Source organism: Pseudomonas sp. MIS38, assembly GCF_019891575.1.
Classification (GTDB): Bacteria; Pseudomonadota; Gammaproteobacteria; order Pseudomonadales; family Pseudomonadaceae; genus Aquipseudomonas; species Aquipseudomonas putida_A.
On the sequence record NZ_JAFLXF010000014.1, the window covers coordinates 1 to 57,671 of the forward strand.

43 protein-coding genes and 1 pseudogene are annotated in these 57,671 nt (G+C 60.5%); 23 read left to right on the forward strand and 21 right to left on the reverse strand.

The window, feature by feature from the left end; all coding sequences use genetic code 11:
* Window positions 1-135 precede the first annotated feature (135 nt).
* From garD to kdgD, 4 genes are all read right to left on the reverse strand, one after another.
* Window positions 136-1,689 (reverse strand): galactarate dehydratase, encoded by a 1,554-nt coding sequence (gene garD, locus J1G18_RS16755; RefSeq protein ID WP_223008102.1) that lies wholly within the window; start codon window positions 1,687-1,689, stop codon window positions 136-138.
* Between the two features lie 11 nt (window positions 1,690-1,700).
* A complete protein-coding gene (locus tag J1G18_RS16760; protein WP_027610828.1) occupies window positions 1,701-3,065 on the reverse strand; it encodes an MFS transporter in 1,365 nt (454 codons plus the stop codon).
* A gap of 149 nt (window positions 3,066-3,214) precedes the next feature.
* Window positions 3,215-4,660, reverse strand: coding sequence for an aldehyde dehydrogenase family protein (locus tag J1G18_RS16765; protein WP_134785437.1), 1,446 nt, complete (start codon window positions 4,658-4,660; stop codon window positions 3,215-3,217).
* 60 nt (window positions 4,661-4,720) lie between these two features.
* The gene (kdgD, locus tag J1G18_RS16770; RefSeq protein ID WP_007981458.1) at window positions 4,721-5,632 is read right to left on the reverse strand and encodes a 5-dehydro-4-deoxyglucarate dehydratase; all 912 of its coding nucleotides are present in this window, start codon (window positions 5,630-5,632) and stop codon (window positions 4,721-4,723) included.
* A gap of 237 nt (window positions 5,633-5,869) precedes the next feature.
* On the opposite strand from kdgD, the gene J1G18_RS16775 reads away from it, so the two are divergent.
* Both J1G18_RS16775 and J1G18_RS16780 read left to right on the forward strand, forming a co-directional pair.
* A complete protein-coding gene (locus tag J1G18_RS16775; RefSeq protein ID WP_223008103.1) occupies window positions 5,870-7,189 on the forward strand; it encodes a phospholipase in 1,320 nt (439 codons plus the stop codon).
* Window positions 7,186-7,374, forward strand: coding sequence for a hypothetical protein (locus tag J1G18_RS16780; protein ID WP_134785435.1), 189 nt, complete (start codon window positions 7,186-7,188; stop codon window positions 7,372-7,374). The genes J1G18_RS16775 and J1G18_RS16780 overlap by 4 nt, the downstream gene beginning before the upstream one ends.
* Window positions 7,375-7,519: 145 nt before the next feature.
* Here the strand turns inward: J1G18_RS16780 and J1G18_RS16785 are convergent, their stop codons facing one another.
* Window positions 7,520-8,269, reverse strand: coding sequence for a FadR/GntR family transcriptional regulator (locus tag J1G18_RS16785; RefSeq protein ID WP_177416188.1), 750 nt, complete (start codon window positions 8,267-8,269; stop codon window positions 7,520-7,522).
* A 191-nt stretch (window positions 8,270-8,460) separates the two neighbouring features.
* On the reverse strand, window positions 8,461-10,188 hold the full coding sequence (locus J1G18_RS16790; RefSeq protein ID WP_134785434.1) for an ABC transporter ATP-binding protein/permease: 1,728 nt from the start codon (window positions 10,186-10,188) through the stop codon (window positions 8,461-8,463).
* A 270-nt stretch (window positions 10,189-10,458) separates the two neighbouring features.
* Here J1G18_RS16790 and J1G18_RS16795 point away from each other — a divergent pair, with 270 nt between their 5' ends.
* Window positions 10,459-10,785 (forward strand): hypothetical protein, encoded by a 327-nt coding sequence (locus J1G18_RS16795; RefSeq protein ID WP_134785433.1) that lies wholly within the window; start codon window positions 10,459-10,461, stop codon window positions 10,783-10,785.
* 71 nt (window positions 10,786-10,856) lie between these two features.
* Here the strand turns inward: J1G18_RS16795 and J1G18_RS16800 are convergent, their stop codons facing one another.
* Together J1G18_RS16800 and J1G18_RS16805 are read right to left on the reverse strand one after the other, a co-directional pair.
* Window positions 10,857-11,417, reverse strand: a complete 561-nt coding sequence (locus J1G18_RS16800) for a response regulator transcription factor (protein WP_003221630.1) — start codon at window positions 11,415-11,417, stop codon at window positions 10,857-10,859.
* Entirely contained in the window at window positions 11,410-12,672 is a 1,263-nt protein-coding gene (locus tag J1G18_RS16805) for an ATP-binding protein (protein ID WP_027610820.1), read from the reverse strand. Before J1G18_RS16805 ends, J1G18_RS16800 begins: the two co-directional genes overlap by 8 nt.
* Before the next feature lie 407 nt (window positions 12,673-13,079).
* On the opposite strand from J1G18_RS16805, the gene J1G18_RS16810 reads away from it, so the two are divergent.
* Window positions 13,080-13,799, forward strand: a complete 720-nt coding sequence (locus J1G18_RS16810; protein ID WP_134785432.1) for an SIMPL domain-containing protein — start codon at window positions 13,080-13,082, stop codon at window positions 13,797-13,799.
* Window positions 13,800-13,969: 170 nt separating this feature from the next.
* Here J1G18_RS16810 and J1G18_RS16815 read toward each other — a convergent pair whose 3' ends face one another.
* Window positions 13,970-14,329 carry a DUF6124 family protein gene (locus J1G18_RS16815; protein ID WP_210558896.1) on the reverse strand — a complete coding sequence of 120 codons (360 nt, stop codon included), beginning with the start codon at window positions 14,327-14,329 and terminating at the stop codon, window positions 13,970-13,972.
* Between the two features lie 967 nt (window positions 14,330-15,296).
* Here J1G18_RS16815 and J1G18_RS16820 point away from each other — a divergent pair.
* From J1G18_RS16820 to J1G18_RS16860, 9 genes are all read left to right on the forward strand, one after another.
* Window positions 15,297-16,898 (forward strand): ABC transporter substrate-binding protein, encoded by a 1,602-nt coding sequence (locus J1G18_RS16820; RefSeq protein WP_223008104.1) that lies wholly within the window; start codon window positions 15,297-15,299, stop codon window positions 16,896-16,898.
* A gap of 260 nt (window positions 16,899-17,158) precedes the next feature.
* Window positions 17,159-18,784, forward strand: coding sequence for an ABC transporter substrate-binding protein (locus tag J1G18_RS16825; RefSeq protein WP_027610816.1), 1,626 nt, complete (start codon window positions 17,159-17,161; stop codon window positions 18,782-18,784).
* A gap of 303 nt (window positions 18,785-19,087) precedes the next feature.
* A complete protein-coding gene (locus J1G18_RS16830) occupies window positions 19,088-20,686 on the forward strand; it encodes an ABC transporter substrate-binding protein (RefSeq protein WP_098967187.1) in 1,599 nt (532 codons plus the stop codon).
* 175 nt (window positions 20,687-20,861) lie between these two features.
* The gene (locus J1G18_RS16835) at window positions 20,862-22,283 is read left to right on the forward strand and encodes an OprD family porin (RefSeq protein ID WP_098967185.1); all 1,422 of its coding nucleotides are present in this window, start codon (window positions 20,862-20,864) and stop codon (window positions 22,281-22,283) included.
* A 78-nt stretch (window positions 22,284-22,361) separates the two neighbouring features.
* A complete protein-coding gene (locus tag J1G18_RS16840) occupies window positions 22,362-23,957 on the forward strand; it encodes an ABC transporter substrate-binding protein (RefSeq protein WP_098967183.1) in 1,596 nt (531 codons plus the stop codon).
* A 73-nt stretch (window positions 23,958-24,030) separates the two neighbouring features.
* Window positions 24,031-25,041, forward strand: a complete 1,011-nt coding sequence (locus tag J1G18_RS16845; protein WP_007953665.1) for an ABC transporter permease subunit — start codon at window positions 24,031-24,033, stop codon at window positions 25,039-25,041.
* Between the two features lie 10 nt (window positions 25,042-25,051).
* Window positions 25,052-25,978 carry an ABC transporter permease subunit gene (locus tag J1G18_RS16850; protein ID WP_007966702.1) on the forward strand — a complete coding sequence of 309 codons (927 nt, stop codon included), beginning with the start codon at window positions 25,052-25,054 and terminating at the stop codon, window positions 25,976-25,978.
* Window positions 25,979-25,988: 10 nt separating this feature from the next.
* Window positions 25,989-26,957, forward strand: coding sequence for an ABC transporter ATP-binding protein (locus J1G18_RS16855; protein ID WP_134785427.1), 969 nt, complete (start codon window positions 25,989-25,991; stop codon window positions 26,955-26,957).
* On the forward strand, window positions 26,957-27,937 hold the full coding sequence (locus J1G18_RS16860) for a peptide ABC transporter ATP-binding protein (protein ID WP_027610810.1): 981 nt from the start codon (window positions 26,957-26,959) through the stop codon (window positions 27,935-27,937). Before J1G18_RS16855 ends, J1G18_RS16860 begins: the two co-directional genes overlap by 1 nt.
* 200 nt (window positions 27,938-28,137) lie before the next feature.
* Here the strand turns inward: J1G18_RS16860 and J1G18_RS16865 are convergent, their stop codons facing one another.
* From J1G18_RS16865 to J1G18_RS16875, 3 genes are all read right to left on the reverse strand, one after another.
* Complete coding sequence (locus J1G18_RS16865) at window positions 28,138-28,392, reverse strand: hypothetical protein (RefSeq protein ID WP_223008105.1); 255 nt, start codon at window positions 28,390-28,392, stop codon at window positions 28,138-28,140.
* A 157-nt stretch (window positions 28,393-28,549) separates the two neighbouring features.
* Window positions 28,550-29,779: an MFS transporter gene (locus tag J1G18_RS16870; protein ID WP_223008106.1), complete on the reverse strand. Its 1,230-nt coding sequence runs from the start codon at window positions 29,777-29,779 to the stop codon at window positions 28,550-28,552.
* A gap of 801 nt (window positions 29,780-30,580) precedes the next feature.
* A complete protein-coding gene (locus J1G18_RS16875; RefSeq protein WP_223008107.1) occupies window positions 30,581-32,164 on the reverse strand; it encodes a peptide chain release factor 3 in 1,584 nt (527 codons plus the stop codon).
* 358 nt (window positions 32,165-32,522) lie between these two features.
* Between J1G18_RS16875 and J1G18_RS16880 the strand changes: the two genes are divergently transcribed.
* The 5 genes from J1G18_RS16880 to J1G18_RS16900 all read left to right on the forward strand — a co-directional run bounded on the left by J1G18_RS16880 (window position 32,523) and on the right by J1G18_RS16900 (window position 37,746).
* Window positions 32,523-33,212 (forward strand): ABC transporter permease, encoded by a 690-nt coding sequence (locus tag J1G18_RS16880; RefSeq protein WP_223008139.1) that lies wholly within the window; start codon window positions 32,523-32,525, stop codon window positions 33,210-33,212.
* 21 nt (window positions 33,213-33,233) lie between these two features.
* On the forward strand, window positions 33,234-34,127 hold the full coding sequence (locus tag J1G18_RS16885) for a glycine betaine ABC transporter substrate-binding protein (RefSeq protein ID WP_027610805.1): 894 nt from the start codon (window positions 33,234-33,236) through the stop codon (window positions 34,125-34,127).
* Between the two features lie 12 nt (window positions 34,128-34,139).
* Window positions 34,140-34,793, forward strand: a complete 654-nt coding sequence (locus J1G18_RS16890; RefSeq protein WP_007965673.1) for an ABC transporter permease — start codon at window positions 34,140-34,142, stop codon at window positions 34,791-34,793.
* The gene (locus J1G18_RS16895; protein ID WP_027610804.1) at window positions 34,790-35,947 is read left to right on the forward strand and encodes a betaine/proline/choline family ABC transporter ATP-binding protein; all 1,158 of its coding nucleotides are present in this window, start codon (window positions 34,790-34,792) and stop codon (window positions 35,945-35,947) included. The genes J1G18_RS16890 and J1G18_RS16895 overlap by 4 nt, the downstream gene beginning before the upstream one ends.
* A 635-nt stretch (window positions 35,948-36,582) precedes the next feature.
* Window positions 36,583-37,746: a type III PLP-dependent enzyme gene (locus tag J1G18_RS16900; RefSeq protein ID WP_039769212.1), complete on the forward strand. Its 1,164-nt coding sequence runs from the start codon at window positions 36,583-36,585 to the stop codon at window positions 37,744-37,746.
* Window positions 37,747-37,906: 160 nt separating this feature from the next.
* Here J1G18_RS16900 and J1G18_RS16905 read toward each other — a convergent pair whose 3' ends face one another.
* Together J1G18_RS16905 and J1G18_RS16910 are read right to left on the reverse strand one after the other, a co-directional pair.
* Window positions 37,907-38,665, reverse strand: a complete 759-nt coding sequence (locus J1G18_RS16905; RefSeq protein WP_223008108.1) for a tetratricopeptide repeat protein — start codon at window positions 38,663-38,665, stop codon at window positions 37,907-37,909.
* The gene (locus J1G18_RS16910; RefSeq protein WP_027610799.1) at window positions 38,662-39,342 is read right to left on the reverse strand and encodes a Fe2+-dependent dioxygenase; all 681 of its coding nucleotides are present in this window, start codon (window positions 39,340-39,342) and stop codon (window positions 38,662-38,664) included. Before J1G18_RS16910 ends, J1G18_RS16905 begins: the two co-directional genes overlap by 4 nt.
* A gap of 207 nt (window positions 39,343-39,549) precedes the next feature.
* Between J1G18_RS16910 and J1G18_RS16915 the strand changes: the two genes are divergently transcribed.
* The 3 genes from J1G18_RS16915 to J1G18_RS16925 all read left to right on the forward strand — a co-directional run bounded on the left by J1G18_RS16915 (window position 39,550) and on the right by J1G18_RS16925 (window position 45,403).
* The gene (locus tag J1G18_RS16915) at window positions 39,550-41,871 is read left to right on the forward strand and encodes a TonB-dependent receptor (protein ID WP_096795326.1); all 2,322 of its coding nucleotides are present in this window, start codon (window positions 39,550-39,552) and stop codon (window positions 41,869-41,871) included.
* A 236-nt stretch (window positions 41,872-42,107) separates the two neighbouring features.
* Complete coding sequence (locus tag J1G18_RS16920) at window positions 42,108-44,636, forward strand: PepSY domain-containing protein (protein ID WP_223008109.1); 2,529 nt, start codon at window positions 42,108-42,110, stop codon at window positions 44,634-44,636.
* A gap of 365 nt (window positions 44,637-45,001) precedes the next feature.
* Entirely contained in the window at window positions 45,002-45,403 is a 402-nt protein-coding gene (locus tag J1G18_RS16925; RefSeq protein ID WP_003221578.1) for an endonuclease domain-containing protein, read from the forward strand.
* A gap of 16 nt (window positions 45,404-45,419) precedes the next feature.
* Here J1G18_RS16925 and J1G18_RS16930 read toward each other — a convergent pair whose 3' ends face one another.
* From J1G18_RS16930 to ptsP, 4 genes are all read right to left on the reverse strand, one after another.
* Window positions 45,420-46,961, reverse strand: a complete 1,542-nt coding sequence (locus J1G18_RS16930) for an alkaline phosphatase D family protein (protein WP_223008110.1) — start codon at window positions 46,959-46,961, stop codon at window positions 45,420-45,422.
* Window positions 46,962-47,133: 172 nt separating this feature from the next.
* Window positions 47,134-48,867, reverse strand: a complete 1,734-nt coding sequence (locus tag J1G18_RS16935; RefSeq protein ID WP_223008111.1) for a PTS fructose-like transporter subunit IIB — start codon at window positions 48,865-48,867, stop codon at window positions 47,134-47,136.
* An 11-nt stretch (window positions 48,868-48,878) separates the two neighbouring features.
* On the reverse strand, window positions 48,879-49,820 hold the full coding sequence (gene pfkB / locus J1G18_RS16940) for a 1-phosphofructokinase (protein WP_027610794.1): 942 nt from the start codon (window positions 49,818-49,820) through the stop codon (window positions 48,879-48,881).
* A complete protein-coding gene (ptsP, locus tag J1G18_RS16945) occupies window positions 49,820-52,681 on the reverse strand; it encodes a phosphoenolpyruvate--protein phosphotransferase (protein ID WP_135294940.1) in 2,862 nt (953 codons plus the stop codon). The genes pfkB and ptsP overlap by 1 nt, the downstream gene beginning before the upstream one ends.
* A gap of 306 nt (window positions 52,682-52,987) precedes the next feature.
* Between ptsP and cra the strand changes: the two genes are divergently transcribed.
* Together cra and J1G18_RS16955 are read left to right on the forward strand one after the other, a co-directional pair.
* On the forward strand, window positions 52,988-53,983 hold the full coding sequence (gene cra, locus J1G18_RS16950) for a catabolite repressor/activator (protein WP_027610792.1): 996 nt from the start codon (window positions 52,988-52,990) through the stop codon (window positions 53,981-53,983).
* A gap of 3 nt (window positions 53,984-53,986) precedes the next feature.
* On the forward strand, window positions 53,987-54,763 hold the full coding sequence (locus J1G18_RS16955) for a TatD family hydrolase (RefSeq protein WP_097090477.1): 777 nt from the start codon (window positions 53,987-53,989) through the stop codon (window positions 54,761-54,763).
* Here the strand turns inward: J1G18_RS16955 and J1G18_RS16960 are convergent, their stop codons facing one another.
* From J1G18_RS16960 to J1G18_RS28450, 3 genes and pseudogenes are all read right to left on the reverse strand, one after another.
* Window positions 54,764-55,153, reverse strand: a complete 390-nt coding sequence (locus J1G18_RS16960; protein ID WP_135294939.1) for a hypothetical protein — start codon at window positions 55,151-55,153, stop codon at window positions 54,764-54,766.
* A 274-nt stretch (window positions 55,154-55,427) separates the two neighbouring features.
* On the reverse strand, window positions 55,428-56,357 hold the full coding sequence (locus tag J1G18_RS28445; protein ID WP_410477713.1) for a methyl-accepting chemotaxis protein: 930 nt from the start codon (window positions 56,355-56,357) through the stop codon (window positions 55,428-55,430).
* Window positions 56,334-57,425: pseudogene (locus J1G18_RS28450) on the reverse strand (methyl-accepting chemotaxis protein); the annotation flags it as partial. The pseudogene J1G18_RS28450 and the gene J1G18_RS28445, both read right to left, overlap by 24 nt.
* Window positions 57,426-57,671: the final 246 nt, after the last annotated feature.

Genomic DNA, 57,671 nt, shown 5'->3' on the forward strand with positions numbered 1-57,671 from the left:
CAGGTCATCTCCTTGGCGATGAGCAATGTGTCTATTAAAAAGTGTCCACCATGTCTCCGAACACCTGTCCACCATGTCTCCGGTACATACACCGGGAGAGGGTTGGGGTGAGGGTAGCTTTTGCCTCACAAACCATCAGGTAATCGGCGCCGGATTGAACAGGGTGATGTCGTTATGCAGCTTGTGCTTCTCCGCCCACGTCTGCTGCTTGCCGCTCGCCACATCCAGGTAGTAGTGGAACAACTCCCAGCCCAATTCCTCGATGGTCGCGCGCCCGGTGGCAATCCGACCGGCATCGATGTCAATCAGGTCCGGCCAGCGCTGCGCCAATTCCGTACGCGTCGAGACCTTGACCACCGGCGCCATCGCCAAACCATACGGCGTACCCCGCCCAGTGGTGAACACATGCAGGTTCATCCCCGCTGCCAACTGCAAGGTGCCGCAGACAAAATCACTCGCCGGCGTGGCGCAGAAAATCAAACCCTTCTGCTTGAAACGCTCGCCCGGGCCGAGCACGCCATTGATCGCGCTGCTACCGGATTTGACGATCGAACCTAGCGACTTCTCGACAATGTTCGACAACCCACCCTTCTTGTTGCCCGGTGTAGTGTTGGCACTGCGATCCGCTTCGCCCTTGGCCAGATAGCGGTCGTACCAGTCCATCTCACGCACCAGTTCCTGCGCCAGGGTTTTGGTTTCGGCACGGGAAGTCAGCAGATAAATCGCATCGCGCACTTCGGTGACTTCGGAAAACATCACCGTCGCCCCTGCGCGCAGCAGCAAGTCCGAGGCATAACCCAGCGCCGGGTTGGCGGTGATGCCGGAGAACGCATCGCTGCCGCCGCACTGCATGCCGAGGATCAGCTCGGAGGCCGGCACGGTTTCGCGGCGGCGCTGGTCGAGCTTCTTCAAACGGACTTCGGCCAGCGCCATGATCTGCTCGATCATCTCGGTGAAACCGTGACTGGAATCCTGCAGGCGATACAGCCATGCCTCGCTGAGATCGACCGAGGCATCGTCCTCGTGCATCACCTGCCCGGCCTGCAATTTCTCGCAGCCCAGACTGATCACCAGCGCTTCACCACCCAGGTTCGGGTTGCGCGCCAGATTGCGCACGGTGCGGATCGGTATATAGGCGTCAGTGGCGGTGATCGCCACGCCGCAGCCGTAACTGTGGGTCAGCGCCACCACGTCATCGACATGCGGATATTTCGGCAGCAACTCGTCCTTGATGCGTTTCACCGCGTGATCGAGCACGCCGGTCACGCACTGCACCGTGGTGGTGATCCCGAGAATATTGCGCGTGCCGACGGTGCCGTCGGCGTTGCGATAACCCTCGAACGTGAAGCCTTCCAGCGGGGCCTGCGCGGCAGGCACCTCGGTGGACAGCGGCAGGCTGTCCAGCGGCGGCGCGGTCGGCATGCGCAGTTGATCTTCCTTGACCCAGCTGCCACGCGGGATCGGCTGCAACGCGTAGCCGATGGTCTGGCCGTAGCGAATCACCTGGCCGCCCTCGGGAATGTCCTCGAGGGTGACCTTGTGGCTCTGCGGCACAAAATCCACGGTCACCAGACCGTCCGGGAACTCGGTGCCGGCCGGTACGCCCTGGTCGTTGACCACAATCACTACGTTGTCCCGCTCGTGCAGGCGGATGTAGCGCGGCGAGTCGGAATGTTCAATCAACTGCATGACGCCGCTCCTCAGGAATGCGCTTGAGACAATTTGCCGGTGATTTCAGAACCACCGTTGGTTGGCGGCTCTTTGAGCACCACACGTTTGATCGGGCCGACGATCACCAGGTAGCTGAACACCGCGACCAGTGCGTTGGCACCGACGAACACCAGCGCCCACTTGAACGAACCGGTGGAGCTGATGATGTAGCCAATCACGATCGGCGTGGTAATCGAGGCGATGTTGCCAAAGGTGTTGAACAGGCCACCGCTCAAACCGGCGATCTGTTTCGGCGAGGTGTCGGACACCACTGCCCAGCCCAACGCGCCCACGCCTTTGCCGAAGAATGCCAAGGCCATGAAGCCGACCACCATCCATTCCACATCAACATAGTTGCAGGCGACGATGCTGCTGGATACCAGCAGACCGGCGATGATCGGTGCCTTGCGGGCGAAGGTCAGCGAATGCCCTTTGCGCAGCAAGTAATCGGAAATCACCCCGCCAAGCACGCCACCGATGAAACCGCAGATCGCCGGCAGCGAGGCAATGAAACCGGCTTTGAGAATAGTCATGCCGCGCTCCTGCACCAGGTACACCGGGAACCAGGTCAGGAAGAAATAGGTGATGCCGTTGATGCAGTACTGACCCAGATATACACCGAGCATCATGCGGTTGGTCAGCAACTGACGGATGTAATCCCACTTCGGACCGTCGGATTTTTTGCCTTGCTTGACGTCCATGTCGACCATGCCGCCGTTGTCGGCGATGAACTGCACTTCGGCTTCGTTGGCCAGCGGATGTTGACGCGGGCTGTGGATAACCTTGAGCCAGACCAGCGAGAAGATGATACCGAGGATGCCCATGACGATGAACACGTGCTCCCAGCCGAAGCGATACACGATCCAGCCCATCAGCGGTGCGAACAGCACGGTGGCGAAGTATTGCGCCGAGTTGAAGATCGCCGAGGCGGTACCGCGTTCCGCAGTCGGGAACCAGGCCGCGACAATGCGCGCGTTGCCGGGAAAGGATGGCGCCTCGGCCAGGCCCACCAGAAAGCGCAGCATGAACAGCGCAACGATCGCCGTGGACATGCCGAATTCACCGACAAAGCCTTGCAGCACGGTGAACAGCGACCAGGTGAAAATGCTCAGGGCATAGACTTTTTTCGAGCCGAAGCGATCGAGCAGCCAGCCACCGGGAATCTGCCCGGCAACATAGGCCCAACCGAAAGCGGAGAAGATGTAGCCGAGGGTGACCGCGTCGATGCCGAGGTCTTTTTGCAGGCTGGAACCGGCGATGGCGATGGTCGCGCGGTCGGCGTAGTTGATCGTGGTCACCAGGAACAGCATGAGCAGGATCAAATAGCGGACGTGAGTCGGCTTGGACGATTGCATGTAGATGTACTCCCACTGATTATTTTTATGCGCGGGTGAATCTGTTGTGCTGCATGTATTCCCTGTAGGAGTTGCCGAAGGCTGCGATCTTTTGATCTTCAAAAGCAAAGATCGCAGCCTTCGGCAGCTCCTACAGGGGTATTGCTGTATCAGGAACCGATGTAGGCGGTTTTCACTACGGTGTAGAACTCTTGCGCATAGCGGCCTTGCTCACGTGAGCCATAGGATGAACCCTTACGGCCACCGAACGGAACGTGGTAATCGACACCGGCGGTCGGCAGGTTGACCATCACCATCCCCGCCTGCGAATGGCGCTTGAAGTGGTTGGCGTACTTCAGCGACGTGGTGGCGATACCAGCCGACAGACCGAACTCGGTGTCGTTGGCCATCGCCAGCGCCGCCTCGTAATCAGCCACGCGAACGACGTTGGCCACCGGGCCGAAGATCTCTTCACGGCTGATGCGCATCGACGCCTCGCTGTCGGCAAACAGCGTTGGCGCGAGGAAGTAGCCTTCGGTGTCGCAGGTCACCAGACCACCGCCGCTGACCAGACGTGCACCTTCGGACTGGCCGATGTCGATGTACTTCATGTCCTGTTCCAGCTGCGCCTGGGAGACCACCGGACCGATGTCGGTGCCGGATTTCAGCGCGTGGCCGACCTTGATCGACTGCATGCGCTCGGCCATGGCCTCGACGAATTTGTCGTGAATCCCGGCGGTGACGATCAGGCGGCTCGACGCCGTGCAACGCTGGCCGGTGGAATAGAACGCGCTCTGCACCGAGAGCTCGACCGCTTGTTTGAGGTCGGCGTCGTCGAGAATGATCTGCGGGTTCTTGCCGCCCATTTCCAGCTGCACCTTGGCCTGGCGCGACACGCAATTAACAGCGATCTGCCGACCCACGCCCACCGAACCGGTAAAGCTGATGCCATCGACTTTCGGGCTGTTGACCAGCGCTTCGCCGACCACTCGACCGCTGCCCATCACCAGGTTGAACACGCCGGCCGGGAAGCCTGCACGGGAGATAATTTCCGCCAGCGCCCAGGCACAACCCGGCACCAGATCCGCAGGTTTCAGCACCACGCAGTTGCCGTAGGCCAATGCCGGAGCAATCTTCCATGCCGGGATGGCAATCGGGAAGTTCCACGGGGTGATCAGACCGACCACGCCGAGGGCTTCGCGGGTCACTTCAACGTTGACGCCCGGGCGCACCGACGGCACGTAATCGCCGGACAGACGCAGGCATTCACCGGCGAAAAACTTGAAAATATTGCCGGCGCGGGTCACTTCGCCGATGGCTTCGGGCAGGGTCTTGCCCTCTTCCCGGGCCAGCAGGGTGCCGAGTTCTTCGCGACGGGCGAGGATTTCCGTGCCGACTTTATCCAGAGCATCGTGACGGGCCTGAATGCCCGAAGTCGACCACGCCGGGAACGCGGTGCGGGCCGCATCGATAGCGGCGTTAACCTGAGTCAGGTCAGCCTTGGCGTAATCGCCGATGGTGTCGCTCAACTCGGACGGGTTGATGTTGGCCGAGTAGTCGGCACCGGCGACCCATTCACCGTTGATGTAGTTGTCGTAACGCTTGGAATCAGCCACAGAAAATTCTCCTCTCTACGCAAAAGCCGCTGATTGCTCAGCGGCCTTGTGGGTCGGTGTTTATTGCGCGCCTTGCTTGTCGATCAGCGCAGCGAGCATTTCGTACTCTTCGCCGGTCAGGTCGGTCAGCGGTGCGCGCACCGGGCCTGCGTCATAGCCGGCGATCTTGGCGCCTGCCTTGACGATGCTCACGGCATAACCGGCTTTGCGGTTGCGGATGTCGAGGTACGGCAGGAAGAAGTCGTCGATGATCTTGCCGACGGTGGCGTGATCTTCGCGAGCAATCGCGTGGTAGAAATCCATCGCGGTTTTCGGGATGAAGTTGAACACCGCCGACGAGTAAACAGGCACGCCCAGCGCCTTGTAGGCGGCGGCATAGACTTCAGCGGTCGGCAGGCCGCCGAGGTAGCTGAAGCGATCACCGAGGCGGCGACGGATCGACACCATCAACTCGATATCGCCCAGACCGTCCTTGTAGCCGATCAGGTTCGGGCAACGCTCGGCCAGACGTTCCAGCAGTGGCGCGGTCAGGCGGCAGACGTTGCGGTTGTAGACCACCACGCCGATGTTCACCGATTTGCACACCGCTTCAACGTGGGCGGCAACGCCGTCCTGGCTGGCTTCGGTCAGGTAATGCGGCAGCAGCAACAGACCTTTGGCGCCCAGACGCTCGGCTTCCTGGGCGTACTCGATGGCTTGACGGGTCGAGCCGCCGACACCGGCCAGAATCGGCACGCTGGTGGCGCAGGTATCGACCGCGGTCTTGATGATTTCCGAGTATTCGCTGGCTGCCAGGGAGAAGAACTCACCGGTGCCGCCGGCGGCGAACAGTGCCGACGCGCCGTACGGGGCCAGCCATTCCAGACGTTTGATGTAGCCAGCGCGGTTGAAATCGCCCTGGGCATTGAAATCGGTGACCGGGAACGACAGCAGACCGGCGGAGAGGATGGACTTCAGTTCTTGTGGATTCATTTTTCGAACACCCTGGGTAGCAACATTTTTTGTGAGTTTTATGGTTCAGCCAGCGCTGAAGTTGTAGGTCATCGTACAACTTAAAAGACAACCGTCAACTGCATTTCATCGTCGCCTCACACTTTTTGTCGGACAAGATTCGTTCTTGACGTAGGAAAAATCTGGGCTAGGCTCGATTTAACTGTATATCCATACAGCTAAAAATAAATCCACCGACGACATATCAAGGAGCAAGAAATGTCCGAACCGCACCCAAATCCACAGGAAAGACCCAAACCGCTGATCGCTCGTTTCGATGATCTTTTCACGGAAAACGGCATCCACTTCAGCGCCGACAATCCGCATCTGGTGTTGCACATCGCCGACGCCCACAGCGATGTCGAACCGCTAAGCGCCCTGCCCGGCAACACCCTCAAAGGCAAGCCTAAACTGCGCTTCGAAGGTGGCGAACACACGGCCATCGGCGACAACACCCTGCTGCGCCTTGCTGAAAACGCTGAACCGATCCGCGCGCAAAACGTGCCCTTGCACCTGCCCAACGGCCTCGCGCTGACCTACGGTCAGGTGCTGGCGCTGGGCGGTGATTTCTACGGCGTGGTTGATCGACCGATCAACGAAGGTGCGACACCGGCCGATCGCCTGAACCGGTTCAATGCCGCCTTCGACTCCCTCGCAGCACTGCCGGCCTCGCGCGCCGAGGCCACGCAGATTCTCGCGGTCATGCAAAAAGAGATCGACGCGGTTAAACAAGCGATCCAGGACGGTAAACCGGCGCACGAAGCCTACGACGCACTGGGAGATACGTTGTCCGAAGAGTGGAACAAGATCACCGGTGGCGGCAGTTTCGTCTCCGCGCTGATCCCGCTCGGGCGTTATCTGAAACTGGCGGCGAACAACGCCGACCACTTCGGCGAATGGGCGAGACTGGCCTATATCGCCGGTCACACCGCCGCCCTGCAAACCGCCATCGCCGCCCGCGCCAGTCAGGATAGACAGCAACTGGAGCGCGCCTACGCGATGAACGCGTTTGCCGACCACTTCCTCACTGACCTGTTCTCATCCGGCCACTTGCGAGTACCGCGCAAGGAGCTTGCCGCAGTGGTGACCCCGAGCGATCTGGGTTCACTGATCACCCGTTTCATGCACGACGAGGACAGCAAATTCGGCCTCAAGGTGCGCAACGCCCATGGCGATCAATGGCGCGCGTACGGCGACAAGCGCTACTTCGAAGCCAGCGACGCGGACAACCGCACCCAGGTCAATCTGGCGGTGCAGGCCTCGGCGGATGAGGTGTTTGCCGCTTACTTGAGCGGCACGCTGCCCGCCCCGTCCACATTCGCCGCACTGCAACGCGTGCCCGACCTGACGGCGGTGCTGAATATTTCCAATAACTTCGCGCCGCTGTTCCGCGTCGAGGGCGGCAAAGTCTTGCGCCGCAAAGATGTGAACAACCTCAACGACACCGCCACCGTCGACAACTGGTGGGGCTGGAGCACCTACCTGCTGCTCAAGGACTACCACCCGAGCGGCAACGTCAATCAAGGAGAATGGGCATGACGATCAGATTGAAACTGGAACTGGCGTCGGGACAGTCGCTGCAAGGTGCACCGCTGGAGTTGCTGGCAGATGGCAAGCCGATTGCGCGGGGTATTGTGGATCAATCAGGCGAGGTGGCGTTTGCTGCCAAGCCGGGGCAAGCGCAACTGGCAGTGAGGGTGGATCGCTCGATATTGCCGCGCTGAATTCACGGGCCCCTTCGCGAGCAAGCCCGCTCCCACAATGGATCTCGGCTGAACTCAAAGTCCGGGCTTGCCGAAAATCCAGGGTGGGAGCGGGCTTGCTCGCGAAAGCGGTAGATCAATCAACACATGAATCAAACCTGCAAACTCATCCGCGCTGCGCCTGCGCCTCTTCATGAGCCTGGCGCAGTCTTTCGCGGCTGTTGGTCAAGTGCAGACGCATGGCCGCCCGCGCCGCATCGGAATCCTGGCGGGCAATTGCGTCATAAATCTCTTCGTGCTCACGGCTCAGACGATTCATGTAGTGCTGCTGATCATCATGGGCCAGGCGCGCCGAATTCAGCCGCGTACGCGGAATGATGCTGGTACCCAGGTGGGTCATGATGTCTGTGAAGTAGCGGTTGCCGGTGGACAGGGCGATTTCCAGGTGGAAGGCGAAGTCCGAGGCCACCGCATCGCTGGCGTGGGCCACGCTGTCGTTCAGCGCATCGAGGGCGGCGCGCATGGTCGCCAGTTGTTCGGAGCTGCGGCGTTGCGCGGCGAGGCCGGCGGACTCCACTTCCAGGCTGATGCGCAATTCGAGAATCGCCAGCACGTCACGCAGGGTGACGACCGTGGCCGGGTCGATGCGGAAACCGCTGGGGCTCGGCGTGTCGAGCACAAAGGTGCCGATGCCGTGGCGGGTTTCCACCTGGCCGGCGGCCTGCAAACGGGAGATCGCCTCGCGCACCACGGTGCGGCTGACGCCGTGCTCCTGCATGATCGCCGACTCGGTGGGCAATTTGTCGCCGCGCTTGAGCAGACCGTCGCGGATCTGCTCGGTCAGCACCGTCACCAGCTCCTGAGCCAGGCTGCGGCGCTTGCGTGGGAGGCGTGGAGTGTCGATCGGGTTTTCCATGGTCAACGTCTGGTCTCGAAAATTCGGCTTGGTGGGCATCATAGCGCAGGCGGGTTGTACGATCACATCCCGCCTCACATTACCCCATGTGGGAGCGGGCTTGCTCGCGAAGGCGGTGTGTCAGGCAACCGATTTGTCGACTGAAGAGACGCCTTCGCGAGCAAGCCCGCTCCCACAGGGGGTTGTGGTGATCAAGCGGTCACGGCCTGCTCCACCAGATGCCCGCTGTCGATCCGCACATGTCTAGGGTGGAAACGCTTCAGGCTGCTGCGGTGGCCGACGCTGACGATGCTCAGGCCCGGCAACTGATCGATCAGCGCCTGATACAACGTTGCCTCATCCTCTTCATCCATCGCCGACGTCGCTTCGTCCATGTACAGCCATTGCGGTGCGTAAAGCATGGCACGGGCGAAAGCCAGGCGTTGCTGCTCACCCGGCGACAGCATGCGCTGCCAGTGATTGGCTTCGTCCAGACGCGCAACCAGATGCGGCAGTCGGCAAGTTTCCAGCACCTCGGCGTAGCGCTCCGGCGCATAGGTATCGCCCGGCTGTGGATAACTCAAGGCCTCGCGCAAGGTGCCGATCGGCAGGTACGGTTTCTGCGGCAGGAACAGGTAACGCGCCGCCGGCAGCCGGATGTTGCCGTGGCCCGCCGGCCACAGATGCCCCATCGCCCGCAGCAACGTCGACTTGCCGCTGCCGGATCGGCCGCTGAGCATCACCCGCTCACCCGGCTCGACTGTCATGTCGGCGCTGGTCAGCAGATGACGACCATCAGCCAAGTCCAGACCGAGGTTGTGCACTTGCAATTCACTGCCCTGATTCTGCACGTCGATGGCCGGCGTACGCTGTTCGTTATCGGTCATGGCCTGACGGAAACTCAGCAGACGATCACAGGTGGCGCGCCACGAGGCCAGCTCTTGATAGGCGCTGATGAACCAGCTGAAACTCTCCTGGACGTTGCCGAATGCCGAGCTGATTTGCATCAGTTCACCCAGCTCGATCTTGCCGGCGAAGTAACGCGGCGCCGCAACGATAAACGGAAAGATCACGGCTGCTTGGCTGTAGCCGGCGGTAAAGAAGGTCAGTCGTTTGGACACTTTCATGATGTCCCAGAAGTTGTGCCAGACCAGACCGAAACGGCTGCTCAGCCGGCGGTTCTCGTTCGGCTCGCCGTTGTACAACGCGATGCTCTCGGCATTCTCACGAATTCGAACCATGGAGAAACGCAGGTCAGCCTCGAAACGCTGTTGTCTGTTGTTCAGGCCGATCAAGCGCCGACCGATCAAATGCGTCAGCCAACTACCCACCCCTGCGTAAATCAGCACACACCAGAACATGTAACCGGGAATCGTAACCCCGAACACTTCGATGCTGCCCGATACACCCCAGAGGATGATCGAAAAAGACACCAGACTGACGACATTGCTCAGCAAGCCAATACCCAGGCTTAAGGTGGTGGCGGTGAACTTGTTGAGGTCTTCTGAAATCCGCTGGTCCGGGTTATCGGTGTAACCGCCCTGCTCCAGCTGGTAGTAATTCTTGTCGGCAAGCCAACGGGAGAAATGCTTTTCGGTGAGCCAGGCCCGCCAGCGAATCGTCAGCATCTGGGTCAGATACAGCCGGTACACGGCACCGACAATCGCCACGGCCGCAATGCCGCAAAAATACAGAATCAAGCGCCAGAACGCCGCTTCATCCTTCTTTTGCAGGGCGTTGTAGAAGTCCTTGTACCAGGTGTTGAACCACACCGAGATGCCCACGCTCAGCAGCGAGAGCGCGATCACCGCAATCAGCAGCGTCCAGGCCTTGCCCTTCTCTTCACTGCGCCAGTAGGGCGTGATGATCGCCCACACCTTGCGAAAAAACTGCCCGCGCACAGCATCGTTGACCGCGGAATATTCAGCGTTCTGATTCATGGAAAAGGCTCGATAAAGAAAAGAACAGACACGCACCGATCATAGTTGATCGGTTCGTTTTATCGCCAGAGTGGGACTGGCTCATTCAGGGATTGTTCAGATTGATGGGGGTTTCAGTATCGCAGCGAGCGCACGTACCGTTCATCGGGACTGTCAGAGTTGACAGTAGAGGGGGGCTATTCAGGCTGATCAACTGGGCTGGCCTCCTGCAAGGAATTCGCTGTGAATCAGGAGAGCAGCTTACCCCTCTGACAACGAAAGGAATTGGTCATGAACAAAGAAGAAAACCCGCTTAATGCTCCAACCAGCGATTCGATCAGGAATGGCAAACTGTCTATCAGCAAGCTCGGGGATTCGGGAACTACATTCACATTCGGGTCCAAAAACTCCGAGGTTCATATCGATGCTGCCTGGATCGGTTATGCCTCCGGAAAGAAATCCGAACAGAAAGGCGGTAAAAACAACGAGCTTATTCTCCCGGTATCAAAAGCTACCTTGGAAAGCTGGTTGGGGCTGGATCTCTACGCGCAATGCAAAGCGACACTGGGTGAAAAACAATACTCATCGCCAAAAACATTCTTCACGGTTGTAGATTGAACCCAAGGCGCTACCCGAATGCAGGGTAGCGCCTGTTTCATTCAATCCAGCTCATTCGGCCAGAAAACCTCTCAACGACGAACCGGGCGCTTCTGCAGCTTGCGCTGCAGGGTGCGGCGGTGCATGCCCAGGGCGCGGGCAGTGGCGGAAATGTTGCCTTCGTGTTCGGTCAGCACACGCTGGATGTGCTCCCATTGCAGACGGTCAACCGACATCGGGTTTTCCGGCACCAGACTGTCGAGGTCGGCGTGCTCGGAGAGCAGCGCGGCCAGTACGTCATCGGCGTCGGCCGGTTTGCACAGGTAGTTGCAGGCGCCGCGCTTGATCGCTTCGACCGCGGTAGCAATGCTCGAATAACCGGTGAGGATCACCACGCGCATTTCCGGGTCCAGCTCCAGCAGCTTGGGCAGCAGCACCAGGCCGGAGTCGCCGTCCATTTTCAGGTCCAGCGCGGCGTAGTCCGGCAGGTCGGCCTGGGCGATGGTCAGGCCTTCTTCGGCGGAACCGGCGGTGCTGACGCGAAAGCCACGACGAGCCATGGCACGGGCCATTACTCGGGTGAACGTTGCGTCGTCGTCGACCAGCAGCAAATGCGGCAGTTCTTCGCCTTCGACTTGGATTTCGTCACTCATGTTGGTCTCCTCGGGCGCCGTGGGGCAGGCGCAGCTCGGTGAGCGTGCCGCCTTCCTCATGACTATAGAGTTTCACTGAGCCGCCGGCGCGTGTCACGCTGGCCTTGCTCAAAAACAGGCCCAGGCCGAAACCTTTGCCCTTGGTGGTAAAAAACGGTTTGCCGATCTGCTCGGCGATGGCCAGCGGCACACCGGCGCCGTGGTCACGAATGCTGATGGTCACGGTTTCCGCGTCCCAGTCCAGCGTCACCTGAAGATTTTCCGGGCAAGCGTCGGCGGCATTGTTCAGCAGGTTGAGCAGCGCCTGGGTCAGGTCCGGCGGCGGCGCCATGCGCGGCACCGTGCCCTGGCCGAGACGCTGGAAACGGTAACTGGCTTCCGGACGCATCAGGTGCCAGCGGTTCAGCGCTTCGTCGAGCCATTGGGTGACGTCCTGCATCTCCACGGCCATACGACGGTTGGCTTCGGCGGCGCGCACCAGTTGCTGCAGGGTTTCTTTGCAGAGTTTGACCTGGTCCTGCAGCACCTTGAGGTCGTCCTGCAGCATCGCGTCGGGATGATCCTGCTGCATTTCCTTGAGCAACACACTCATGGTCGCCAGCGGCGTGCCGAGTTCATGCGCGGCGCCGGCCGCCTGAGTGGCGACGGCGAGCAATTGCTGATCGCGCAGGCCTTCTTCGCGGCGAATCGCCCGCAACTCTTCCTGACGACGCAGCTCTTCAGCCATGCGCGCAGCGAAAAACGTGATGACCGCAGCCGCCAGCGCGAAGCTCAGCCACATGCCGTAGATCTGCAGGTTCTCGCGGGCCACCGGCAGAGTTTCCAACGGGTAGAAACGCGTGAGCATCACGGTGTACAGCGCCAGCGCGATACCCGACAGAATCACCGAATAACGCCACGGCAGCGTCACCGCCGCGATGGTCAGCGGCACCAGATAGTAGGAAACGAACGGGTTGGTCGAACCGCCGGAGAAATACAGCAACGCACTGTGGATCACCAGATCGCAGGCCAGTTGCAGGGCGTATTCGAGTTCAGTCACCGGCCATGAAGTACGCAGGCGCACGGCGGTGAACACGCACAGCAGAATCGAGCAGCCGAGGGTCATCGCCAGTTGCACCCACGGCAACGGCAGCAGTTGCAGCCAGTAGGCCAGGCCGACGGAACCGGCCTGCGCGGCGAGCACCAGGGTGCGAATGAAGGTCAGCCGCCAGAGGTTCTGGCGAGTGGCGGAAGTCAGTTGTACGGGGGCGAGCATGAGCTCTCCTGATGAGCGCTCCAGGCGGATCGCACGGAGTATAACCAAGCCGCGCCTTTGAGAGGCGAAAGTGCGGCAAATGACCACATGGCGCTACCAGAAAAATCGGCTACCTCACACGAAATTCCGAGGCATGAAGAGATCAACTGTGGTGAGGGGATTCATCCCCGATCGGCTGCGCAGCAGTCGTAAAACCTGCGCCCCCATTCTCCTGAAATAAATCTAGTTGCAGCATTTGGGCGGCTTCGCCACCCATCGGGGATAAATCCCCTCACCACAGAGTGCTTTCAACTTGCGGACATCTGTATAGAAGTTGTAACTGGGCGAACCGGAGCATAAAAGCTAGAGTCTGATGGTTTCACGCAGGCCCCCCGATCCAGCACCTGCGCCCTCATCAAGGAGCTTTCATGCACACCTTTCGCCGCAGCGCCGCCCTTCTCGCCCTGACCGTCGGCAGCATCGCCAGCCTTCCGGCGCTGGCCGCCGATGAGCTGCACTACAACCAGATCTCCCTGCGCGCCGAAGTCAGCCAGGAAGTGGCCCGCGACCTGATGATCGTGACGCTCTACACCGAAGCGCAAAACACCGACCCGGCCAAACTCGCCGCCGACGTCAGCACCACCATGAACAAGGCACTGGCCCAGGCCAAGCAAGTCAAAGACATCACCCTGCGCCAGGGCAGCCGCAACAGCTACCCGATCTACGACACCAAGGGCCAGAAAATCACCGGTTGGCGTGAACGCGCCGAACTGCGCCTGGAAAGCGCCGACTTCGCCGCCCTGTCCAAACTCACCGGCGAACTGCTGACCGACCTGAAAATGGGCGGCATGGACTTCGCCATCGCCGAGCCGACCCGCAAGGCCAGCGAGGACAAGTTGCTGAAAGAAGCCGTCATCGCCTTCAAGGCCCGCGCGCAACTGGCCACCGATGCACTGGGCGGCAAGGGCTACAAAATCGTCAACCTGAACCTCAACAGCAATGGCTTCCCGCAACCGTACATGCGCGCCCCGATGATGATGAAAGCCGCCGGCATGGCGGATTCGGCACCGGTCACGCCAGAAGTTGAAGCCGGCACCAGCCAGGTCAGCCTGACCGCCGATGGCTCGATTGAAGTGCTGATGCAGTGAATTGATATGGGCTGAATGAAAAACCGGCGATCAGTGAATGATCGCCGGTTTTTTTGTGCCTGGATTTTGTGGTGAATGTTCCGCCGCCATCGCGAGCAGGCTCACTCCTACAATTTGGAATGCGTTCCCCTGTAGGAGTGAGCCTGCTCGCGATGAACGATAACGCGGTCTCAAGCCTGCGGATCAACCCGGTCCAGCGCCCGATTCACCGCCAGCTCAGCGAGCATGATGATCTGCTGAATCGCCAGCGCCGTATTGCGCTGCGGACGACTGAGCTGATCGGCGAAATCGCTGGCCATGGTGTTGGCCGAGGCCAGGGATTCACAGGCATGCGCCAGCAGGCTTTCCGTGTCGATGCCCGGATGGACGAGGAACATCGAACTCGGGGGGCGCGGTTTTGTAGCTTCGGGGCTGAGGTAGAAGTCGAGGGCGCGTTTGATCGCTTCGCGGTTTTTTGCGAGGTCTTCGGCGTTGAGGGCTTCGGTGAGTGGGGTTGTTTCTGGGGGTGGATCGGGGACTGGCTTGGACATTGATAGCGTTCCTAATCAAAAGCCATTCACTCGCCGTTTCTCACGCGGCGGAGTGGTGGCAGCAATGTGCGGGGTGAGAAACCGGTAGGAACAAGCCCGGCCGGACCGAAGCCCGCCCGCACACAGCCGCCATAGAACATTGCAGCAGCAGAAATGCCGGCGGCAATTATGGTGGTACTGATTGTGGATTAACAGTTCCTGCGGGTTCTCACACCCGATCGCTGAGTTTTCAGCGACAGCCCAAGGCTAGAGAGCTGGCGTCCGAGGGACAACCTGAAAACCTTGTGGGAAGGTTCTGGTTATTTGACACAGATTTAAACAGCCAAAAGCCAACCCTCACCCTAGCCCTCTCCCGGAGGGAGAGGGGACTGACCGAGGTGTTTGGGGGAGCTACGCCGACATGAAATACCGAGTCGAACTCCAATTTTGAAAAGCCCAAAAATCGGCCCCCTCTCCCTCGGGAGAGGGCTGGGCGGGCGGCGTTCCGATGAGGGGCAAATCCACCACAAAACCAAAGCCGCCCCCCCGCTTTCACCACTCAACAGGATGAGCGTTAGCTCGGCTGCGGCTTTTGATCTGTAAGGCGACGTCGGAAGACTGAGTGGAGGGATTGATCCGGGGGTGGGAGCGCAGCGACCGTTTGGCGCAGCCAAACACAGCGAGAGGAGGTGCAGCGAAGCAAACCGGAGGCGCTGCGCCCGGATCGATCCCGCAGCGAAGGCACCCCGAGCCCCAGCGAGCGGGCCGAACGCAGGAGCAAGCCTTTTTGGTTACTTTTTCGGCGTCTGGAAAAAGTGACCCGCCGTAAGGGCGGAACCCCAAGCCGCCGTTACCGCAGCAACGGATATACACCCAAAAGCCCCAGATATACCGAGATAGACACCCCAACAAGAAAAACGATATTTCCGAACACACCCAAATCCCCGCTAACCTGAAAAAACAACCACCTCCAAATCCCGGGGACTCCATGGAAAGATTCACCCTAAAACCACTACTAATCACCCTCGCACTCACCGCCATAGCCCCGATCGCCAACGCCGCCACCACCCTTGTCTACTGCTCCGAAGCCAGCCCGGCAGGCTTCGACCCCAGCCAATACACCAGCGGCACCGACTTCGACGCCTCAGCCGAAACCGTCTTCAACCGCCTCACCCAATTCCAGCGCGGCGGCACCGACATCGAACCCGGCCTGGCGACAAAATGGGACGTCTCCAGCGACGGCCTGCAATACACCTTCCACTTACGGCAAGGCGTGAAATTCCACACAACGGAATATTTCACCCCGACCCGCGACTTCAACGCCGACGACGTACTGTTCACCTTCCAGCGCCTGCTCGACCCCGACAACGCCTTCCGCAAGGCCTACCCCGCCGAGTCCCCGTACTTCACCGACATGGGCCTGAACACCACGATCAAATCGGTAGAAAAAATCGACGATCAGACCGTGCGCTTCAACCTGAACAACGTTGACGCCGCGTTCGTGCAAAACCTCGCCATGAGCTTCGCCTCGGTGCAATCGGCCGAATACGCCGCGCAACTGCTAAAGGAAGGCAAAGCCGCCGACCTCAACCAGAAACCGGTGGGCACCGGCCCGTTCGTATTCAAGCGCTACCAGAAAGATTCGCAGATCCGCTACGCCGCCAACCCGGCCTACTGGAAACCCGAAGACGTGAAGATCGACAACCTGATCTTCTCGATCACCCCCGACGCCGCCGTACGCCTGCAGAAACTCAAGGCCGGCGAATGCCAGGTCAGCGGCTACCCGCGCCCGGCCGACATCGAAGTCATGGAGAAAGACCCGAACCTGCGCGTGCTCAAGCAGCCCGGATTCAACCTCGGCTTCCTCGCCTACAACACCACTCACCCGCCATTGGACCAGCTCAAGGTCCGTCAGGCACTGGACATGGCCATCGACAAACCGGCAATCATCAAAGCCGTTTACCAGAGTGCCGGCCAACTGGCGCAGAACGCCTTGCCGCCGGCGCAATGGTCGTATGACCCGAACATCAAGGACGCGCCATACGACCCGGCGAAAGCCAAGGCGCTACTCAAGGAAGCCGGGGTTGCGCCGGGTACCACCATCAACCTGTGGGCGATGACGGTGCAGCGCGCCTCAAACCCGAATGCACGCATGTCGGCGCAGATGATCCAGCAGGATTGGGAGAAAATCGGCATCAAGGCCAACATCGTCAGCTACGAATGGGGCGAGTACATCAAGCGTGCGAAAAATGGCGAACACGACGCGATGATCTATGGTTGGACAGGTGACAACGGCGACCCGGACAACTGGCTCGGCGTGCTCTACAGCTGCGCGGCAGTCAAGGGCAGCAACTACGCCAAGTGGTGCGACCCGGCCTACGACAAACTGGTGCAGCAGGCCAAGGTGACCACCGACAAGGCGCAACGGGTAAAACTGTATCAACAGGCGCAACTGATCCTTAAACAGCAGGTGCCGATCACCCCGATCGCCAACTCCACGGTGTTCCAGCCGCTGCGCAAGGAAGTGACCGACTTCAAGATCAGTCCGTTTGGCCTTACGCCCTTCTACGGCGTGGGTATAAATAAGTAACACCGAGCCCCAATGCGGCGCGCACAACGTGACCAGCGCACCGTTTTGGGGCTTCGTTTGCACCGTAAAATCCACCCGCAAACGGTCAAATGCGTCAAAAGTTATACAGATGCGACATTAAGGTACGTACGTGCCACCGTTTAACGCTCGCTCACACTCTGGATCTTGCATTGGGTATGGCCCCTGCATAAGTATCCGCAGGCACGACTCACGAGGTCGTACCTCAATATTAAAAAATGACAACAAATCATGAGGCCAACATGCTTAAACACGCGGTCATTCCGTTTTTAGTCGGCGCAGGCTTGTTAGCCTCCGCACCTTTCGCATCCGCTGCGACTAACCTGGTGTTCTGCTCCGAAGGGAGCCCGGCCGGTTTTGATCCAGGCCAGTACACCACCGGAACCGACTTCGACGCCTCAGCCGAAACCATGTTCAACCGCCTGAGCCAGTTCGAGCGTGGCGGCACCGCCGTTATCCCGGGCCTGGCCACCAGCTGGGACATTTCCCCGGACGGCCTGACTTACACCTTCCACTTGCGTGAAGGCGTCAAGTTCCACACCACCCCGTATTTCAAGCCGACTCGTGAGTTCAACGCCGACGACGTGCTGTTCACCTTCAATCGCATGATTAACAAGGATGACCCGTTCCGTAAGGCGTACCCGACCGAATTCCCGTACTTCACCGACATGGGGATGGACACCAACATCACCAAGATCGATAAAGTCGACGACCACACCGTTAAATTCACTCTGAAAGAAGTCGACGCCGCGTTCATCCAGAACATGGCCATGAGCTTCGCCTCGATCCAGTCCGCCGAGTACGCAGCCCAGCTGCTCAAGGAAGGCAAGGCTGCCGACATCAACCAGAAGCCGATCGGCACTGGCCCGTTCGTGTTCAAGAGCTACCAGAAAGACTCGAACATCCGCTACACCGGCAACAAGGATTACTGGAAACCTGAGGACGTGAAGATCGACAACCTGATCTTCGCCATCACCACCGACCCGTCGGTGCGTATCCAGAAGCTGAAAAAGAACGAGTGCCAGGTCACCCTGTTCCCGCGTCCGGCGGATCTCGCGGCGCTGAAAGCCGACAAGACCCTGAAGATGCCTGACCAGGCCGGTTTCAACCTGGGCTACATCGCCTACAACGTGATGGACAAGGTCAAGGGCAGCAACGAGGCTAACCCGCTGGCTGACCTGCGCGTACGTCAGGCGCTGGACATGGCGGTGAACAAGCCGCAGATCATCGATTCGGTTTACCAGGGCGCCGGCCAGCTGGCCGTCAACGCCATGCCACCGACCCAGTGGTCCTACGACACCACCATCAAGGACGCCAAGTACGATCCTGAAAAAGCCAAGCAACTGCTCAAGGAAGCTGGCGTCAAGGAAGGTACCGAGATCGTTCTGTGGGCGATGCCGGTGCAGCGTCCGTACAACCCGAACGCCAAGCTGATGGCTGAAATGCTCCAGTCCGACTGGAAGAAGATCGGCCTGAACGTGAAGATCACCAGCTACGAGTGGGGCGAGTACATCAAGCGTTCCAAAGGTGGCGAGAACCAGGCCATGATCATTGGCTGGAGCGGTGACAATGGTGACCCGGACAACTGGCTGAACGTGCTGTTCGGCTGCGACTCGCTCAGCGGCAACAACTTCTCCAAGTGGTGCGACAAGAAGTTCGACGGCCTCGTCAAGGAAGCCAAACGCACGACCGACCAGGCCAAGCGCACCGAACTGTACAAACAGGCGCAACACGTCCTCAAAGATGCAGTCCCAATGACACCTATCGCTCACTCGACGGTGTATCAACCCATGCGCGCCAACGTGCAGGACTTCAAGATCAGCCCATTCGGCTTGAACTCCTTCTACGGCGTCAGCGTCAGCAATTAAAAGAAACAGCGGCGACGTTTAAAGCGGCGCCGCTGTTTTTTTTCTGCCGACTAGCCAGGAATTTGCCTACAGCCATTTCCACCCTGCTCTAACAGGGAGGTACATGACGTGTTGCCTTTTCCTACGAGTCTTTAGGACTCAGCGCATTTACTGCCAGACCCACGGCACCTACCGTCGGGTTCTGACCAGTTTCTGCGTGGGCCACCGGCTTGCTGTACGTACTGGATTGAGCTCAATGCCACCTCAGCGTCCCTGGACGGGACCGCGGTGCATTGAACAACACTACAAAAAAGAGGGAGCGTCATGCGCCATACCTTGGTTTTTTCCGCACTGCTGGGCGCCGGCCTGTTGGCCGCCACGTCCGCCAGTTACGCCGCCAGCAACAGCCTGGTGTTCTGCTCCGAAGGCAGCCCGGCGGGTTTTGATACCGCGCAATACACGACGGCCACCGATAACGATGCCGCCGAGCCGCTGTACAACCGCCTGGTCGAGTTTGAAAAAGGCGCGACCAACGTCGTACCGGGACTGGCAACCAAGTGGGATATTTCCGAGGATGGTCTCAAGTACACCTTTCACCTGCGTGAAGGTGTGAAATTTCATACAACGCCGTACTTCAAACCGACGCGCGATTTCAACGCCGACGACGTGCTGTTCACGTTTAACCGCATGCTCGATCCGCAACAGCCATTCCGTAAGGCTTATCCGACCGAATTCCCGTATTTCAACGGGATGAGCCTGAACAAGAACATTGCCAAGGTCGAAAAGACCGGGCCGCTGACCGTGGAATTCACGCTCAACAGCGTCGACGCCGCGTTCATCCAGAACATCGCCATGAGCTTCGCTGCCATCCTGTCCGCCGAATACGCCGACAAGCTGCTGGCCGAAGGCAAGCCGAGCGACATCAACCAGAAGCCGGTCGGCACCGGGCCGTTCGTGTTCAAGAGCTATCAGAAAGACTCGAATATCCGTTACACCGGTAACGAGCACTACTGGGACCCGAGCCGGGTCAAGCTGAAGAACCTGATCTTCGCGATCAACACCGACGCTTCGGTACGCGTGCAGAAGCTCAAGGCCGGCGAATGCCAGATCACCCTGCATCCACGCCCTGCCGATGTCGAAGCACTGAAGGCCGACCCGAAACTGCAGCTGATTTCCAAGCCGGGCTTCAACCTCGGCTACATCGCCTACAACGTGCGCCACAAGCCCTTCGACCAGCTCGAAGTACGTCAGGCGCTGGACATGGCGGTGAATAAACAGGGGATTCTCAACGCTGTTTATCAAGGCGCCGGGCAACTGGCGGTCAACGCCATGCCACCGACCCAGTGGTCCTACGATGACAGCATCAAAGACGCCGCCTACAACCCGGAAAAAGCCCGCGAGCTGCTCAAGGCTGCCGGCGTGAAAGAAGGCACCGAGATCACCCTGTGGGCGATGCCGGTACAGCGTCCATACAACCCGAACGCCAAACTGATGGCCGAAATGCTCCAGGCTGACTGGGCGAAAATCGGTCTGAAAGTGAAGATCGTCAGCTACGAATGGGGCGAGTACATCAAGCGCACCAAGAATGGCGAGCACGATATCAGCCTGATCGGCTGGACCGGCGACAACGGGGACCCGGACAACTGGCTGGGCACCCTGTACAGCTGCGACGCCATTGGCGGCAACAACTATTCCATGTGGTGCGATCCGGCGTACGACAAGCTGATCAAAGAGGCCAAGGTCGTCACCGATCGCGACCAGCGCACCACGCTCTACAAACAGGCGCAGCAGTTGCTCAAGCAGCAAGTGCCGATCACGCCTGTCGCCCACTCGACGGTCAACCAGCCGTTAAGCGCCAGGGTTGAAGGCTTCAAGGTCAGCCCCTTCGGTCGCAATGTGTTCTCGGGCGTCAGTATCGATTAACCCAACCGATTAGCCGCAATGCTGAGGGGACTGTCTATCCCCTCACGCAAGCGCTTTGCCGAAATTCGCCGACCCGGCATTTTGCAAACGTTTGCGATGTGTGAAATGAGTTCTAAACCAATAACCGGCCCACCCAAAAAAGCCGGCATAAAAAGAAAGTAAAGGAGCTTCACCCATGAAACTGAGCAGCACCGCGATACTGGCCCTGGCCATCAGCAGCATCACCGCTACGGCGTACGCAGAACCTGCAAGTCAGGAATTCGTACCGACCACCCTGGCCGGCAGCAGCGCCCAAAGCGAGGCCAAAGGCTTTATCGATGGACAAAGTCTGGGCGGGACTACACGCAACTGGTACGCCAACGAACTGAAGCGTCGGGATGACCGTTTCAGCTATGTGAAGAACAGCGACAAGAACACTTCGCCAGTGGTGAAAACGCCAACCCCGCGTCGTATCAACTGGGTTCAAGGCACCATCGTCAACTACACCTCGGGCTTCACCCAAGGCACCGTTGGCGTGAGCACTGAAGTCGCCGCCTACAACGCCATCGTTCTGGACCGTGACCGCAAGGACATCGCCGGCGGCTCCAACCGCACCCTGGCGCACTCCGACGGCGATGCTGTTGACCAGTGGAGCAAACTGGGTCTGGCCAACGTCAAGTTCCGTGTTTCCAACACCACGCTGACCGCGGGTCGTCAGAACTTCAGCACCCCGATCGTCGACGTCATCGGCAACCGTCCGCTGCCTTCGAGCTTCGAAGGTATCAGCCTGCACAGCGAAGAATTCAACAACCTGTCGTTCGATCTGGCCGGTTTTGACCGTGTTTCGCCGCGTACCGAGCAGAGCCTGTCGAAGTTCCGCACCGAGTACTCGGCCACTGGCGTTGAAACCGACAAGGTTTACACCGCTGGCGTGAACTACCAGCCTCTGAAGAGCCTGAAAACCAGCCTCTACGTAGCCAACGTCGAAGACTTCTGGAACCAGTACTACTTCGGCGGCACCCACGAATTGGGTGATAGCCAGGTACTAAGCCTGACCACCGGTCTGAACTACTACAAGACCGTCGACGAAGGCAAAAAGTTGATGGGCAACATCGACAACGACACCTACTCGCTGTCGTTCGGCCTGACTCACCAGGCCCACAGCCTGACCTTCTCGTACCAGCAAGTGAACGGTGACGAGTACTTCGACTACCTGCACGAAACCAACGGCATCTACCTGGCCAACTCCCTGCTGTCGGACTTCAACGGCCCGAACGAGAAATCCTTCCAGATCGCCTACGGCATCAACATGGCCGAATACGGCGTGCCAGGCCTGAAGTTCAACATCTACCAAGCTCGCGGCTGGGGTATCGACGGTACTCACTACACCGGCACCGCCTACACCGATCCGGGCGCCAAGCGCGGCGACCTGAGCCTGATGGATGGCGAAAGCCACTACGAATACGGTGTCGGTGCTTCCTACGCCGTGCAGAGCGGCCCGCTCAAGGCCACCGCAATTCGCGCGACTTACACCACTCACCGCGCGAGCGAGCACCAGGCTGACGGCAACATCAACGAGTTCCGTCTCGTGACCACCATCCCGTTCAACATCCTGTAAAAAACGCCAACCGACGGCTGACTCATGACGAGTCGGCCGTTCGGTTTTTTGTCTTCAACCGATTGCAGAGGGTTATCGATGAAAATGCTTCCCCTACGTGCGGCCGTCGCTGCCGCGTTGTTGAGCGCCGCCATCGGCGTCTCGGCCAAACCCTTGGTGGTCTGCACCGAAGCCAGCCCGGAAGGCTTCGACATGGTCCAGTACACAACTGCAGTCACTGCCGATGCGGTGGCCGAAACGATCTTCAACCGCCTGGCCGACTTCAAGCCCGGCACCACCGAAGTGATTCCGGCACTGGCCGAATCCTGGGACATCAGTGAAGACGGCCTGACGTACACGTTCCACCTGCGCAAAGGCGTCAAGTTTCACACCACCGAATACTTCAAGCCGACCCGCGACATGAACGCCGACGACGTGGTCTGGAGCTTCCAGCGTCAGCTGGACCCGAATCACCCGTGGCACAAACTGTCGAGCGTGGGCTTCCCGTACTTTGAAAGCATGGGCTTCAAGGAACTGCTCAAAAGCGTAGAGAAAGTCGACGACAACACGGTCAAGTTCACCCTGACCCGCCGCGAAGCGCCGTTCCTGGCCGACATCGCCATGGCGTTCTCCTCGATCTACCCGGCCGAATACGCCGACCAATTGCTCAAGTCTGGCAAAACTGCCGACCTGAACAGCAAGCCGATCGGTACCGGTCCGTTCATCTTCCAGCGTTATGCCAAGGATGCGCAGGTGCGCTTCAAGGCCAACCCGGACTACTTCCGTGGCAAGGCCCCGGCCGACGCGCTGATCCTGGCGATCGCCACCGACAACAACGTGCGCCTGCAGAAGCTCAAGGCCAACGAGTGCCAGATAGCGCTGTATCCGAAACCGGATGACATCCCGAGCATCAAGAAAGACAGCAACCTGAAAGTCGACGAGATGGACGCGATGACCGTCTCGTACATCGCCATGAACACCCAGCACAAATACATGAGCGACGTGCGTGTGCGTAAGGCCATCGACATCGCCTTCGACAAGGAAGCCTACGTCAACGCGCTGTTCGGCAAAGGCAACGCCAGCGTGGCGGTCAACCCGTACCCGCCGACCCTTCTGGGCTACAACCACGACCTGAAGAACCCGCCACGCGATCTGGACAAGGCACGCGCCCTGCTCAAGGAAGCCGGGGTTCCGGAAGGCACCGTGTTTACCCTGTTTACCCGTAACGGCGGTGGCCCGACCAACCCGAACCCGATGCTGGGCGCGCAGATGATGCAGGCTGACCTGGCCAAGGTCGGAATCAAGATCGACATCCGCGTCATGGAATGGGGCGAAATGCTCAAACGCGCCAAGGCCGGCGAGCACGACATGGTGTCGGCCGGATGGGCGGGCGACAACGGCGACCCGGATAACTTCCTGACGCCTATGCTCAGTTGCGAAGCAGCCAAGAACGGCGAAAACTACGCGCGCTGGTGCAACGAGAAATTCCAGACCCTGCTCGACGAAGCACGGGCTAAAGTAGATCCGGCCGAACGCGCCAAACTCTACGAACAGGCCCAGGTGCTGTTTAATCAGGACCAACCGTGGATCAGCATGGCCCACACCCGGATGTTTACCGCAATGCGCAACAACGTAGAGGGTTATCACATCAGCCCTCTCACAACCAATAACTTCGCCACTACCCAGGTGAAGTAGATAAGAAACTCCCGGCCTCCCTGACCCCAGGGTCGCCGGGCACGCCTAACCGGCTGATGAGGTACCACACAAGATGTTTAGTTTTATTGCCCGCCGACTGGGGTTGTTGATCCCCACGTTTTTCGGCATCACCTTGCTGACTTTCGCGTTGATTCGCATGATTCCGGGCGACCCCGTGGAAGTGATGATGGGCGAACGTCGGGTCGACCCCGAAATGCACGCTCAGGCAATGGAACGCCTAGGTCTGAACAAACCGCTGTATGCCCAGTACCTGGACTACATCGGCAAACTGGCCCACGGCGATCTCGGCGAATCCCTGCGTACCCGTGAGAGCGTATGGACCGAGTTCACCTCCCTCTTCCCGGCGACCCTGGAACTGTCCATGGCCGCCCTGCTGTTTGCCGGCATCCTCGGTCTTCTGGCCGGGGTGATTGCGGCTCTAAAGCGAGGATCCCTGTTCGACCATGGGGTGATGGGCATCTCCCTGGCGGGGTATTCGATGCCGATCTTCTGGTGGGGCCTGATCCTGATCATGTTCTTCTCGGTGAGCCTGGGCTGGACCCCGGTGTCCGGACGGATCGACCTGCTTTACGACATCGAGCCGCGCACCGGTTTCATGCTGATCGACACGCTGCTGGCCGATGACATGGGCGCATTCCTCGATGCCCTGCATCACCTGATCCTGCCGGCCATCGTGCTCGGCACCATTCCGCTGGCGGTGATCGCGCGGATGACCCGTTCGTCGATGCTCGAAGTGCTGCGTGAAGACTACATCCGCACCGCCAAGGCCAAAGGCCTGTCGCCCTCGCGCGTGGTGTTCGTGCACGGCCTGCGCAACGCGCTGATTCCGGTGCTGACCGTGGTCGGCCTGCAAGTCGGCACCCTGCTGGCCGGTGCAGTCCTGACCGAAACCATTTTCTCCTGGCCCGGCATCGGTAAATGGCTGATCGAAGCCATCGGCGCCCGGGACTACCCGGTTGTGCAAAACGGCATCCTGTTAATCGCCTGCCTGGTGATTCTGGTCAACTTCGTAGTGGACATCCTCTACGGCTTTGCCAACCCACGCATCCGTCATCAGCGCTGAGGTCCATACCATGAGCACTCCAACATCCTCAGTAGCCACTTCCGCTCCAAACGCGGATCAAAGCCTGCTGTACCCGTCACCGTACAAAGAATTCTGGCAAGCCTTTTCCAAGAACAAGGGCGCGGTTGCCGGCCTGCTGTTCATGCTGCTGGTGATTTTCTGCGCGATCTTCGCGCCGTGGGTCGCCCCGCATAACCCGAGCGAGCAATACCGGGACTTCCTGCTGACGCCACCGGCGTGGCTCGAAGGCGGGCAGATGCAGTTCCTGCTCGGCACCGATGAACTGGGCCGCGACCTGCTGTCACGGCTGATCCAGGGTTCGCGCCTGTCGCTGCTGATCGGTCTGTCGTCGGTGGTGATGTCGCTGATCCCGGGGATCCTGCTGGGTCTGTTCGCCGGTTTCTTCCCGAAAATGATCGGCCCGACCATCATGCGTCTGATGGACATCATGCTGGCCCTGCCGTCCCTGCTGCTGGCTGTGGCGATCGTCGCCATCCTCGGCCCTGGCCTGATCAACACCGTGATCGCCATTGCTGTGGTATCGCTGCCGTCCTACGTGCGTCTGACCCGTGCTGCGGTAATGGGCGAACTGAACCGCGACTACGTGACCGCCGCGCGTCTGGCCGGTGCCGGTCTGCCACGTCTGATGTTCATCACCGTGCTGCCCAACTGCATGGCGCCGCTGATCGTGCAGGCCACCCTGAGCTTCTCCTCGGCGATTCTCGATGCCGCCGCCCTGGGCTTCCTCGGCCTTGGCGTACAACCGCCAACCCCTGAATGGGGCACCATGCTGGCCTCGGCCCGCGATTACATCGAACGCGCCTGGTGGGTCGTGAGTCTGCCTGGTTTGACCATTTTGCTCAGCGTGCTGGCAATCAACTTGATGGGCGACGGTCTGCGCGATGCGCTGGACCCGAAACTCAAGAACGCCGCCTGAGGAGATTCCCATGTCACTGCTAGAAATCAAGAATCTCAACGTTCGCTTCGGCGACAAAACCGCGACACCCGTTGTCGATGGCCTCGACCTGAAAGTCGACAAAGGCGAAGTCCTGGCCATCGTTGGCGAATCGGGTTCGGGTAAATCCGTGACCATGATGGCGCTGATGGGCCTGATCGAGCATCCCGGCATCGTCACCGCCGACTCGCTCAGCTTTGACGGCAAAGACATGCTCAAGCTGAGCAATCGCCAGCGTCGGCAAATCGTCGGCAAAGACCTGTCGATGGTGTTCCAGGACCCGATGACCGCGCTGAATCCGAGCTACACCGTCGGTTTCCAGATCGAAGAAGTGCTGCGTCTGCACCTGAAAATGTCCGGCAAGCAAGCGCGCAAACGCGCCATCGAACTGCTGGAAAAAGTGGAGATCCCGGGCGCCGCCAGCCGTATGGACGCCTACCCGCACCAACTGTCTGGCGGTATGAGCCAGCGTGTCGCGATTGCCATGGCGATTGCCGGCGAACCGAAACTGCTGATCGCCGACGAACCGACCACGGCACTCGACGTAACCATTCAGGCACAGATCATGGATCTGCTGCTGGCGTTGCAGAAAGAACAGAACATGGGCCTGGTGCTGATCACTCACGACCTCGCGGTTGTGGCCGAAACCGCCCAGCGCGTGTGCGTGATGTACGCCGGCCAGGCTGTCGAAGTCGGTCAGGTGCCGCAACTGTTCGACATCCCGGCACACCCGTACAGCGAAGCGTTGCTCAAGGCGATTCCGGAACACAGCCAGGGCGCCGAGCGTCTGGCGACACTGCCGGGCATCGTCCCGGGCCGTTATGACCGCCCGCAGGGTTGCCTGCTGTCGCCGCGCTGCCCGTACGTGCAGGACACCTGCCGCGCGCAGCGTCCGGCCCTTGATCCGAAAAGCAACAGCCTCGCGCGCTGCTTCTTCCCGCTGAACCAGGAGGTGGCGTAATGGCCGTCGTACTTACCGCCCGCGACCTGACCCGTCACTACGAAGTCTCCCGTGGCCTGTTCAAGGGGCACGCCACCGTACGCGCGCTCAACGGCGTGTCGTTCGAACTGGAAGCCGGCAAGACCCTCGCCGTAGTCGGCGAATCGGGCTGCGGCAAATCCACCCTCGCCCGCGCCCTGACCCTGATTGAAGAGCCGTCGTCCGGTTCGTTGAAAATCGCCGGCCAGGAAGTGGCTGGCGCCGACAAGGCCCAGCGCAAACAACTGCGCAAAGACGTGCAGATGGTATTCCAGAGCCCGTACGCGTCGTTGAACCCACGGCAGAAAGTCGGAGACCAACTCGGCGAGCCGCTGCTGATCAACACCAACCTGTCCGCCGCCGAACGCCGCGAAAAAGTCCAGGCGATGATGAAGCAGGTCGGCTTGCGTCCCGAGCACTACCAGCGCTATCCGCACATGTTCTCCGGCGGTCAGCGCCAGCGGATCGCTCTCGCCCGGGCGATGATGTTGCAACCGAAAGTGCTGGTGGCGGATGAGCCGACCTCGGCACTGGACGTGTCGATTCAGGCCCAGGTGCTGAACCTGTTCATGGATCTGCAGCAAGAGTTCAACACGGCGTACGTGTTCATCTCGCACAACCTGGCGGTGGTGCAACATGTGGCCGATGACGTGATGGTGATGTACCTCGGTCGCCCGGTGGAAATGGGCCCGAAAGACGCTATCTACGAACGTCCGCTGCACCCGTACACCCAGGCGTTGCTGTCGGCGACCCCGACCATTCACCCGGACCCGAACAAGCCGAAAATCAAGATCGTCGGCGAATTGCCCAACCCGCTGAACCCGCCACCGGGCTGCGCGTTCCACAAGCGCTGCCCGTACGCGACCGAGCGTTGCAGCACTGAAGAGCCGTTGTTGCGTGAATTGGATAATCGCCAGGTGGCCTGCCACTACGCCGAGCAATTCCTCGACGGCGCCGCCTGATTAACGGCGGACGAAATTGTGGGAGCGGGCTTGCTCGCGAATGCGGTGTGACAGTCACTGATAATGGTGACTGGCTCACCGCTTTCGGGAGCAAGCCCCCTCCCACAGGGAACTTGAGTTGTCGCTAAAGCGTTAACCAAACCCCTTCTCCCCCGATTGCGCATCAGTCGGGGAAGAAGGGGTTTTCTTTTGCCGGCGATTTACGACTGGCTGTCGCCTTCGTCATCGTCAGTGTCCGGCTCGTCAGTGGTCGAGTCGTCATCATCCTTGCTGCCGCCCTGATCCTGATCGCCCGGTTCGGATTCCGACTTGGCCAGCATGACCACACCGGCTTGTCCGTGGGCTGCGTTAAACCCCTGTGATGGTGTGGCAGAACTTGCCCACGCCGCCGTAGTGTCAAGCGTCAACATCACCAAAACCTTAAGCAACAGCACAATGCGTTGAAAAATGCTCATAGCCATTTCCATCCTTTCGTGGTTGAAGCCTGGGGTGCCGATCCGGCGCTGAATGAAATCTAGTTCCGATCAGTCCGGTTCACCAGATAGGACGCTGACCAACCCCGGGAAATGCCCCGGTACGGCAGATCACTTGTGAATAACCGCTATAACCGAATCAGCTAAGCGAGGCCGTGCGTTTGCTGGTGGCCAGCACTTTGGCCTGGGTCGATGAGCGCGTCGCCAGGCAGATCAGCGGCAAGGTCAACAACGCCAGTGTCGCGCTTGCAAGCCATACACTGTGGCCGCCGAAGCGACCATACAACTGACCACTCAACACCGGCGACAGCAATGCACTGGCGCTCCAGCTCATGAAAAACAGGCCGAAATACTGGCCGCTTTTGCCGCCCTGCGCATGCCGCATGACCAGCACATTCATCGGCGGCATGAAAAAAGCTTCACCCAACGTCCAGATCACCGTCGACAAACACACGTAAAACAGCCCCGAACCAAACGGCAGCATTCCCAACCCGACCGCCAGCAACACACAACCCGCCAGCAATTGCCGACGCAAGCCCCAGCGCTCGCCCCAATGCGTCAGTGGTATCTGCAGCGCCACCACCAGCATCGCGTTAAGCCCGAACTGCCAGCCGATGGCCTCGGTGCTTAAGTGGTAGTAGTCGCGCAGATAGTTGCCCAGCGTGCTGTAAACCGTGTCGAAGGCCATCCCCAGCAACACGGCCGCACCGAGCAGCCAGAGGAACGCCGCGTCGCGCAACGGTGTGCCAGTGCCAGCCTCGGTCACCTCATCGGGCTCGAGCACCTCACGGTGCCAGGTAGTGCGCACAAACCACAGCAACGCCAGCAACGTCATCGCCGCACTGACAAAAAACACCCAACGGAAATCCATCTGCGCCAACACCCCGCCCGCCACACCTGCGGCGGCCATGCCAAGGTTGCGCGCCACCCGGCTCAAGGCCTGCGCGCGCGAGCGTTGAGCGACTTCGCAGTACTCCATGATCAGGCGTTGGTGCAGGGTGCGAATGGCCCCATCGATCGTCCCGCTGAGCAACAGCAATGCCGCAAGCAACGGCACTTGCGAGACCAGCCCCAGCAGGATCAACACCCACACCGAAACAAAGAACAGCGTCGCCGTCAGCCGCGCCGTGCGCACATGATCACTGAGCAGCCCACCGAGCATCGAACCGACCAACAACCCGGCACCATAGGCCGACAGCAACCAGCCGACGGTTTCAATCGCCAGCCCCAGCTCCTGACGCAGATACAGCGCCATGAACAACTTGACCATGCTGCTCAGACGATTGATGAACAGCAACGCCGCAAGCACCCAGGCCATCAGACTGAAATAGCCATTGGGGCGCAGCAGATGGATGAGGTTGCGCGTCATTCCATTGACCTCTCAAAGCGACTGGCGTGACCTGGAACACTAACGTCCAGCGCGCCGGTTGTCGCGTTCAAGAACCTTGAGATCTCAAAATACGGATTCGTCCTACAGTCCCTGCAAGGAGCTTCCTTCAGTCGCTCAATTGGATTAGAGAAACTGGTCGGCTGTCAGGCCGCCATCGCCAGCAGGCTGGCTCCTACAGTGGGAATGGGTGCGGTCAGCTGGAGACTGGTCGGCTGTCAGGCAGCCTTCGCGAGTAAGCCCGCTCCCACAGGTTGAACCCGGTGTATTCAGGTAGAGATTGGTCGGCTGTCAGGCCGCCTTCGCTGGCGAGCCAGCCCCCACAGAAGAGCCTGAGCCGAACGCATGCTTTTCACCACTCAAATGGCCGAGTGTCAGCTCGCCGAAAGCTTTTGATCTTGATCCACGGGCGACGTCGGAAGGCTGAGTGGAGGGATTGATCCGGGGGTGGGAGCGCAGCGACCGTTTGGCGAAGCCAAACACAGCGAGAGGAGGTGCAGCGAAGCAAACCGTAGGCGCTGCGCCCGGATCAGTCCCGCAACGAAGGGACCCCGAGCCCCAGCGAGCGGGCCGAACGCAGGAGCAAGCGTTTTTGGTTACTTTTGAGGCGTTTGTCAAAAGTGACCCGCCGTAAGGGCGGAACCCTAATCCGCCATCACCTAAAAAACGGATATGTACACAAAAAAACCAAGAACCTGGTCGGCCCAAAGGCCGCCAAGACAAAGCCCAAAAAAAGCCCCCAAGGCCTACACCTCAGGGGCTCCAGACAACCCAGCTCAGCGCTTAATGATGCTCACGCGTCGCACGGAATTTCACATCCGGCCACCGTTCTTCCATCAACGCCAGGTTAACCCGCGTCGGCGCCAGGTAGGTCAGGTGCCCACCGCCATCCAGTGCGAGGTTCTCCACCGCCTTGTTGGAAAACTCCTCAAGCTTCTTCTTGTCGCTGCACTCGATCCAGCGCGCGGAGTAAACAGTGATCGGCTCATACGAGCACTCAACCTTGTATTCCTCCTTCAAACGACTGGCGACCACATCAAACTGCAGCACACCCACGGCGCCAAGAATGATGTCGTTGCTGCGCTCCGGGAAGAACACCTGGGTCGCGCCTTCTTCGGCCAACTGCTGCAGACCCTGACGCAACTGCTTGGACTTCAGCGGATCACGCAGACGCACACGACGGAACAGCTCCGGGGCGAAGTGCGGGATACCGGTGAAACCGAGGACTTCACCTTCGCTGAAGGTGTCGCCGATCTGGATCGTGCCGTGGTTATGCAGACCGATGATGTCGCCGGCGAACGCCTCTTCCAGCTGTTCACGCTCGGAGGAGAAGAACGTCAGGGCGTCGCCGATGCGCACGTCCTTGCCGGTACGCACGTGGCGCATCTTCATGCCTTTCTCGTACTTGCCGGAGCAGATACGCATGAAGGCGATGCGGTCGCGGTGTTTCGGGTCCATGTTCGCCTGGATCTTGAAGATGAAGCCCGAGAACTTCTCTTCCACCGGCTCCACGGTACGTTCGTTGGCGACACGGGCCAGCGGACGCGGTGCCCAGTCAACTACAGCGTCGAGCACGTGATCGACACCGAAGTTGCCCAATGCCGTACCGAAGAACACCGGAGTCAGTTGACCGTCGAGGAACTCCTGCTGGTTGAACTCGTGGCAGGCGCCCTGCACCAGTTCCAGCTGTTCGAGGAAGCGATCGTACTCGTCGCCCAAGTGCGCGCGCGCCTCGTCGGAATCGAGCTTCTCGATGATCTTGGTTTCGGTGCGTTCGTGACCGTGACCGGCGGTGTAGACAATGATGTAGTCGTCGGCCAGGTGGTACACGCCCTTGAAGTCGCGGTAGCAACCGATCGGCCAGGTGATCGGCGCTGCCTTGATCTTCAGGACGGCTTCGATTTCGTCGAGCAGTTCGATCGGGTCGCGGATGTCACGGTCGAGTTTGTTGATGAAGCTGACGATCGGCGTGTCACGCAGACGGCAGACGTCCATCAGGGCGATGGTCCGTGGCTCAACGCCTTTACCGCCGTCGAGGACCATCAATGCCGAGTCGACCGCCGTCAGGGTGCGGTAGGTGTCTTCGGAGAAGTCTTCGTGGCCCGGTGTGTCGAGCAGGTTGATCATGTGTTCGCGATACGGGAACTGCATGACCGACGTGGTAATGGAAATACCCCGCTGCTTCTCCATCTCCATCCAGTCGGATGTCGCATGGCGGTCGGATTTACGGGATTTCACCGTACCGGCCACTGCAATCGCCTTGCCCATCAACAGGAGCTTTTCGGTGATCGTGGTTTTACCGGCATCGGGGTGGGAAATAATGGCGAAAGTGCGGCGTTTCGCGACTTCGGCGGCCTGGTTGGTCATGGGAAATCGCCTGGCGGTGATTCAAAAAAGGGCCGCGATTATAGCCCAACTCGATGCAATAACCGAACCGTTGAGCACATTAAGGGTGGCCAAATGCTGCCCCAGATGGGAACCTTTTAAAGCACGGAGACGTCCATCCCCTGTTACGACATTTCGTCAGGGGCTGAAAAATCAGCAAGTTAGCCTGACGAGGCTGCGCTCATGGCTCGCTTTCAGACCGCTTGTTGCCGGTGCTGAAGGAGCTGCTTCTCGCGAACGTTTATTCCCGGCAGCCAAGGCTTGGCATGCCACACGGGAGAGCGTTCGCCGACTATAAAAAAGGAGTCCGCCTGTGGCTATCCGCTATGGCAAAGGGCTGATGGGAGGTGCGGTGGTTATCGCGCTCCTGGCCCTGCTGATCCACTGGATCGGCATCAACACGATCGAACACTACCGCGACGATTTGTTGTTTTACCTGCAAGCTCATCTGATTCTCGTCCTCGCTTCAATGCTGGCCGCCCTGGTCATGGGCATCCCCGCCGGTATCTTCCTCAGTCGCCCGACCATGGTCGGCCGCGCTGAACGCTTCATGCAGATCTTCAATATCGGCAACACCGTGCCACCGCTGGCTGTACTGGCGATTGCCCTGGGGGTTCTCGGCATCGGCAGTGGTCCGGCGATCTTCGCTCTGTTCCTCGCGTCCCTGTTGCCGATTGTGCGCAACACCTACGAAGGTCTGAAAAACGTCCAGGGTTCGCTGAAAGAAGCCGCCGTCGGCATCGGCATGACCCCGCGCCAGGTGTTGTGGAAAGTCGAATTGCCCAACGCCGTGCCGATCATCATCGGTGGCGTGCGCGTGGCACTGGCGATCAATGTCGGCACCGCGCCGCTGGCCTTCCTGATCGGCGCCAACAGCCTCGGCAGCCTGATCTTCCCTGGCATCGCCCTGAACAATCAGCCGCAACTGCTGCTCGGCGCCGCGTGCACCGCGCTGATGGCCCTGCTGCTCGATGGCGTGGTCACCCTCGCCAGCCGTCTCTGGCTGGAACGCGGTTTGCGCCCGTCTTAAGGCTTTTGCGAAGGAATACTTATGAAACGATTTAGCTTGATCTTAGGCTGCATCATGCTGTTCGCAGGATTTGCCCAGGCGGCGGAAAAACCGCTCATTCGCCTCGGCGCCCGGGTGTTCACCGAGCAGACCCTGCTCGCGGAAATCACCGCGCAATACCTGCGCAGCAAAGGCTACGACGCGCAGATCACCGGCGGTCTGGGCAGCAACCTCGCCCGCAGCGCTCACGAAAGCGGACAACTGGACATGCTCTGGGAATACACCGGCGTGTCGCTGGTGGCCTACAACCATGTCACCGAGAAACTCGACAGCGAACAGTCCTACGCCCGGGTCAAAGAACTCGACGCGAAAAAAGGCCTGGTCTGGCTGACCCCGTCGAAATTCAGCAACACCTACGCCCTCGCCCTGCCGAAAAAAGTCGCCGAGGAGTATCCGCAGATCAACACCATCAGTGACCTGAACAAGGTGCTGCGCGATGAGGCCAAGACCAATCACCTGGTGGCGCTGGACACCGAGTTCGCCAACCGCTCCGACGGTCTGGACGGCATGGTCAAGCTCTACGACATGAACCTGACCCGCAAGAACATCCGGCAGATGGACGCCGGGCTGGTCTACACCGCGCTGCGCAACGGCCAGGTGTTTGCCGGTCTGGTCTACACCACCGACGGTCGCCTCAACGCCTTCGGCTTGAAGCTGCTGGAAGACGACAAGCACTACTTCCCCGACTACACCGCCGCGCCGGTGGTGCGTCAGGCGTATCTGGACAAGCACCCGCAACTGGCCGAGCAACTCAAGCCGCTGGCGCAACTGTTCGACGACGAAACCATGCGCCAGCTCAACGCGCGGGTCGATGTCGATCACGAAAGCCCATCGAAAGTCGCCGCGGATTTCCTGCGCCAGCACCCACTCAACTAAGGAGGAAAAGTCATGGAATTTCTCAACGCCTTTTCCCACCTCGACTGGCAGCAGGTGATGCACCTGACCTGGCAGCACATCACCCTGGTCGGCATCGCGGTAACGCTGGCGATTCTCATCGGTGTGCCGCTGGGCATTCTGATGACGCGCTTCCCGAGCCTCGCCGGTCCCTTGCAGGCCAGCGCCACGGTGCTGCTGACCGTGCCGTCGATTGCCCTGTTCGGCCTGCTGCTGCCGTTCTACTCCAAATTCGGCCAGGGCCTGGGGCCGATGCCGGCGATCACCGCAGTGTTCCTCTATTCGCTGCTGCCGATCATGCGCAACACCTACCTCGCCCTGACGGGCGTCGAGCCGGGCATTCGTGAAGCTGCACGCGGCATCGGCATGACCTTCGGCCAGCGCCTGCGCATGGTCGAATTGCCGATTGCGGTGCCGGTGATCCTCGCCGGGGTGCGCACCGCGGTGGTGATGAACATCGGCGTGATGACCATCGCCGCGACCATCGGCGCCGGTGGCCTTGGCGTGCTGATCCTCGCCTCCATCAGCCGCAGCGACATGTCGATGCTGATCGTCGGCGCGCTGCTGGTCAGTCTTCTGGCGATCTTCGCCGACCTTCTCCTGCAGTGGCTGCAACGTACGCTGACTCCAAAAGGACTCCTCAAATGATCGAACTTCAAAACCTCAGCAAGACCTTCCAGAGCAACGGCAAAGATGTCAAAGCCGTGGACTCGGTGAGCCTGACCGTCAATGAAGGCGAAATCTGTGTGTTCCTCGGGCCATCGGGTTGCGGCAAAAGCACCACGCTGAAAATGATCAACCGCCTGATCAAGCCGACCTCGGGCAAGATCCTGATCAACGGCGAAGACACCACCGACCTCGACGAAGTGACCCTGCGCCGCAACATCGGCTACGTGATCCAGCAGATCGGCCTGTTCCCGAACATGACCATCGAAGAGAACATCGTCGTGGTGCCGAAACTGCTCGGCTGGGACAAACAGAAATGCCACGACCGCGCTCGCGAACTGATGAGCATGATCAAACTGGAACCCAAGCAGTATCTGCATCGCTATCCGCGTGAACTGTCCGGCGGCCAGCAACAGCGCATCGGCGTGATCCGCGCACTGGCGGCGGATGCGCCGCTGTTGCTGATGGACGAGCCGTTTGGTGCGGTCGACCCGATCAACCGCGAGATGATCCAGAACGAGTTCTTCGAGATGCAGCGGGCGCTGAACAAGACCGTGATCATGGTCAGCCACGACATCGACGAAGCGATCAAACTCGGCGACAAGATCGCGATTTTCCGCGCCGGCAAACTGCTGCAGATCGACCATCCGGACACGCTGCTCGCGCACCCGGCGGACGACTTTGTCAGCAATTTCGTCGGCCAGGACAGCACCCTCAAACGCCTGCTGCTGGTGAAGGCCGAAGACGCCGCCGACAATGCGCCTTCGGTCAGCCCGGAAACCCCGGTGGCCGATGCGCTGGAGTTGATGGACGAGCATGACCGCCGCTACGTGGTGGTCACCTGTGCCGAGAACAAGGCGCTGGGCTATGTGCGTCGTCGCGACCTGCACCGCCAGACCGGCACCTGCGCGCAGTATCTGCGTGAGTTCAACGCCACCGCGGCGTACGACGAACATCTGCGCATCCTGTTGTCGCGCATGTACGAATTCAACCGTTCGTGGCTGCCGGTGATGGATGCCGAGCGGGTGTTCCTCGGTGAGGTGACGCAGGAGTCGATCGCAGCCTATCTGAGCTCGGGGCGTTCGCGCGGGATGAAGACCAATATCGTCTCGCCGGCTGAGGCTGTAATCGCGTAAAAACTCCAAACCTGTGGGAGCGGGCTTGCTCGCGAATGCGTAGTGGCCGTCGGCGGTGATGTCGGCTGTGAAAATGTCTTCGCGAGCAAGCCCGCTCCCACAGGATTCGTGCAATTTCCTGATGATTCGCAGGGCGGAAAAGAATCTCAACAGCTGCGTTCACAGAACCTCTGCAAACTCCCGCTCCAAAACGGCCAAAATCCCCCTCACATCCCCCTCTCGCCGCCAACGTCGTCGATGTTGCGCCTATCGCACTTACCCACGAGTTAGTCGACAAAAGCCGCGAACGTGCAGGTATTTTTAACACATGAAAATTCCCCGGGAACATCTGTCCGTCATCTGGGTCGGCTACAAAGAGTGATATCCGCGACGTACGTCAGAAGCGTGCAAAAACGCGACATTTTTAGTTGATCTCAGGCCCCTCACGCCCTAAAGTTCGCGCCGAACGTCCATGCTGGAAACGATCCATCCGGCTCAAGTACTGACGACGAGACAGCAAGGCCAAGGGCAGATACGCCCGTGGCCTTTTTGCTTTCGGCGACATGCCTTGGGAAGTAGGCGAACCAAAGTGGGGATACGGAGGACGTTCATTTACACCCATGTTTTTACCCGTTTGCCCATAGGAGCACTCCAGCATGTCGATCCAGGTCGAAGACTATTTCGCGCGCGAAACCTTTCAGAAAATGAAGGCGTTCGCCGACAAACAGGAAACCCCGTTCGTGGTGATCGACACCGCGATGATCGCCCAGGCCTACGATGACCTGCGCGCCGGTTTCGAATTCGCCAAGGTCTACTACGCGGTCAAGGCCAACCCGGCTGTCGAGATCATCGACCTGCTCAAAGAGAAAGGCTCGAGCTTCGACATCGCCTCCATCTATGAGCTGGACAAAGTGCTGAGCCGTGGCGTCAGCCCGGACCAGATCAGCTACGGCAATACCATCAAAAAGTCCAAGGACATCCGCTACTTCTACGAGAAGGGTGTGCGCCTGTTCGCCACCGACTCCGAAGCCGACCTGCGCAACATTGCCAAGGCTGCGCCGGGTGCGAAAGTCTATGTACGTATCCTCACCGAAGGCTCGACCACCGCTGACTGGCCACTGTCGCGCAAGTTCGGCTGCCAGACCGACATGGCCATGGACCTGCTGATCCTCGCCCGCGACCTGGGCCTGGTGCCGTACGGCATCTCGTTCCACGTCGGTTCGCAACAGCGCGACATCAGTGTCTGGGACGCGGCGATCGCCAAGGTCAAAGTGATCTTCGAGCGCCTGAAAGAAGAAGACGGCATCCACTTGAAGCTGATCAACATGGGTGGCGGCTTCCCGGCCAACTACATCACCCGTACCAACAGCCTGGAAACCTACGCCGAAGAGATCATCCGCTTCCTGAAAGAAGACTTCGGCGATGACCTGCCGGAAATCATTCTGGAACCGGGCCGTTCGTTGATTGCCAACGCGGGCATTCTCGTCAGCGAGGTGGTACTGGTTGCACGTAAATCCCGCACCGCCGTTGAGCGTTGGGTGTATACCGATGTGGGTAAATTCTCCGGACTGATCGAAACCATGGACGAGGCGATCAAGTTCCCGATCTGGACCGAGAAGAAAGGCGAGATGGAAGAAGTGGTCATCGCCGGCCCGACCTGCGACAGCGCCGACATCATGTACGAGAACTACAAGTACGGTCTGCCGCTGAACCTGGCCATTGGTGACCGTCTGTACTGGTTGTCGACCGGTGCGTACACCACCAGTTACAGCGCCGTCGAATTCAATGGCTTCCCGCCGCTGAAATCGTTTTACGTGTAAGCGCTGAAGCCATAATGCAAAAAGCCCATGACGTGTCATGGGCTTTTTTGTATGTCGATGCAATCCATTGTGGGAGCGGGCTTGCTCGCGAATGCGGTGGGCCAGTGCGGATGATGATGACTGACGCAACGCCTTCGCGAGCAAGCCCGCCCCCACAGGGTTATGCAGTGCGGCTTAACTCATCGGCGCGAAGCTGATATCTGGATGCCATCCCCCGGATTCCGGGATCTGTCGCACTGAACAGTGCCTGACTCGCTACTCGCAGGAAATTCAGATTGCCGCCGAGCAAGGCTTTCTCTAGCCAATCGACCGCCTCATCAATCCGCCCCTCGCCCGCCAAAACTGCAGCAAAACTGAACTGCCCACGAAAATCCCCAGCCTCGGCCGAACGTCGATACCAATCGCGCGCTGCCAAAGGATCCGCCGGGCACACCTGCCCTTCTTCCAGATAGCGCCCCAGCAGATTCATCGATTTCGCATGGCCCAATTCAGCCGCGCGCCGATACAGCGCCAACGCCTGTTGATGATCCACCGCCACGCCCCGCCCGGTGGCGAGCAGATTGGCGAGGTTGTACATCGCCCAATCCAGTCCGGCTTGCGCCGCGATCCGATAGTGCTGTGCGGCAATCGCCGCATCTGCCGAACACCCCCAGCCATGCTCATGACAACGCCCGAGCATGTTGCGCGCCATCAAATGCCCGCGCCCGGCCGCGATGCCGAACCAGCGCAGCGCCAGCGGCTGATCCTGCGCGATGCCCTGTCCATCCAGAAGAATCTGTCCAAGCAACGCCTGCGCTTCAACTTCGCCCTCACCCGCCGCGAGCAAAATCGCTTGTGCGGCACGGGCCGGACTTTCGCCGAGCATGGCACTAAGTTGTTCGCCGCTGAGGATTTCCTCGCGACGCAGCAGGAAACTCATACCTCGACCCAGCGCCGCAGCAGGTTGTGATACGTACCGGTGAGGCGGATCAGCGAAGGATGATCGGGCATGTCTTGAGTCAGTTGCTGAATCGCCCCGTCCATCTCGAACAACAACGCGCGCTGACTGTCTTCGCGCACCAGACTTTGCGTCCAGAAGAACGACGCATAACGCGCACCCCGCGTGACCGCGTTGACCTTGTGCAGGCTGGTTCCGGGATAGAGCACCATGTCGCCGGCGGGCAGTTTCACCCGTTGCGTGCCGAAGGTGTCCTGAATCTCCAGCTCGCCACCGTCGTAATCCTCGGGTTCGCTGAAAAACAGTGTGGCCGACAGATCGGTGCGCACCCGCTCGATGCTGCCTTTGGGCTGACGCACGGCGTTGTCGATGTGAAAGTCGAAACTACCGCCCGCCGTGTAGCAGTTGAGTAACGGCGGGAATACTTTGTGCGGCAGCGCGGCCGACATGAACAGCGGATTTTTCCACAACCGTTCGAGCATCGCTGCGCCGATTTCTTTGGCCAGTGGATGGCCTTCCGGCAGTTGCAGATTGTGCTTGGCCTTGGCCGACTGATAGCCGGCGGTGATCTTGCCATCGGCCCAATCCGCCTGCTCCAGCGCCTCGCGGATGCGCTGCACTTCTGCTTTGGCGAACAGGCCGGGGATGTGCAGCAGCATGGCGATCGTACCTGATGGTAAAGGGGTGCCAATGGTATTGATTCTTATTGGCCGTGTAAAACCCGCACGACGGATGAATCGGCAAAAACCGTAAGGTTAAATTGTAAAGAATGTAAATTCGTCGCGAATAACAATGTTTCGCAATTGATACGAATACCTGTTTACCCTATATTCCGCGACCTCAAATCCTTGGGGAGGGGAATAAAAATGTCACGTCAACAGGTTCAATTGCCGGTCAGTTCACCACGTTTGCTTGCTTCGGCCATTGGTGTCGCCATCACCGCCGGCTCTGCTGGGCACATGGTCTTCGCCGCGGAAAAGACCGACAGCAAAGCTTCCGGCAATGCCATCGCTCTGGACGCTACCGCCATCACCGGCGAAGCGCAGGACTCGACGTCCTACCAGGTCGAAAAAGCCTCCTCGCCCAAGTACACCGCGCCGCTGGTCGACACGCCGCGCTCGGTCACCGTCATTCCGCAACAAGTCCTGAAAGACACCGGCGCCCTGAACATGCAGGACGCGCTGCGCACCGTGCCGGGCATCACCTTCGGTGCCGGTGAAGGCGGCAACCCGCAGGGCGATCGTCCGTTCATTCGTGGTTTCGACGCCCAGGGCGACACCTACCTCGACGGCGTGCGCGACACCGGTTCGCAGAGTCGCGAAATCTTCGCCGTGGAAAACATTGAAGTCAGCAAAGGCCCGAACTCCGCCATCGGCGGTCGTGGCGCAGCCGGCGGCAGCATCAATCTGGTGAGCAAGAAAGCGCACCTGGGCAATTCGTTTGATGGTGGTTTCACCTGGGGTTCCGACCAGACCCAGCGTTACACCCTGGACGGCAACTACCAGTTCAGCGACACCGCTGCCGGCCGCCTGAACCTGATGAGCCACGAGAGCAATGTCGCCGGTCGCGACAAGGTCGACTACGATCGCTGGGGTATCGCGCCGTCCCTGGCGTTTGGCCTGGGTACCGACACCCGCGTCAACCTCGACTACTACCATCTGGAAAGCAACGACACCCCGGACTCGGGCATTCCCTACACCATTCCGGCCGGTGGTTCGGCGGCACGCACCAAGTCCAACCCGGACAAGCCGTACGCCGGTGGTGATCACAGCAACTTCTACGGTCTGGATCGCGACTTCCGCAAGGGCCGCACCGACACCGCGACCTTCGCCATCGAGCATGACCTGAGCGACTCGCTGACCATCAAGAACACCCTGCGCCACGGCACCAGCATGCAGGATTACATCCTCACCCAGCCGGACGACAGCAAGGGCAACGTCAACAATGGCAGCGTCTGGCGCCGTGCCAACACGCGGGTCAGCAACACCGAGACCACCACCAACCAGACTGATCTGTTCGGCAATTTCTACGTCGCCGGTTTCAAGAACAGCTTCTCCACCGGTGTCGAATACACCCGCGAGGAAGGCCAGAAGTCCTCGTACAACGTCAACACTGACACCACGCCGCGCACCAGCGCTGCGACCACCAATTGCACCCCGTCGATGATTGGTGCATCGAGCGGCTACAACTGCACCTCGCTGTCGAACCCGAACCCGAACGATCCGTGGAACGGCGCGATCTCGCGCAACTACGCCGGCACCGACACCAAGGCCAACACTTACGCGCTGTATGCGTTCGACACCCTGGAGTTGTCCGAGCAGTGGCTGGTGAACATGGGCCTGCGTTACGACCACTTCGACACCGACTACAAGACCTACAACAACGCCGGCACCACCACCTCCAAGGGTGATGACACCAGCGAGTTCGTCACCGGTCAGTTCGGCGTGGTCTACAAACCGGCGCCGAACGGCAGCATCTACGCCTCCTACGCGACCTCCGCGACGCCACCGGGCAACACCCTCGGTGAAGGCCAGGAAGGCAACCCGCTGGGCGGCACCCCGGATCGCAACGGCAACCTGCTCAAGAGCGACATGGAGCCGGAAACCACCAAGAACTACGAAATCGGCACCAAGTGGGATCTGTTGAACGATCGCCTGTCGCTGACCGCTGACATCTTCCGCACCGAGAAAGAAAACGCTCGCGTACAAGTCGACACCACCTCCTACGAGAACGCCGGCAAGACCCGCGTGCAAGGTATCGAGCTGTCGGCCAGCGGCAAGATCACTGACAAGTGGCAAGTGTTCGCCGGCTACGCCTACATGGACAGCGAACAGGTGGACGGCGGTGACCTGCCGGCCAACAAAATCAACAACGGTAACGAGTTGCCCAACACGCCGAAAAACAGCGCCAGCCTGTGGACCACTTATCAGGTCACACCGAAGCTGACCCTCGGTGGCGGCGCGTTCTACGTCGACGACGTCTACGGCAGCGTGGCCAACACCACGATGGTCGATTCCTATGTACGTTACGACGCGATGGCCGCCTACAAGCTGAGCAAGAACGTCGACCTGCAACTCAACGTGCAGAACCTGACCAATGAAACCTACTACGACAAAGCCTTCTCGACCCACTTCGCCAACCAGGCGGCGGGCCGTACGGCGCTGTTGAGCACCAACTTCCACTTCTGATGGATGCTTTAAATGTGGGAGCGGGCTTGCTCGCGAAGGCGATGTGTCAGTGAAATAGATATCGACTGACACGACGCATTCGGGAGCAAGCCCCCTCCCACAGTTAATGCAATCAGCAGATCCGGCCCCGTTCATTAGATTGAACGGGGCCTTTGTGCGTAATCAAAGAAGCTCTCGACAACCCACGGCATAATGCGCGCCGTGATGACAATTATCGAACGGACAAGGCGAGCAACGTGTTGAAGAAAACCCTGTTCCAGTTGCACTGGTTTTTCGGCATCACTGCCGGGCTGGTGCTGGCCCTGATGGGCATTACCGGTGCCGCCTATTCGTTCCAGGACGAAATCCTGCGGGCGCTGAACCCGTCGGTGTTGCAGGTGGAAAAACAGGTCGCTGGCGTCCTGCCTCCAGTCGAACTGGTGGAACACATCGAAGCGAACTCCGGCAAGAAAGTCGGGATGCTCTGGGTCGAGACCGACAGCGGCAACGCCGCGCGCGTCTACTTCACCCCGCCCAAAGGCGAACGCCGTGGCGAGATGCGCTACTTCGACCCGTACACCGGCGAGTTCATGGGCGACGCCGTGGGTCAGGACTTCTTCGGCCTGATGCTGCAACTGCACCGCTTTCTCGCTATGGGCGACACCGGGCGCAACATCACCGGCGCCTGCACCCTGATCCTGCTGTTCTTCTGCCTCTCCGGGCTGTATCTGCGCTGGCCACGCCAGTGGAACAGCTGGCGCGTGTGGCTGACCCTCGACTGGAAGAAAAAGGGCCGCAGCTTCAACTGGGATCTGCACTCGGTGGCCGGCACCTGGTACCTGCTGGTGTATCTGCTGCTGGCGTTGACCGGGTTGTCCTGGTCGTACGAGTGGTACAACAAGGGCCTGACCAGACTGCTTTCCGATGCGCCGCAAAACGAGCGCGTGCGCGGTGGTCGCGGGCCGGCGCCGGAAGGCCCGGCACCGACCGCCGACTATGCGGCGATGTGGAGCAGCATCTACAGCGCTGCCGGCCCGGGCCTGTCCGCCTACAACATCCGCATGCCGCCAGTGGCCGGGCAACCGGCGACCGTGTTCTACCTGCTCGACAGCTCGCCGCATGATCGCGCGCTGAACCAGATCACCCTCGACCCGGCCACCGGCGTGGTCAAACGTGTCGACCGCTACGCTGACAAGAGCTTCAAGGCGCAGCTGTTGACCAGCATTTACGCGCTGCACGTCGGCAGCTATTTCGGCCTCGTCGGACGGATCATCGTCACCCTCGCCGCCGTGTGCATGCCGTTGTTTTTCATCACTGGCTGGCTGCTGTATCTGGATCGCCGACGCAAGAAAAAGCAGATTCAGGACACGCGCAAAGGTCTTCAGGCACCGGCCGCTGATGCACCGGCATGGCTGGTGGGTTTCGCCAGCCAGAGCGGTTTTGCCGAGCAACTGGCGTGGCAGACCGCCGGGCAATTGCAAGCCGCCGGGTTGCCGGTGAAGGTGCAGCCGCTGGCGAACGTCAGCGCGCAGGATCTGCGTGAATCGAATAACGCGCTGTTCGTGGTCAGCACCTTCGGCGACGGCGAAGCACCGGACAGCGCCCGCGGTTTCGAGCGCAAAGTGCTGAGCAACGCTGCAAGCTTCGACGGCCTGAACTATGCGGTGCTGGGCCTCGGCGACCGCCAGTACCAGAATTTCTGCGGTTTCGCCCGACGCCTGCATCAGTGGCTGGGCGAGCACGGCGGCAAGACCCTGTTCGCCCCGGTCGAAGTCGACAGCGGCGACCCCTACGCCCTGCGTCATTGGCAAACCCAGCTCGGACAGCTGACCGGACAAGCACCGGTCGACAACTGGCAAGCGCCGAGCTACGACAACTGGACGCTGGTAAGCCGCGAACTGATGAACCCCGACAGCAGCGGCGCGCCGGTGTACCTGCTGGGCCTGAAGGCGCCGAGCACCAGCAGTTGGCTGGCCGGCGATCTGGTGGAAGTGTTGCCGCGTAACTGTGCGTGGGCGATCGAACACTTCCTCGACGGCCTCGGCATTCGTGGCGAAACCACGGTGAAGATCAACGGCCTCGAAGAGCCACTGGAAATCGCCCTCGCCAGCCGCCAGTTGCCCGAGCATCGCGCGCATCTGGTCGGCCTGCATGCACAAGCGCTGGTGGATGCGATGGTGCCGCTGGCCATGCGCGAATACTCGATCGCCTCGATTGCCGCCGACGGCGTGCTGGAACTGATCGTGCGTCAGGAACAACACGCCGATGGCAGCCTGGGCATCGCTTCCGGCTGGCTGACCGAACACGCCCCGGTAGGCGGCGCCATCAGCCTGCGCGTGCGGCGCAACAGCGGGTTCCATCTGCCGAATGAACCGCTGCCGATGATTCTGCTGGGCAACGGCACCGGCCTCGCCGGGTTGCGCAGCCTGCTCAAAGCACGCATCGCCGACGGTCAGCAGCGTCACTGGCTGCTGTTCGGCGAGCGCAATCGCGAGCACGATTTCCTCTGCCGGGCGGAGCTGGAAGAGTGGTTGATCAATGGTGATCTGGCGCGGCTGGACCTGGCGTTTTCGCGGGATCAGGCGCAAAAGATTTACGTGCAGGATCGCCTGCGCGAATCCGCTGACGAACTGAAGAAATGGCTGGCTGACGGTGCGGTGATCTACATCTGCGGCAGCCTGCAGGGCATGGCCGCCGGCGTCGATCAGGCACTCAACGACATCCTCGGTACCACCGAAGTCGAACGTCTGATCGAACAGGGCCGCTATCGCCGCGACGTGTACTGACTCAGCCAAAGAGCCCCTCACCCTAACCCTCTCCCGGAGGGAGAGGGGACTGATTGGGGGATGCCGGATAAATACGCCGACCTGAAGGTGATGTACCGAATCCATAATCGACTCGGTCTTTCAGGTCGATGTACAACTCGATACAACTCCGTAGGCTCCCTCTCCCCGAAAAAGAGGGGGCTGATTGGGGATGCCGAATTACGCCGCTATGAAGGTGATTCACCGAATCCATAATCGACTCGGTCTTTCAGGTCGATGTACAACTCGATACAACTCCGTAGGCTCCCTCTCCCTCCGGGAGAGGGCTGGGGTGAGGGTCCTCGTCTACAGTGAGATTTCCAGCCACTTCACAAGGATCGTGAAGCATGCAAAATCGCCTCACTCTCGCTCAGTTCGCCCGCCAGTTACGCAGCAGCCAAACCGATTGCGAACAATTACTCTGGCAAAAACTTCGTTCACGCCAAGTCGCCAATCTGAAATTCCGCAGGCAGTTTCCATGTCCGCCCTATGTCCTGGATTTTTACTGCGTAGAGCTGAAACTGGCGATTGAGCTGGATGGGGGTCAACACTATGAAATAGCGGGCTTGATCCACGATCAACGTCGGACGCTTTTCCTGGAACGTCAGGGCATTGAAGTTGTGCGATTCAGTAATCTCGAAGTAATGCAGCAGATGGATGATGTACTGGAGCAAATCACAAGAATTGCCGCGAATCGAAAAACACCCTCACCCTCCAAGCGGTCCGACATTTCGGGAGGGCCGGGGTGAGGGTTGTTTTTGATCTTCAAACTGGCTGCAATTTCTGCTCGAAAACCGCTACCCCATTCAAATCCCGCAACACCACACTCATCTCCCCGCTCTGCCCTTCGATGTTCACCTCACCAAAGAACTGAAACCCGGCAAACGGCGAAGCGTTCTGCGTGGGCGGGGCCTTCTGGAACACCACTTCCGGGCCGAAGGTCTTGTCCAGCGGATTAGGACCGAAACTCCCGGCATTCAGCGGCCCGGCGACAAATTCCCAGAACGGTTCAAAATCCTGAAACGCCGCACGGTCCGGATGGTAGTGATGCGCCGCGCAGTAATGCACGTCCGCCGTGAGAAACACGAAATTGCGCACCTGCTGCGCGCGCAGAAAACCGAGCAACTCGGCGACTTCCAGCTCTCGTCCCTGAGCCTGGCCGGGATCACCGTTGGCCACCGCCTCCCAGCGCGCCACACCCGGGCTGACTTCACCGTCGGGCACACCGAGGCCGATCGGCATGTCGGCGGCGATCACCTTCCACTGCGCCTTGGAGTGCTTCAAACCACGCTTGAGCCAGTCCAGTTGCTCGCGCCCCAAAAACGGTTTCGCCGCGCCGAGGTTGTCGTCGTTGGCCCCGCGATAACTGCGCATGTCGAGCACGAACACATCGAGCATCGGCCCGTAGCTGAGCTTGCGATAAATCCGTCCGCCGCCGTCTGCCGCCTGCAAACGCATCGGCGAATATTCCAGCCAGGCCTTGCGCGCGCGGCCGACCAGGGTGTGGATATCTTTTTCCTGATAACGCTCGTCGAGCTGCTTGCCCGGCGACCAGTTGTTGACCACTTCGTGGTCGTCCCACTGCCAGATCTGCGGCACTTCGGCGTTGAAGCGACGGATGTTTTCGTCCATCAGGTTGTAGCGGTAGTTGCCGCGATAGTCGTCAAGGGTCTGCGCGACTTTGCTCTTGGCCTCGGTGGTGAGGTTGCGCCAGATACGTCCACCTTCGGTGGTCAGTTGTGCCGGCACCGGGCCGTCGGCGTAGATGGTGTCGCCGCTGTGGATAAAGAAGTCCGGCAGGCGCAGGCGCATGGATTCGTAGATGCGCATGCCGCCGATGTCCGGGTTGATGCCGAAGCCCTGGCCGACGGTGTCGCCACTCCAGACGAAACGGATATTGCGCCGCGCCTTCGGAGCGCTGCGCAAATGGCCGAGCCACGGCTCGCTGGCGACGCCGGATTGTGCGTCCTTGAAATACACCCGGTAGAAAATCGCCTGATCAGGGGGCAGCCCGGTGAGTTCGACGCGGGCGGTGAAGTCGGTGCGCGCATCGGCCAGTGGCGAGACTACACGGCGCGGGTGGCGAAACTGGCTACGGGTGTCCCACTCGACCACCATCCGAGCCGGGCGATCGCTGCGGCTCCAGATCATCGCGCGGTCGCCTTGCAAGTCGCCGGACTGCACGCCGTCGGTGAGTTGCGGCCGATCCTTGACCGACGCGATCACCGCCGGCGCCAGCCCCGGCATCAGCAGCCCGGCACCGACCACCTGCATGACCCGCCGACGCCCGATGTTGAAATCGCTCATGCGTGTTCTCCCTGAAAAAAGGAAAACTTAAGCACGCGATGATGAATCCGGCATGACAACACATCCCCCTGTGGGAGCGGGCTTGCTCGCGAAGGCGGCGTGTCAGTTAAAGAAATATCGACTGACACGACGCCTTCGCGAGCAAGCCCGCTCCCACAGGGGTGTTGCAGTGTCAGACGTTGACGGGTTCGACCGCCAGTTCCGCGGCTTCCGGACGCTTGACCGTCGCATAGACAACGGCCGTCAACAGACTCCCCGCGACAATCGCCAGCAGATACAGCAACGCATGATTGATCGCATTAGGGATCGCCAGCACAAACAAGCCACCGTGCGGTGCCATCAGTTTGCAGCCGAAGTACATCGACAACGCGCCGGTCAATGCACCACCGGCGATGCTCGCCGGAATCACTCGCAGCGGGTCTTTCGCGGCAAACGGAATCGCCCCTTCGGAGATGAAACACAGCCCCAGCACCAGCGCCGCTTTACCGGCCTCGCGCTCGGTCTGGGCGAACTTGCGGCGGGCGATGAACGTGGCAATGCCCAGCCCGATTGGCGGCACCATGCCGGCGGCCATGGTCGCGGCCATCGGTGCATAACTCTGCGAAGCCAGCAGCCCCACCGAGAAAGCATACGCGGCTTTGTTGATCGGCCCGCCGAGGTCGACGCACATCATGCCGCCGAGCAATACACCGAGCAGGATCGCGTTGGTGGTGCCCATGCTGTCGAGAAAATGCGTCAGCGCCGCGAGCATCCCGGCAACCGGTTTACCGACCACGTAGATCATCACCAGCCCGGTGAACAGGCTGGCGAACAACGGAATGATCAGAATCGGTTTCAGCGCTTCAAGACTCTGCGGCAAGGCGACATAGCGACTGATGGCCTTGGCCGCATAACCGGCGATGAAACCGGCGACGATCCCGCCGATGAATCCTGCGCCCAAGGTGCTGGCGAGCAAGCCACCAATCATCCCCGGCGCCAGGCCTGGGCGGTCGGCGATCGAGTAGGCGATGTAACCGGCGAGCAGCGGCACCATCAGCTTGAACGCGGTTTCGCCGCCAATCTGCATCAGCGCCGCCGCCAGCGTGCCTTCTTCCTTGAACGCGGTGATGCCGAAGACGAACGACAAGGCGATCATCAGACCACCGGCCACCACCATCGGCAGCATGAACGACACGCCCGTCAGCAGGTGTTTGTAGACCCCGGTTTTCTCTTGCTTGGCCGGCGCGTTGCCGTCACTCGCGGCGCTCTCCACCTGAGCTTCGGCGAGGGCTTTTTTCAGGGTCGCTTCGGATTGCTTCAAGGCAATCCCGGTGCCGCAGCGGTAGATTTTCTTGCCGGCAAAACGCTCGGTGGCGACTTCGATGTCGGCCGCCAGCAACACCACGTCAGCCTCGGCAATCGCCGTTGCGCTGAGCGGGGTTTTCGCGCCGACCGAGCCTTGGGTTTCGACGTGCAGTTCATAGCCCAGACGCTTGGCCGTCTGCTGCAACGCCTCGGCCGCCATGAAGGTGTGGGCAACACCCGTCGGGCACGCGGTGATGGCGACGATGCGCGGGGCACGTTGCGCAGCGGCAACCGGGACGGCTTCGCTGGCGAGGTAAACTTCGGCCTCTTGCGCACCACGGCGCAGCACCGCTTCGACATCCTGCAGCGCTTGCGCCGGGGCGATGCGGAACACGCGCTTGCCGACGAAACGGCGCATGTCGACGTCACCGGTGGCAACCAGCAACACCCACTCCGCCGCTTCAATGGTGGCAGCCGACAATTCGCGCTCCGGGTGCGCCGCATCGACCACTTCAACGCTGGTGCTCCAGCCCTGACGCTGGGCCGCCGCGTCCAGCAGACGGGCGCACAGCACACTGGTGACCATGCCGTTCGGGCAGGCCGTGACAATGGCTAATTTCATGACAAACCCTCTTATTGTTCTGTCAGGGGACGCACGCGTACGCCCTGTTCGAGCTGCGCCAGTTGCGCCGCATCGTTGATGCCGAAACCGATCTGCGTCACCGCCATCGCGGCAATCGCCGTGGCCGTGCGCAGGGTCTGCTCGGGCGTATCGGCACTGAGCAATCCGTGGAGCATGCCGGCCAGCAGCGAATCGCCGGCCCCTACCGTGCTGGCAACAGTCACCTTCGGCGGCGTGGCATGCAGCGCCGAGCCGACGCTGAACCAGTTCACACCGTCGGCACCGTGGGAGATCACCACGTGCTCGATGCCCTTGGCGTGCAGGCACGCCGCTGCCTGCGCTTCGGCCGCGTGCGAAACCACATCGCAATCGAGCGCATCGGCGAGTTCTTCAGTATTCGGCTTGATCAGCCACGGACGCCCTTCAATGGCCGCGCGCAAAGCCTCGCCACTGCTGTCGAGGGCGACTTTCAGGCCGAGACCGTTCAGGCGTTCGATCAACTCGCGCAACCACTGCGCGCTGACGCCGCGCGGCAGACTGCCGGCGACCACCACCGCGTCATGCCCCGGAGCGATCTGCAGCAGACGCTCAAGCAACGCCTGCTGCGCCGTCGCGTCGACCACCGGCCCCGGGCCGTTGATGTCGGTGATGCGCCCGTCGTGCTCGGCGACCTTGATGTTGCTGCGCGTCTCCCCCGGCACGCGAATGAACGCATCGACAAAGCCGCGCTTGGCGAACAGGGTTTCGAAGGCTTGCAGATTGTCTTCGCCGAGAAAGCCGCTGACCGTCAGTTGATGCCCGAGGTCTGCGAGTACCTGGGCGACGTTCACGCCTTTGCCGGCGGCGTGGGTGTGCATCTCGTCGCTGCGGTTGACCTGACCGGCCTCCAGGCGTGGCAGCTCAACCGTGAGGTCCAGCGCCGGGTTGAGGGTCAGGGTGAGAATCTTGGCCATTACAGGGCCTCCACTAATGCACGCACTTCGTTCGCGCTGCCCACGGTGAGGGCTTGTTGAGCAAGGGTTTGCGCCTGGGTCAGGCTGAGTTCGCGGATGCGCGCCTTGACCTCGGCGATGCTGCGCCCGGACACGCTCAGCTCATCGACACCGAGGCCGACCAGCACCGGCACCGCCAGCGGATCTGCCGCCAGCTCGCCGCACACGCCGACCCATTTGCCATGGGTATGCGCGGCGCGCACGGTGATGTCGATCAGTTGCAGCACCGCCGGGTGCAGGCCGTCAGCCTGGGCCGAAAGCGTCGGATGACCACGGTCGATGGCCAGGGTGTATTGCGTCAGGTCGTTGGTACCGACGCTGAAGAAGTCGACTTCCTTGGCCAATACCGGCGCCAGCAATGCAGCGGACGGTACTTCGATCATGATCCCCAGTTGCAAGTCCGCGACCGGGATTTCCAGGCGCAGACGCTCGGTCATGTCGCGGGCCTGACGCCACTCTTCAACACTGCCGACCATCGGGAACATGATCCGCAGCGGACGGTTGTCCGCCGAACGCAGCAAGGCGCGCAACTGCGCTTCCATGACCTGCGGACGCTGCAAGGTCAGGCGAATGCCGCGCACGCCGAGGAACGGGTTTTCCTCCTTGGCGATCGGCCAATACGGCAGCGGTTTGTCACCGCCGACATCAAGGGTGCGCACCACCAGCGGCCGCCCGGCGAGGCCGTCGAGAACGCGACGGTATTCGGCCTCTTGAGTGGCTTCGTCTGGCGCTTGCGGGTGAGCCATGAAAATCAGTTCGGTGCGCAGCAGACCAATACCTTCGGCGCCCTGCTCGACCGCAGCGGTAACTCCGGCGCTTTCACCGATGTTGGCGAACACTTCCACGGCGTGACCGTCAGTGGTGTGCGCCGGTTGATGACGTTGTTCGGCGGCAGCCTTGAGGCGCTGCTCGCGGGTGTCGCGTTCTTCGGCGGCACGTTGCAGGGTCGCGGCATCGGCGTCGACGTGCAGGCGACCGCGCTGGCCGTCGAGCAGCAACGGCGTGCCCGGTTCCAGCAGCAACACCGCAGCGCCAGCTCCGACCAGCGCAGGAATCCCGAGAGCACGGGCGACGATTGCACTGTGCGCGGTGGCGCCGCCGCGCGCGGTGAGAATCCCTGCAACTCGGGCCGGATCGAGCCGCGCCACGTCGGATGGGCCGACTTCGTCCATCACCAGAATGTATGGCTGCTCCGGCTCGTTCGGCGTCTGCACACCGCAAAGTTGCGCCAGCACCCGGCGCCCGATGTCACGCAGGTCCGCCGCCCGCTCAGCGAGCAACGCGTCCTGCAGCGACTCCTGTTGTTTGGCCGCAGCTTCGATCACCGCCATCCATGCCGCTTCGGCGCTCTCGCCTTGCTTGAGACGGGTGTCGACTTCGTCGGTCAGTTCCGGGTCGTCGAGCATTTCCTGGTGGGTGATGAAAATCTCGCGAATCGCCTTGGCCTTGCTGCGTTCGATCAGGCCCTGGATGTCACTGCGCACATCGCTCAGCGCTTGCTTGAGGCGCTCGCGTTCAATGGCGGCGGACTCGCCGCGCAACGGGTAATCGATCGCCTGCTGCACCTGAATGTGCGCAGGCCCAATGGCGATACCCGGTGCCGCCGGGATCGCCTGCAACTGCGCGCCGGATGCCGGGGCGATCAGCACTTCGGCGATATCGGCAATGACTTCGCGTTGCTGACTCACGGCCGGCAGCGGTTCGACTTCTTCGCCAAGGCCTTCTTCGATAGCGGCCAGCAATGCGGGCAAGGCGTCGGCGGCGATGCTCGGTTCAGCGATCAACTCGAGCACCTGACCACGGCGGGCGCCGAGGCTCAGCAGTTTGCTCAGGCTTTTTACCGACACGGCACTGTCCGCGCTGTCGACGATGCGCACGCGGATTTCACCGTCGAAACTCTTCGCCAGTTGCGCAAGGATCTTCGCAGGGCGTGCATGCAAACCGTGGGCGTTGGCCAGGGCAATACGTGCGCTCGGCCAATCGGCGGGCAGTTCGCCGCCGAGCACTTCGAGGACTTTACGACTGCTGGTGGCGCGGCCCAATTCATGGCCGCGCCCTTCGATGAGGAGCGCGCACAGACGTTCAAGCAGCGCCTGATGCGCCTCACCCAGACTGGCCAGACAGAACAGACCGCTGAGCGGCTGCCCGAGGTAGCGCATCGGTTTGTCCGGGGTGACGAAGGCCAGGCCCGGACGTTTCACGGTCTGCTCGCTGTGCAGCCACCACAGGCCATCGCCCAGTGGCAGCGCTTCGACTTGTTGCAACACACCGGCAAAACCGTTGCTCACACAATCAGCCTGACGCAACAGACGCGCGCCACGCCAGACCAGTTCTTCGAAATCGTCAGCCGACACGCCGAGGCCGATCATCTGCGCATCCAGCGCCAGTTCCTGTGGCGCGCCTTGCAGCAATTTCAGCAGCGCCTCGGGAGAACTGGCGCGACGCAGGGCCTGACCCAGATCGGTCTCGCCCAGGGCGCGGGTCAGCAACTGCAGCAGACGCAGGTGTTCGTCGGATTTGGCGGCGATGCCGATCGCCAGATAAACGATCTGGCCGTCGCCCCAATCCACGCCCTCGGGAAACTGCATCAGCCGCACGCCGGTGGCGAACACCTGATCGCGGGTCTCCGGGGTGCCGTGGGGGATGGCGATACCCTGGCCGAGAAAGGTCGAGCCCTGGGCTTCCCGGGCCTGCAATCCAGCGAGGTAGCCATCGGCGACCAGGCCATCGGCCACCAGATGATGGGCAAGCAATTGCAGGGCGGCGGGTTTATCCACAGCCGATTGGCCCATGGATATCTGCTCTATAGTGAGCTCGAGCATGCGATCTCCTTTTTGGCACATGGATGCGCCAGGATATTGTTTTGAATGGTCACAGCTTAGGCGCTGGTCAGCCTGCTTTTCAGCGGCAGTTTTGGCGGTTTCACGGCAGAACCGGCCAAATGCGTCTAAAACGTAGAAAATACGCTTGCTGAAACGTTTAATCTAGATTGATCGGCACGTTACTCGATAATGTCTCATCCTTGAAGTCCAACTTGTCGGATGCGCTGCGACAATAGTCGTCTGCCCGAATCGGGTAGGATTGGCGAAAATGTGGCGGCAAGCTCGAAAAAACAAGGAAATCCCGGGTTGAAACTCAGTGATATCGCGCGGTTGGCCGGAGTGTCCGTGACCACCGCCAGCTACGTCATCAACGGCAAGGCCGAACAGCAACGCATCAGCAACGCCACGGTCGAGCGGGTGCGTGCGGTCGTCGAACAGCACGGCTTCACCCCCAACCCGCAAGCGGCCGGGTTGCGCAGTCGGCACACCCGCACGTTGGGTTTTATTCTGCCGGACCTGGAAAACCCCAGTTACGCGCGGATCGCCAAACTGCTGGAGCAAGGCGCGCGGGCGCGTGGCTATCAGTTGCTGATTGCCAGCTCCGACGATGCGCCGGACAGCGAGCGCCAGTTGCTGCAACTGTTCAAGGCGCGCCGTTGCGATGCGCTGATCGTCGCCAGTTGCCTGCCGGCCGGTGACGACAGCTATCGCCAACTGCAGGCCAAGGGCTTGCCGATCATCGCCATCGACCGGGTCATGGAACCCGAGCACTTCTGCTCGGTGATCAGTGATGACCGCGAAGCCAGCCTGCACCTGACCCAGAGCCTGCTCGATCCGCAGCCGAAACAGATCGTGCTGCTCGGCGCGCGTCCGGAGCTGAGCATCAGTCAGGAACGTGCGGCGGGCTTCAAGCAGGCGCTGGTCGAGTTCAAAGGCGAAGTGCTGATCGAGCACGCCGAGTCCTTCAGCCGTGAATGCGGCAAGCAACTGATGGAAGAACTCCTGCAACGCCTGGGGCATTTGCCGGATGCGCTGGTGACCACGTCCTACGTGCTGTTGCAGGGCGTGTTCGATGCGCTGCATGACTTCCCGCTCAAATCCCGCCCGCTGCGTCTGGGCACCTTCGGTGACACGCAATTGCTCGACTTTCTGCCGCTGCCGGTCAACGCCATGGCCCAGCAGCACCAGTTGATCGCCGACAAGGCGCTGGAACTGGCGCTGGCCGCCGTCGAGCAATCGCAATACAAGCCTGGCGTGCAGGCCATCGCCCGTACCTTCAAGCAGCGTATTCATCGGGACTGAACCGTGGAGCTGATCGACAGCCACACCCACCTCGACTTCCCCGACTTCGACGCCGATCGCTCGGCCTTGCTCGCCGAAAGCCGCGCCCTCGGGGTGCGGCGGATGGTGGTGCTGGGGGTTTATCAGGGCAATTGGCAACGGGTGTGGGAGCTGGTGCAGAGCGATGCCGACCTGTACGCGGCATTCGGCCTGCATCCGGTGTACCTCGATCAGCATCAACCCGAAGATCTACGCGCACTCGGCGACTGGCTGACGCGGCTACGCGGCCATCGGCAACTGTGTGCGGTGGGCGAGATCGGCCTGGATTACTTCATCGAAACCCTCGACCGCGAACGCCAGCAGGCGCTGTTCGACGCGCAGCTGCAACTGGCGGCAGATTTCGAACTGCCGGCGCTGATCCACGTGCGCCGCAGCCACGCCGCGGTGATCGCCACGCTCAAGCGCTTTAAGCTCAAGCGCGCGGGCATCATCCACGCGTTCGCCGGCAGCCGCGAAGAAGCACGCGAATACATCAAGCTCGGTTTCAAACTGGGTCTGGGCGGCGCGCCAACCTGGCCGCAGGCGTTGCGCATGCATCGGGTGCTGGCGGATCTGCCGCTGGATTCGATCGTGCTGGAGACCGACTCTCCGGACATGGCGCCGGCGATGTTTCCCGGAGTACGCAATACACCGGCGCATTTGCCGGCGATCTGTGCGGCGCTCGCCGAGTTGATGAATGTCAGTGCAGAACGACTGGCCGCCGCCAGCACCGCCAACAGCTGCGAAGTATTCGGTTGGTAATCAGTCGCCGTGGGCCTTGGCCGCCTCGAGGATCAGGGTCATGTGCTGGCGATGATGAACAAAACGCAGCAGCGCGAAGTACACGAAAAGCACGATCAGTGATGCATTCAACTGTTCCGTCACGTTGAGCAGCCCGATCCATTCCATGACCAACGCCACCAGCAGCGCGGTGCACACCGTGACTGACGCGCTGAAGCGCAGCAATCCGAGAGAGTCGAGAGATTTGAAGCGTTTGATCTGCACCGGACAGCGCAACTCCAGGGTTTTCTGGCAGTGATTGCAGGTAAACGGTTCATTGATTGCGATGGCATTGAGTTGCCAGGGTTTGAGCACCTGCGTGGTCTGGCAATGAGCACAACGGCCCTGAACTCCCAGGGTTACAACGGACATTCGCGGCCTCCTCAGCGCAACTAACTGATCAGGGATACTGGCTCAATAATGACGAAAAGCCAGCCGCCGGAAGAAAACAGGAATTGGCTTACAAGCGTAAGCATCAAAGCATTACAAAATGTTCTGACATCTGCCCTGCTCCAGCCCTGTGGTGAGGGGATTCATCCCCGATGGACTGCGCAGCGGTCCCTGATCCCTTACAGGCTTGGGAGGACGCTATGCGTCCCATCGGGGATGAATCCCCTCGCTACAGGATCTTCCGCTGCGTCAGGACTTAGACGCGGAACGCGCTGATCAGCTGTTTCAGTTCCACCACCTGCGCTGACAGTGCCCGGCTGGCGTCCTCCGTCTGGTGCGCCCCCTGGGCCGTGCGCTCGCCAGCACGGTTGATCTCGACGATGTTCTGGTCGATGTCATGGGCCACGGCAGTCTGTTGCTCCACGGCGGCGGCGATCTGCTGGTTCTGATCAACGATCATGCCTACCGCGCCGAGGATGTTTTCCAGCGCCTGCTGGACCTTTTCCGACTGCCCGACCGTGCCGTTGGCCATCTGATGGCTAACGCCCATGGCCTTCACCGCAGCGCCCACGCCGCCATGCAGCTTGCTGATCATCTGCTCGATTTCTTCGGTCGATTGCTGGGTGCGCTTGGCCAACGTACGCACTTCGTCCGCCACCACCGCAAATCCCCGGCCCTGCTCTCCGGCCCGGGCGGCTTCGATGGCGGCGTTGAGCGCCAGCAAGTTGGTCTGCTCGGCAATGCTCTTGATCACTTCCAGCACGCGGCTGATCGACTGGCTGTCGCTGGCCAACTGGTTGATCACCAGCACCGATTGATCGATCTCACTGGCCAACGCAGCAATGCTGCCCTGCTGCGACTCCACCAGTGTGCGACCGCTGACGGTTTCATCGTTGACGCTGTGCGCGCTGCTCACCGCTGCCGCTGCGCTGCGTGCAACTTCCAGCGAGGTCGCCGACATCTGGTTCATCGCGGTCGCCACTTGCTCGATCTGCGTGCGCTGCCCGGCCACCGCCTGATTGCTTTGCGCCGAGACAGTTTCCACCTGCCCGGCCTGGCGCTCGACCTCAGCCACGGTCTGCCCGACTCGTTCGATCAGGTCGTGGATTTTCCTCACGGTGCCGTTGAACACCTCACCCAGCTCGCCGAGTTCATCGCGGCTGTTGGCCTTGAAATTGACCGTCATGTCACCGGCCGCGACCTTGTCCATCATCGCGCCCAGGCGCTTGAGCGTGGTGCGGGTCGAGGCGTAGAACCCGCCGTAGAGATAGAAAATCAGCACGAACACCACCGCCAGCGCCACCGCCTGCAACACCATGTGCGTGCGGTTTTGCGCCAGGCGCTGCTGCAGTTGGGTATCGAGGAATTTCAGGGTCGCGTCATTGAGCTGGTAGGTCTGCGCCATTAGCCCGGTGACCTGATCGTAGAACGCCTGCCACGGGGTATCGAGGGTCTCGGCCACCACGACTTTCGCCTCAAACAGTTCGCTGGCCTGTTTGAGCGAAGCCTTGCTGCTGTCGGCCGGCGCGCTGAGACTGGCGCGCGCGGCCTGGCTGGAGTCGAGGGCGTCCTGCAGTTTCAACGCGTATTCAGCCTGGAGCTTTTCGATCTGCGCCAGCAACTCGTCGAAACGGCTACTCGACGAACTGTTGAGAAAGCCCTGCCCCAACGAATACGAACCGATGGCCCGACCTTCGCCGAGAGTCTGGGTCACGGCCGGAGTGATAGTGGTGAGCAGCTCGCTTAGCTGGCGGATGTCGCTCTGGTTGTCGCGGCTCAGACCGGCCTGACTGGTGACGATCTGGCTGAAGATCTGCGCATTGCCGAGCAGTTTGCCGATCATCGCGCTTTTGCTTTGCAGAGAGTTTTCCGCCTGTTGGGCCTTGAACGCGCTGATCATTTCATCGCGTTTGCCGTCGAACAGTTTGATCTGCTCGGGATCGTCGGTCATCGCCTGCAAACCTTGCAGGCGCGCCAGCACGGATTGCTCCAGGCTGCTGATCTGCGCTTCGAGGTTGTCGGCTTTGCCGGACTGGCCGAGGGTGACGTTGATCTGCACCAGATTGTTCAGCGTTTCCAGATCCCGGCGCAGGCTCAGGCTGCTGCCCAACAGATCGAGGCTCTGCAATTCGACCCGGGTGCCCTGGAATTCGCGATAGGAATCGCGCACCAGATAAAAATTGGTCACCAGCATCGGCACCAGGAACAGCACGCTGATCAAGCTGAACTTCATGCCGAAGCTCAGACGGTTCATCAGCGAGACGGCGGGATAGAGCAAGCTCTTCACTGGAAGTCTCCCTTGGTTTTTCTTGTTTTTATTGGCAGGCGCGGGGCGACAGCAGATAGCCACTATCGGGCGCTGTCTCTGTATAGCTCAAATCGGGGAGAGGTTTTGTAACTTAAGGTTAACGACTACGCTGCGCCGGTCACTGACCTGTGGCGAGGGGATTTATCCCCGATGGGCTGCGCAGCAGCCCCATTAAGATATTGGGGCCGCTGC

What these genes read in the sequence shown, in the direction of transcription:
- J1G18_RS16880 (WP_223008139.1), top strand. Translation starts at nt 32,523, where the DNA reads ATGGGAGGTGCGGTGGTTATCGCGCTCCTGGCCCTGCTGATCCACTGG.
- J1G18_RS16845 (WP_007953665.1), top strand. Translation starts at nt 24,031, where the DNA reads ATGTTTAGTTTTATTGCCCGCCGACTGGGGTTGTTGATCCCCACGTTT.
- J1G18_RS16840 (WP_098967183.1), top strand. Translation starts at nt 22,362, where the DNA reads ATGAAAATGCTTCCCCTACGTGCGGCCGTCGCTGCCGCGTTGTTGAGC.
- J1G18_RS16890 (WP_007965673.1), top strand. Translation starts at nt 34,140, where the DNA reads ATGGAATTTCTCAACGCCTTTTCCCACCTCGACTGGCAGCAGGTGATG.
- J1G18_RS16900 (WP_039769212.1), top strand. Translation starts at nt 36,583, where the DNA reads ATGTCGATCCAGGTCGAAGACTATTTCGCGCGCGAAACCTTTCAGAAA.
- J1G18_RS16850 (WP_007966702.1), top strand. Translation starts at nt 25,052, where the DNA reads ATGAGCACTCCAACATCCTCAGTAGCCACTTCCGCTCCAAACGCGGAT.
- J1G18_RS16810 (WP_134785432.1), top strand. Translation starts at nt 13,080, where the DNA reads ATGCACACCTTTCGCCGCAGCGCCGCCCTTCTCGCCCTGACCGTCGGC.
- ptsP (WP_135294940.1), bottom strand. Translation starts at nt 52,681, where the DNA reads ATGCTCGAGCTCACTATAGAGCAGATATCCATGGGCCAATCGGCTGTG.
- J1G18_RS16875 (WP_223008107.1), bottom strand. Translation starts at nt 32,164, where the DNA reads ATGACCAACCAGGCCGCCGAAGTCGCGAAACGCCGCACTTTCGCCATT.
- J1G18_RS16960 (WP_135294939.1), bottom strand. Translation starts at nt 55,153, where the DNA reads ATGTCCGTTGTAACCCTGGGAGTTCAGGGCCGTTGTGCTCATTGCCAG.
- J1G18_RS16910 (WP_027610799.1), bottom strand. Translation starts at nt 39,342, where the DNA reads ATGCTGCTGCACATCCCCGGCCTGTTCGCCAAAGCAGAAGTGCAGCGC.
- J1G18_RS16780 (WP_134785435.1), top strand. Translation starts at nt 7,186, where the DNA reads ATGACGATCAGATTGAAACTGGAACTGGCGTCGGGACAGTCGCTGCAA.
- J1G18_RS16800 (WP_003221630.1), bottom strand. Translation starts at nt 11,417, where the DNA reads ATGAGTGACGAAATCCAAGTCGAAGGCGAAGAACTGCCGCATTTGCTG.
- J1G18_RS16925 (WP_003221578.1), top strand. Translation starts at nt 45,002, where the DNA reads ATGCAAAATCGCCTCACTCTCGCTCAGTTCGCCCGCCAGTTACGCAGC.
- J1G18_RS16795 (WP_134785433.1), top strand. Translation starts at nt 10,459, where the DNA reads ATGAACAAAGAAGAAAACCCGCTTAATGCTCCAACCAGCGATTCGATC.
- J1G18_RS16905 (WP_223008108.1), bottom strand. Translation starts at nt 38,665, where the DNA reads ATGAGTTTCCTGCTGCGTCGCGAGGAAATCCTCAGCGGCGAACAACTT.
- J1G18_RS16775 (WP_223008103.1), top strand. Translation starts at nt 5,870, where the DNA reads ATGTCCGAACCGCACCCAAATCCACAGGAAAGACCCAAACCGCTGATC.
- J1G18_RS16785 (WP_177416188.1), bottom strand. Translation starts at nt 8,269, where the DNA reads ATGGAAAACCCGATCGACACTCCACGCCTCCCACGCAAGCGCCGCAGC.
- J1G18_RS16855 (WP_134785427.1), top strand. Translation starts at nt 25,989, where the DNA reads ATGTCACTGCTAGAAATCAAGAATCTCAACGTTCGCTTCGGCGACAAA.
- J1G18_RS16915 (WP_096795326.1), top strand. Translation starts at nt 39,550, where the DNA reads ATGTCACGTCAACAGGTTCAATTGCCGGTCAGTTCACCACGTTTGCTT.
- J1G18_RS16870 (WP_223008106.1), bottom strand. Translation starts at nt 29,779, where the DNA reads ATGACGCGCAACCTCATCCATCTGCTGCGCCCCAATGGCTATTTCAGT.
- J1G18_RS16830 (WP_098967187.1), top strand. Translation starts at nt 19,088, where the DNA reads ATGCGCCATACCTTGGTTTTTTCCGCACTGCTGGGCGCCGGCCTGTTG.
- J1G18_RS16790 (WP_134785434.1), bottom strand. Translation starts at nt 10,188, where the DNA reads ATGAATCAGAACGCTGAATATTCCGCGGTCAACGATGCTGTGCGCGGG.
- J1G18_RS16815 (WP_210558896.1), bottom strand. Translation starts at nt 14,329, where the DNA reads ATGTCCAAGCCAGTCCCCGATCCACCCCCAGAAACAACCCCACTCACC.
- J1G18_RS16820 (WP_223008104.1), top strand. Translation starts at nt 15,297, where the DNA reads ATGGAAAGATTCACCCTAAAACCACTACTAATCACCCTCGCACTCACC.
- J1G18_RS16860 (WP_027610810.1), top strand. Translation starts at nt 26,957, where the DNA reads ATGGCCGTCGTACTTACCGCCCGCGACCTGACCCGTCACTACGAAGTC.
- garD (WP_223008102.1), bottom strand. Translation starts at nt 1,689, where the DNA reads ATGCAGTTGATTGAACATTCCGACTCGCCGCGCTACATCCGCCTGCAC.
- J1G18_RS16760 (WP_027610828.1), bottom strand. Translation starts at nt 3,065, where the DNA reads ATGCAATCGTCCAAGCCGACTCACGTCCGCTATTTGATCCTGCTCATG.
- pfkB (WP_027610794.1), bottom strand. Translation starts at nt 49,820, where the DNA reads ATGGCCAAGATTCTCACCCTGACCCTCAACCCGGCGCTGGACCTCACG.
- J1G18_RS16885 (WP_027610805.1), top strand. Translation starts at nt 33,234, where the DNA reads ATGAAACGATTTAGCTTGATCTTAGGCTGCATCATGCTGTTCGCAGGA.
- J1G18_RS28445 (WP_410477713.1), bottom strand. Translation starts at nt 56,357, where the DNA reads ATGACGGTCAATTTCAAGGCCAACAGCCGCGATGAACTCGGCGAGCTG.
- J1G18_RS16935 (WP_223008111.1), bottom strand. Translation starts at nt 48,867, where the DNA reads ATGAAATTAGCCATTGTCACGGCCTGCCCGAACGGCATGGTCACCAGT.
- J1G18_RS16805 (WP_027610820.1), bottom strand. Translation starts at nt 12,672, where the DNA reads ATGCTCGCCCCCGTACAACTGACTTCCGCCACTCGCCAGAACCTCTGG.
- J1G18_RS16835 (WP_098967185.1), top strand. Translation starts at nt 20,862, where the DNA reads ATGAAACTGAGCAGCACCGCGATACTGGCCCTGGCCATCAGCAGCATC.
- J1G18_RS16895 (WP_027610804.1), top strand. Translation starts at nt 34,790, where the DNA reads ATGATCGAACTTCAAAACCTCAGCAAGACCTTCCAGAGCAACGGCAAA.
- kdgD (WP_007981458.1), bottom strand. Translation starts at nt 5,632, where the DNA reads ATGAATCCACAAGAACTGAAGTCCATCCTCTCCGCCGGTCTGCTGTCG.
- J1G18_RS16865 (WP_223008105.1), bottom strand. Translation starts at nt 28,392, where the DNA reads ATGAGCATTTTTCAACGCATTGTGCTGTTGCTTAAGGTTTTGGTGATG.
- J1G18_RS16825 (WP_027610816.1), top strand. Translation starts at nt 17,159, where the DNA reads ATGCTTAAACACGCGGTCATTCCGTTTTTAGTCGGCGCAGGCTTGTTA.
- J1G18_RS16930 (WP_223008110.1), bottom strand. Translation starts at nt 46,961, where the DNA reads ATGAGCGATTTCAACATCGGGCGTCGGCGGGTCATGCAGGTGGTCGGT.